Origin of the sequence: Arthrobacter ginsengisoli (assembly GCF_031456935.1) — a bacterium.
GTDB classification, from domain to species: domain Bacteria; phylum Actinomycetota; class Actinomycetes; order Actinomycetales; family Micrococcaceae; genus Arthrobacter; species Arthrobacter ginsengisoli.
This window is the reverse complement of the sequence record NZ_JAVDVQ010000003.1, coordinates 281,156-337,349: the sequence shown is the minus strand read 5'-3', so window position 1 is coordinate 337,349 and position 56,194 is coordinate 281,156. Positions and strand designations below refer to the sequence as shown.

At 66.3% G+C, this 56,194-nt stretch carries 51 protein-coding genes and 1 pseudogene (2 of these 52 cut by a window edge); 20 read left to right on the top strand and 32 right to left on the bottom strand.

Annotated elements, in window-relative coordinates; all coding sequences use genetic code 11:
* The 5 genes from J2X01_RS05805 to J2X01_RS05785 form a co-directional block, all read right to left on the bottom strand.
* On the bottom strand, positions 1 to 247 hold the start of the coding sequence (locus J2X01_RS05805; protein ID WP_310051634.1) for a hypothetical protein. 341 nt of this gene lie to the left of the window's left edge; only the first 247 of its 588 coding nucleotides appear in the window; its start codon is at positions 245 to 247; its stop codon lies beyond the left edge, outside the window.
* A 95-nt stretch (positions 248 to 342) separates the two neighbouring features.
* Complete coding sequence (locus J2X01_RS05800) at positions 343 to 1,116, bottom strand: GAF and ANTAR domain-containing protein (protein WP_310051631.1); 774 nt, start codon at positions 1,114 to 1,116, stop codon at positions 343 to 345.
* Between the two features lie 92 nt (positions 1,117 to 1,208).
* Positions 1,209 to 1,793, bottom strand: a complete 585-nt coding sequence (gene pyrE / locus J2X01_RS05795; protein ID WP_310051628.1) for an orotate phosphoribosyltransferase — start codon at positions 1,791 to 1,793, stop codon at positions 1,209 to 1,211.
* 10 nt (positions 1,794 to 1,803) lie between these two features.
* Positions 1,804 to 2,439, bottom strand: coding sequence for a dihydrofolate reductase family protein (locus J2X01_RS05790; protein ID WP_310051626.1), 636 nt, complete (start codon positions 2,437 to 2,439; stop codon positions 1,804 to 1,806).
* Positions 2,440 to 2,458: 19 nt separating this feature from the next.
* Positions 2,459 to 3,700, bottom strand: a complete 1,242-nt coding sequence (locus J2X01_RS05785) for an FAD-dependent oxidoreductase (protein ID WP_310051624.1) — start codon at positions 3,698 to 3,700, stop codon at positions 2,459 to 2,461.
* Positions 3,701 to 3,903: 203 nt separating this feature from the next.
* Between J2X01_RS05785 and nadE the strand changes: the two genes are divergently transcribed.
* Positions 3,904 to 4,725, top strand: a complete 822-nt coding sequence (gene nadE, locus J2X01_RS05780) for an NAD(+) synthase (protein ID WP_310051622.1) — start codon at positions 3,904 to 3,906, stop codon at positions 4,723 to 4,725.
* A gap of 128 nt (positions 4,726 to 4,853) precedes the next feature.
* On the opposite strand, the gene J2X01_RS05775 is transcribed toward nadE, so the two are convergent.
* Both J2X01_RS05775 and J2X01_RS05770 read right to left on the bottom strand, forming a co-directional pair.
* Positions 4,854 to 5,759: an NADP-dependent oxidoreductase gene (locus J2X01_RS05775; RefSeq protein WP_310051620.1), complete on the bottom strand. Its 906-nt coding sequence runs from the start codon at positions 5,757 to 5,759 to the stop codon at positions 4,854 to 4,856.
* 160 nt (positions 5,760 to 5,919) lie between these two features.
* Positions 5,920 to 6,705 carry an IclR family transcriptional regulator gene (locus tag J2X01_RS05770; protein WP_310051617.1) on the bottom strand — a complete coding sequence of 262 codons (786 nt, stop codon included), beginning with the start codon at positions 6,703 to 6,705 and terminating at the stop codon, positions 5,920 to 5,922.
* Between the two features lie 200 nt (positions 6,706 to 6,905).
* Here J2X01_RS05770 and J2X01_RS05765 point away from each other — a divergent pair, with 200 nt between their 5' ends.
* The 5 genes from J2X01_RS05765 to J2X01_RS05745 all read left to right on the top strand — a co-directional run bounded on the left by J2X01_RS05765 (position 6,906) and on the right by J2X01_RS05745 (position 12,462).
* Positions 6,906 to 7,640, top strand: coding sequence for a CoA transferase subunit A (locus J2X01_RS05765; RefSeq protein ID WP_310051615.1), 735 nt, complete (start codon positions 6,906 to 6,908; stop codon positions 7,638 to 7,640).
* A 32-nt stretch (positions 7,641 to 7,672) separates the two neighbouring features.
* Positions 7,673 to 8,371: a CoA transferase subunit B gene (locus tag J2X01_RS05760; protein ID WP_310051613.1), complete on the top strand. Its 699-nt coding sequence runs from the start codon at positions 7,673 to 7,675 to the stop codon at positions 8,369 to 8,371.
* Positions 8,368 to 9,552 (top strand): acetyl-CoA acetyltransferase, encoded by a 1,185-nt coding sequence (locus J2X01_RS05755; protein WP_310051611.1) that lies wholly within the window; start codon positions 8,368 to 8,370, stop codon positions 9,550 to 9,552. The genes J2X01_RS05760 and J2X01_RS05755 overlap by 4 nt, the downstream gene beginning before the upstream one ends.
* 251 nt (positions 9,553 to 9,803) lie before the next feature.
* Entirely contained in the window at positions 9,804 to 11,933 is a 2,130-nt protein-coding gene (locus tag J2X01_RS05750; RefSeq protein ID WP_374724936.1) for a winged helix-turn-helix domain-containing protein, read from the top strand.
* The gene (locus tag J2X01_RS05745; RefSeq protein ID WP_310051608.1) at positions 11,911 to 12,462 is read left to right on the top strand and encodes a helix-turn-helix transcriptional regulator; all 552 of its coding nucleotides are present in this window, start codon (positions 11,911 to 11,913) and stop codon (positions 12,460 to 12,462) included. Before J2X01_RS05750 ends, J2X01_RS05745 begins: the two co-directional genes overlap by 23 nt.
* A gap of 11 nt (positions 12,463 to 12,473) precedes the next feature.
* Here the strand turns inward: J2X01_RS05745 and J2X01_RS05740 are convergent, their stop codons facing one another.
* The 6 genes from J2X01_RS05740 to J2X01_RS05715 all read right to left on the bottom strand — a co-directional run bounded on the left by J2X01_RS05740 (position 12,474) and on the right by J2X01_RS05715 (position 21,800).
* Complete coding sequence (locus J2X01_RS05740; RefSeq protein ID WP_310051606.1) at positions 12,474 to 13,295, bottom strand: hypothetical protein; 822 nt, start codon at positions 13,293 to 13,295, stop codon at positions 12,474 to 12,476.
* Between the two features lie 123 nt (positions 13,296 to 13,418).
* Positions 13,419 to 15,761, bottom strand: a complete 2,343-nt coding sequence (locus J2X01_RS05735; protein ID WP_310051604.1) for a hydantoinase B/oxoprolinase family protein — start codon at positions 15,759 to 15,761, stop codon at positions 13,419 to 13,421.
* A gap of 64 nt (positions 15,762 to 15,825) precedes the next feature.
* On the bottom strand, positions 15,826 to 17,952 hold the full coding sequence (locus J2X01_RS05730; RefSeq protein WP_310051602.1) for a hydantoinase/oxoprolinase family protein: 2,127 nt from the start codon (positions 17,950 to 17,952) through the stop codon (positions 15,826 to 15,828).
* A gap of 27 nt (positions 17,953 to 17,979) precedes the next feature.
* Positions 17,980 to 18,420: an acetone carboxylase subunit gamma gene (locus J2X01_RS05725; protein WP_310051600.1), complete on the bottom strand. Its 441-nt coding sequence runs from the start codon at positions 18,418 to 18,420 to the stop codon at positions 17,980 to 17,982.
* Between the two features lie 50 nt (positions 18,421 to 18,470).
* A complete protein-coding gene (locus J2X01_RS05720) occupies positions 18,471 to 20,399 on the bottom strand; it encodes a hydantoinase/oxoprolinase family protein (RefSeq protein WP_310051598.1) in 1,929 nt (642 codons plus the stop codon).
* Between the two features lie 543 nt (positions 20,400 to 20,942).
* Entirely contained in the window at positions 20,943 to 21,800 is an 858-nt protein-coding gene (locus J2X01_RS05715; protein WP_310051597.1) for a 3-hydroxyacyl-CoA dehydrogenase family protein, read from the bottom strand.
* A 173-nt stretch (positions 21,801 to 21,973) separates the two neighbouring features.
* On the opposite strand from J2X01_RS05715, the gene J2X01_RS05710 reads away from it, so the two are divergent.
* The 5 genes from J2X01_RS05710 to J2X01_RS05690 all read left to right on the top strand — a co-directional run bounded on the left by J2X01_RS05710 (position 21,974) and on the right by J2X01_RS05690 (position 28,383).
* Entirely contained in the window at positions 21,974 to 23,029 is a 1,056-nt protein-coding gene (locus J2X01_RS05710) for a zinc-dependent alcohol dehydrogenase family protein (RefSeq protein WP_310051595.1), read from the top strand.
* A 167-nt stretch (positions 23,030 to 23,196) separates the two neighbouring features.
* Entirely contained in the window at positions 23,197 to 23,514 is a 318-nt protein-coding gene (locus J2X01_RS05705) for an NIPSNAP family protein (protein ID WP_310051592.1), read from the top strand.
* Positions 23,515 to 23,523: 9 nt separating this feature from the next.
* Complete coding sequence (locus tag J2X01_RS05700; protein ID WP_310051588.1) at positions 23,524 to 26,226, top strand: PEP/pyruvate-binding domain-containing protein; 2,703 nt, start codon at positions 23,524 to 23,526, stop codon at positions 26,224 to 26,226.
* 91 nt (positions 26,227 to 26,317) lie between these two features.
* Complete coding sequence (locus tag J2X01_RS05695; RefSeq protein ID WP_310051586.1) at positions 26,318 to 27,370, top strand: alpha/beta hydrolase; 1,053 nt, start codon at positions 26,318 to 26,320, stop codon at positions 27,368 to 27,370.
* A gap of 74 nt (positions 27,371 to 27,444) precedes the next feature.
* The gene (locus J2X01_RS05690) at positions 27,445 to 28,383 is read left to right on the top strand and encodes an alpha/beta fold hydrolase (protein WP_310051584.1); all 939 of its coding nucleotides are present in this window, start codon (positions 27,445 to 27,447) and stop codon (positions 28,381 to 28,383) included.
* A gap of 172 nt (positions 28,384 to 28,555) precedes the next feature.
* Here J2X01_RS05690 and J2X01_RS05685 read toward each other — a convergent pair.
* A pseudogene (locus J2X01_RS05685) lies at positions 28,556 to 29,092 on the bottom strand (glycosyltransferase family 2 protein); the annotation flags it as partial.
* Between the two features lie 158 nt (positions 29,093 to 29,250).
* Here J2X01_RS05685 and J2X01_RS05680 point away from each other — a divergent pair.
* Positions 29,251 to 29,454 carry a cold-shock protein gene (locus tag J2X01_RS05680; RefSeq protein ID WP_013599688.1) on the top strand — a complete coding sequence of 68 codons (204 nt, stop codon included), beginning with the start codon at positions 29,251 to 29,253 and terminating at the stop codon, positions 29,452 to 29,454.
* Positions 29,455 to 29,563: 109 nt separating this feature from the next.
* Here J2X01_RS05680 and J2X01_RS05675 read toward each other — a convergent pair whose 3' ends face one another.
* The gene (locus J2X01_RS05675; protein ID WP_310051581.1) at positions 29,564 to 31,540 is read right to left on the bottom strand and encodes an APC family permease; all 1,977 of its coding nucleotides are present in this window, start codon (positions 31,538 to 31,540) and stop codon (positions 29,564 to 29,566) included.
* Between the two features lie 167 nt (positions 31,541 to 31,707).
* Between J2X01_RS05675 and J2X01_RS05670 the strand changes: the two genes are divergently transcribed.
* Together J2X01_RS05670 and J2X01_RS05665 are read left to right on the top strand one after the other, a co-directional pair.
* Positions 31,708 to 34,410, top strand: coding sequence for a DUF4118 domain-containing protein (locus tag J2X01_RS05670; protein WP_310051578.1), 2,703 nt, complete (start codon positions 31,708 to 31,710; stop codon positions 34,408 to 34,410).
* Positions 34,407 to 35,081: a response regulator gene (locus J2X01_RS05665; RefSeq protein ID WP_310051576.1), complete on the top strand. Its 675-nt coding sequence runs from the start codon at positions 34,407 to 34,409 to the stop codon at positions 35,079 to 35,081. Before J2X01_RS05670 ends, J2X01_RS05665 begins: the two co-directional genes overlap by 4 nt.
* Before the next feature lie 45 nt (positions 35,082 to 35,126).
* Here the strand turns inward: J2X01_RS05665 and J2X01_RS05660 are convergent, their stop codons facing one another.
* On the bottom strand, positions 35,127 to 36,260 hold the full coding sequence (locus J2X01_RS05660) for an acyl-CoA dehydrogenase family protein (protein ID WP_310051698.1): 1,134 nt from the start codon (positions 36,258 to 36,260) through the stop codon (positions 35,127 to 35,129).
* Between the two features lie 266 nt (positions 36,261 to 36,526).
* Between J2X01_RS05660 and J2X01_RS05655 the strand changes: the two genes are divergently transcribed.
* The 3 genes from J2X01_RS05655 (at position 36,527) to J2X01_RS05645 (ending at position 39,737) form a co-directional block, all read left to right on the top strand.
* Complete coding sequence (locus J2X01_RS05655; protein ID WP_310051573.1) at positions 36,527 to 38,260, top strand: AMP-binding protein; 1,734 nt, start codon at positions 36,527 to 36,529, stop codon at positions 38,258 to 38,260.
* 36 nt (positions 38,261 to 38,296) lie between these two features.
* Positions 38,297 to 38,803 carry a MarR family winged helix-turn-helix transcriptional regulator gene (locus J2X01_RS05650; RefSeq protein ID WP_310051571.1) on the top strand — a complete coding sequence of 169 codons (507 nt, stop codon included), beginning with the start codon at positions 38,297 to 38,299 and terminating at the stop codon, positions 38,801 to 38,803.
* Between the two features lie 79 nt (positions 38,804 to 38,882).
* A complete protein-coding gene (locus tag J2X01_RS05645) occupies positions 38,883 to 39,737 on the top strand; it encodes a LuxR C-terminal-related transcriptional regulator (protein ID WP_310051567.1) in 855 nt (284 codons plus the stop codon).
* Between the two features lie 94 nt (positions 39,738 to 39,831).
* Here J2X01_RS05645 and J2X01_RS05640 read toward each other — a convergent pair whose 3' ends face one another.
* On the bottom strand, positions 39,832 to 41,217 hold the full coding sequence (locus tag J2X01_RS05640; protein ID WP_310051564.1) for an MFS transporter: 1,386 nt from the start codon (positions 41,215 to 41,217) through the stop codon (positions 39,832 to 39,834).
* 172 nt (positions 41,218 to 41,389) lie between these two features.
* Between J2X01_RS05640 and J2X01_RS05635 the strand changes: the two genes are divergently transcribed.
* A complete protein-coding gene (locus tag J2X01_RS05635; RefSeq protein WP_310051561.1) occupies positions 41,390 to 41,818 on the top strand; it encodes a DUF1761 domain-containing protein in 429 nt (142 codons plus the stop codon).
* A 29-nt stretch (positions 41,819 to 41,847) separates the two neighbouring features.
* Here J2X01_RS05635 and J2X01_RS05630 read toward each other — a convergent pair whose 3' ends face one another.
* From J2X01_RS05630 to J2X01_RS05615, 4 genes are all read right to left on the bottom strand, one after another.
* Positions 41,848 to 42,627, bottom strand: a complete 780-nt coding sequence (locus tag J2X01_RS05630) for an enoyl-CoA hydratase (protein WP_310051558.1) — start codon at positions 42,625 to 42,627, stop codon at positions 41,848 to 41,850.
* A gap of 64 nt (positions 42,628 to 42,691) precedes the next feature.
* Positions 42,692 to 43,642 (bottom strand): 3-hydroxyisobutyrate dehydrogenase, encoded by a 951-nt coding sequence (gene mmsB, locus J2X01_RS05625; protein WP_310051555.1) that lies wholly within the window; start codon positions 43,640 to 43,642, stop codon positions 42,692 to 42,694.
* The gene (locus J2X01_RS05620; protein WP_310051551.1) at positions 43,635 to 44,708 is read right to left on the bottom strand and encodes an enoyl-CoA hydratase/isomerase family protein; all 1,074 of its coding nucleotides are present in this window, start codon (positions 44,706 to 44,708) and stop codon (positions 43,635 to 43,637) included. Before J2X01_RS05620 ends, mmsB begins: the two co-directional genes overlap by 8 nt.
* A complete protein-coding gene (locus tag J2X01_RS05615) occupies positions 44,708 to 46,207 on the bottom strand; it encodes a CoA-acylating methylmalonate-semialdehyde dehydrogenase (RefSeq protein WP_310051548.1) in 1,500 nt (499 codons plus the stop codon). Before J2X01_RS05615 ends, J2X01_RS05620 begins: the two co-directional genes overlap by 1 nt.
* A 163-nt stretch (positions 46,208 to 46,370) precedes the next feature.
* Between J2X01_RS05615 and J2X01_RS05610 the strand changes: the two genes are divergently transcribed.
* Both J2X01_RS05610 and J2X01_RS05605 read left to right on the top strand, forming a co-directional pair.
* Entirely contained in the window at positions 46,371 to 47,177 is an 807-nt protein-coding gene (locus tag J2X01_RS05610; protein ID WP_310051546.1) for an exodeoxyribonuclease III, read from the top strand.
* A gap of 31 nt (positions 47,178 to 47,208) precedes the next feature.
* Positions 47,209 to 48,117 carry a DUF8083 family protein gene (locus J2X01_RS05605; protein WP_310051543.1) on the top strand — a complete coding sequence of 303 codons (909 nt, stop codon included), beginning with the start codon at positions 47,209 to 47,211 and terminating at the stop codon, positions 48,115 to 48,117.
* Positions 48,118 to 48,161: 44 nt separating this feature from the next.
* Here J2X01_RS05605 and J2X01_RS05600 read toward each other — a convergent pair whose 3' ends face one another.
* The 11 genes from J2X01_RS05600 to J2X01_RS05550 all read right to left on the bottom strand — a co-directional run.
* Positions 48,162 to 49,241, bottom strand: coding sequence for a LacI family DNA-binding transcriptional regulator (locus J2X01_RS05600; RefSeq protein ID WP_310051541.1), 1,080 nt, complete (start codon positions 49,239 to 49,241; stop codon positions 48,162 to 48,164).
* A gap of 88 nt (positions 49,242 to 49,329) precedes the next feature.
* On the bottom strand, positions 49,330 to 49,584 hold the full coding sequence (locus tag J2X01_RS05595; protein WP_310051539.1) for a hypothetical protein: 255 nt from the start codon (positions 49,582 to 49,584) through the stop codon (positions 49,330 to 49,332).
* Positions 49,585 to 49,594: 10 nt separating this feature from the next.
* A complete protein-coding gene (locus tag J2X01_RS05590; RefSeq protein ID WP_310051536.1) occupies positions 49,595 to 50,482 on the bottom strand; it encodes a carbohydrate ABC transporter permease in 888 nt (295 codons plus the stop codon).
* Positions 50,479 to 51,513 carry a carbohydrate ABC transporter permease gene (locus tag J2X01_RS05585; protein ID WP_310051533.1) on the bottom strand — a complete coding sequence of 345 codons (1,035 nt, stop codon included), beginning with the start codon at positions 51,511 to 51,513 and terminating at the stop codon, positions 50,479 to 50,481. Before J2X01_RS05585 ends, J2X01_RS05590 begins: the two co-directional genes overlap by 4 nt.
* Before the next feature lie 7 nt (positions 51,514 to 51,520).
* Complete coding sequence (locus tag J2X01_RS05580; RefSeq protein WP_310051532.1) at positions 51,521 to 52,807, bottom strand: ABC transporter substrate-binding protein; 1,287 nt, start codon at positions 52,805 to 52,807, stop codon at positions 51,521 to 51,523.
* Positions 52,808 to 53,031: 224 nt separating this feature from the next.
* Positions 53,032 to 53,643, bottom strand: coding sequence for a hypothetical protein (locus J2X01_RS05575; RefSeq protein WP_310051530.1), 612 nt, complete (start codon positions 53,641 to 53,643; stop codon positions 53,032 to 53,034).
* Entirely contained in the window at positions 53,640 to 54,203 is a 564-nt protein-coding gene (locus tag J2X01_RS05570; protein WP_310051696.1) for a DUF6286 domain-containing protein, read from the bottom strand. The genes J2X01_RS05575 and J2X01_RS05570 overlap by 4 nt, the downstream gene beginning before the upstream one ends.
* Positions 54,204 to 54,310: 107 nt before the next feature.
* Positions 54,311 to 54,691 carry a hypothetical protein gene (locus J2X01_RS05565; RefSeq protein ID WP_310051527.1) on the bottom strand — a complete coding sequence of 127 codons (381 nt, stop codon included), beginning with the start codon at positions 54,689 to 54,691 and terminating at the stop codon, positions 54,311 to 54,313.
* Positions 54,688 to 54,879 carry a hypothetical protein gene (locus tag J2X01_RS05560; protein ID WP_307461673.1) on the bottom strand — a complete coding sequence of 64 codons (192 nt, stop codon included), beginning with the start codon at positions 54,877 to 54,879 and terminating at the stop codon, positions 54,688 to 54,690. Before J2X01_RS05560 ends, J2X01_RS05565 begins: the two co-directional genes overlap by 4 nt.
* Complete coding sequence (locus tag J2X01_RS05555; protein ID WP_310051525.1) at positions 54,876 to 55,340, bottom strand: Asp23/Gls24 family envelope stress response protein; 465 nt, start codon at positions 55,338 to 55,340, stop codon at positions 54,876 to 54,878. The genes J2X01_RS05560 and J2X01_RS05555 overlap by 4 nt, the downstream gene beginning before the upstream one ends.
* A gap of 244 nt (positions 55,341 to 55,584) precedes the next feature.
* Positions 55,585 to 56,194, bottom strand: partial view of a TetR/AcrR family transcriptional regulator gene (locus tag J2X01_RS05550; RefSeq protein ID WP_310051523.1) — the 3' portion only. The gene runs 62 nt beyond the window's last position; the window shows 610 of its 672 coding nt (coding positions 63-672); its start codon lies off the right edge, out of view; it ends in the stop codon at positions 55,585 to 55,587.

The following is a 56,194-nucleotide window of genomic DNA, read 5'->3' as shown; positions in this document are numbered from 1 at the left end:
TGACGAGCGCTGCGGCGCCGTCGATCGCGTTGAGGTCGTTCCGGAGCCCTGCGAGCGCCGTCGATTCTATGAAGGACGCGTTGCCGAGGTTGACCCGAATGTGTGAGGTGATGCCCATCCGGCGGACACGCTGGAAAAGCTGCATCAGGCTGGGGCGGGAGTGCGGCGTGAGGCTCCCCCGGACATCGATCCGGACGACATCCGAGGCGATGTCGAGTTTGACTTGAGCGTTCAATGATTTGTCCATAGGTACTCCAAAAAAGGGTGTCTATGGCCGACGGCTCAACCGCATTCAGCGTATCGGGCGCCGCAGGAGCGCACAAGTCAGATGGCGCTCCCGGTTCAGCCGGCTTCTCGCCGTTCGGGTTCCTCGAAGTGCGTACGGGACGCGGCGCCGCCCACGGACTGGACCAGCGATGTGGCGATCTCGCGCAGCTTGACGTTGCCGTTGCTGGACGCGTCGGTGAGGATCCTGACCGCTGTCTCCTGGTTGCAGCGGTTCTGTGCCATCACAATCCCGACAGCCATGTCGATCACCGTGCGGGATTCGAGCGTGGCCCGGAGATTGCTGGCACTGTCGGCGTGCAGGGAAAAGCGGACGGCGAGACGCAGCGCCTGCGAAATCTGACGGGTGTAGCCGCGCGCGCGGGCGGCCACGTCGCCGTCGAACTTATGCGGCACATCCGAATACAGGTTCAGCGCCGCCTGCGCCTCACCCTGCAGGTGGAACGGGACGGAGAGCACCGAGCGAAGGCCGTGCGCAGCGACGGCGCTGGCATAGTCCGGTCCCCAGCGGTCCTCGTCGAACAGGTCCGGAACGTAGACTTCGCGCTCCTCCTGTGCCGCCGTCAGGCACGGGCCCTGCGAGAGCCGGTACTGGATTTCATCCACTTCGCGCGCCGAGTCACTGCTCCAGCCGATCGTCGCGGCCTTGCGGTCGCGCAGCAGGGTGATGCCGCACAGGGCGTCATCGCCGGCACCCGCCACCTGGTGGGCGGAGAACCGGGCGAGTTCATTGAGGAAATCCTCGAAATCGGCGCTGTCCAGGATGAGGTTCTGGATCCGGTCAAGGGTGCTGAGGGGTTCAGTACCGATGATTTCTTCGGGAAGGAGCATGGCGCGTGGTCTCCGGAGGGGTCAGGTGGATGTTCCAAAATGATAATTCACCCCCAACCGCCGGTCCACCCGTCCGCTGCGGGACGAACGGCCTAACTGAGGCCGAGCTCGTCCTTGCCGAACGCGAAGAGGTAGGGGACACCGGCCTCTGCTTCGATCTTTTCCTTGGCACCGGTGTCGCGGTCCACGATCACGGCGACGGCGACAACGTTGCCTCCGGCCTTGCGCACGCCCTCGACGGCGGTCAGCGCGGAGCCGCCGGTCGTGGACGTGTCCTCAAGCACCAGCACGTTGCGGCCCTCGACGGAGGGACCTTCCACCTGGCGGCCCATGCCATAGGACTTCTGGGCCTTGCGGACCACAAAGGCGTCCACTGCGCGTCCGGCGTCGACGGCGGTGTGCATCAGCGCTGTGCCGACAGGGTCGGCCCCCATGGTGAGTCCGCCCGCGCACTCGAAGTCGATTCCGGCGTCGTCCAGCAGCGAGAGCATGACCTGGCCGACCAGCCTGGACGCCTCGTGGTGCAGCGTGATCCGGCGCAGGTCGATGTAGTAGTCGGCCTCGGCGCCGCTGGAGAGGATGACCTTGCCGCGGACAACGGCCAGCTCCTTGATCAGTTCAAGCAGGCGGGCTCGGGCGGCAGCGGCGTCAGCTGCAGGGGCACTGTTGGCAGTCATGGGACCCAGTTTAGTGGCTGGCCGGTGCCGGATCCCCAGCCGGCCCCTTTGATGTCGGGCCAGCGGCCGGAGGCCCCGCGCGGACCGCGTAGTCGAGCTCGACCAACCCTGCGTCGTAGGTCTTTGCGCTCCGCAGGCTGAGCAGCGTCGGATCCTGGCCTGCAGGGAAGACGCCGCGCCCGGCGCCGAGCGCAATCGGCATCACAACGAGGCGCACGGCGTCCACCTCGCCGGCCGCGAAGAATGCCTCGCTCAAGGTCAGGCTGCCCCACAGCACAATGGTGCCCCCGACCTCGAGCTTGATCCGGCGGATCGCCTCGACCGCGTCGCCTGATTCAATGGCTGCCGCGGGCAGATCGCCCCACGGCGCGTTCTTGAGGCTGCGGGAAAACACGAAGCGGCGCAGGGCGTTCAGCGCGGGCGCAATGACTTCCCGTTCCGATGCGGGGGTGGGCCAGAAGTCAACGAACATGCGGTACGTGTTTGCCCCAAGCACCATGGCGTCCACGGTGTCGAGCCACGCCAGCTGGTTTCGGTCGAACTCTGTTGAGCCTCCTTCGAGCATCTCGTAGGCGGTGAATTCGTTGTTGGTGTTGGCCGCGAATCCGTCGGCGGTCACGAATTCCTGGACAACCAGTTGCCCCATGGTCTGCTCCTTGACTCTGCTACGAACGCTGCGGGGTGCGCCGGGCGAACGCGGGCGCGTGTTCGGGCCGCGGTCCGAAGGCGACGAAGCGGGGCAGCACCCTGCCTATGGCGGGGATGTGCCGGCCCACGGAGAGCAGGACAGCCGGTGCCCCGGACCTCTTTCCGGTCATGATCGGCCCGAACACCACCCGGTGCATCACCCGCTGCACGGCCTGGACGATGACCGTGGGCGTCTGCCGCCGTCGCTGGACCTTGGCCAGGTCCTCGCGCGAGACCCTGCCGCGGAGCAGCGCCGGCGCGAGGCAGTCCGCGGCGGCCACGGCGTCCTGGATGGCAAGGTTGATCCCCACGCCGCCGGCGGGCGACATGGCGTGCGCGGCGTCGCCGATGCAGAGCAGCCCGTTGATATGCCATTGGCGCAGCCGGTCCAGCCGCACGTCCAGCCAGTGCAGGTCCGCCAGGGAGGAAATGGCGTCCACTCGGTCGGCGAGGTCCGGGCGGAGCGCCGCTACCCGGCGCCGGAAGCCCTCGACGCCCTCTGATCGGATCCGCGCGTCCGTGCCTTTCGGCGCGAGGTAACCCATCTGGTAATAGTCGGTGCGGTTGAGCGACAGCAGGGCCTCGCCCCGGCCGAATGCGGGCACAATCCCCGCTATGGCGCCCTGCTCGGAGGCATGGCGTGGCAGCCGGAACCACCAGGTGTCGAACGGCACCTGATACTCCTTGGGCGCCAGCCCGGCCTCGCGGCGGAGGGTGGAATGGCGCCCGTCAGTGGCGACCACCAAGTCAGCGCGGACCTCGCCCTCGGTCCCGTCCGCGGTTTTGTAGCGGACGCCGGTCACCCGGCCGCCGTTGCGAACCAGCGTTGTTGCCTTGTGATTCATCCGCAGGGCGAATGACGGTTCCGCAGCGGCGGCGTCGGCCAGGAAGTTCAGGAAGTCCCACTGCGGCATCATGGCAATGTAGTTGTAGGGCGGCGGCAGCGAGTCGAAGTTGCCCATCGTTACCGGCGGCCCGCCCGGCACCGGGAAGGCGACGCTGCTCAGCCGGCTTTGTGGCAGCCTGCGGAATTCTTCCCCCAGGCCCAGCTCGTCGATCAGCCTGATTGTCGAGGCGTGGACGGTGTCGCCGCGGAAGTCCCGGAAGAAATCAGCGTGCTTTTCCAGCACCGTCACGGCCACGCCTGCCCGGGCCAGCAGCAGCCCCAGCATCATTCCGGCCGGCCCGCCACCGACCACCACGCATCCGGTCGTTTCCATGGCCATACGCTACGCCTGCGCACGGTGCCGCGGGAGGGGTTTTCGCGGCGGTTTCGGACCGGCGCGGCGGAGATCCGCGTAGCGTCAGTCCGAAAGCGCAGCGCCAGTCCGAAAGTCCGCGCTCAGGTCAGGCCCGCGCGTTCCCCGCAGCGCCAGCCGGACACAGTTGGGCCCGGTTGACACGGCTGGCTAGGCTTTGAGGCATGCGCGAACTCCAGGCGAAAATCATTGAAGAAATGGGCGTGCAGCCCGCAATCGACCCCGCCGGGGAGGTGCGCAAACGCGTCACGTTCCTCAAGGACTACCTCAAAGCGACCCACACCAGGGGCTTCGTCCTGGGCATATCGGGCGGGCTTGACTCCTCGCTCGCCGGCCGGCTGGCGCAGCTTGCCGTCGAAGAGCTGTCAGCCGAGGGGGTGGACGCAAACTTCGTCGCCGTCCGCCTGCCCTACGGCGTGCAGCACGACGAGCACGACGCCCAGGCTGCCCTGGACTTCATCCAGGCCAAGACCGAGTGGACGTTCAACATCTCCGCCGCAGTGGACGGCTTCGAGGACGAATTCGAGAAGACCGTGGGCAACGGGATTTCCGACTTCCACAAAGGCAACACCAAAGCCCGTACCCGCATGATCGCGCAGTACGCCCTCGCCGGCGAGCACAACTACCTGGTCATCGGAACGGACCACGGCGCGGAATCAGTCACCGGATTCTTTACCAAGTACGGCGACGGCGGCGCCGACATCCTGCCGCTGTTCGGACTGAACAAGCGCCAGAACCGTGCCCTGCTCGCCGAGCTCGGCGCCCCGGCCCGGGTCTGGGAAAAGGTCCCCACGGCCGACCTCCTTGACGGCCAGCCCGGCCGCACCGACGAGGATGAGCTGGGCCTGAGCTACGACACGATCGACGACTACCTCGAGGGCCGGGACATCCCTGTGGCCGCAGCCGAGCTGATCGAACAGAAATACCTCCGCACCCGGCACAAGCGCACCGTCCCTGTCACCATCTTCGACACCTGGTGGAAATAGCCTGACTGTCGATGACGCCGTCCGGGGGCACGTTGGCCCCCTCTGGACAGTCCCGGCGCCAACGCGTGGCATTTCCGTGTCAATGTGCCGCGGCCCCGCGGCCCCGCGTGCACTCCCTGCGGAACCAGCTACGGGATCAGGACGATCTTGCCCCGGACGTGGCCTGAGCGACTGATGCCCAGCGCCCGTGCCGCCTCGGTCAGTGGCAGGCGCTCCTGGATCGCGAAGCGGAGCCTGCCCTCGGCAGCCAGCCGGACAGCTTCCGCCACCCGCCCTTCCAGAAGCCTGACCGGGGCTATTCCAGCGGCGTTGGCCTCGTTTCCGGGTACCGTGGTCACCGCCTTGCCGTGTCCGCCAAGCAGTGCCACGGTGGCCGCCGTCGTTTCTTTCCCGCCGACTGTGTCCACGACCGCGGTTACGCCGCCCAGGGAGCGGACATGCTCCTCGAGCCCTTCGCCGTAGGCCACGGGTTCGACGCCGAGCCCGCGCAGAAAGTCATGGTTCTGCGCTGAGGCGGTGCCGATGACCCGGGCACCAAGATCCCGCGCGATCTGGACGCATGCCGAGCCGACGCCGCCCGCCGCACCGTGGACCAGGACCGCGTCCCCCGTCCCGACGCCCAGCTGGACGAGGACGGAATACGCCGCGCCGCCAGCTATCGCCATGCAGGCCGCCTGTTCAAAATCGACACCCGGCGGTTTGCGCGTCAGCTGGCCGGCCGGGACGTTGGCCACAGAGCGGTAGCCTCCCACGAGGCCGTTCCAGATAACGCCGTCTCCCACTCCGAAGTCAGTGACGCCGCTGCCGACGGCGGCCACCGTCCCGGCCGCTTCACAGCCGGGAACGGCGGGGAGCTGCAGCGGGAAGAAGGGTTCCAGGTAGCCGGCAACGAGCTTCCAGTCCACCGGATTGATCCCGATGGCACGGACGTCCAGCTGGACCTCGCCGTCCCCCGGCGGCGGCAGTTCCTCTTCGCCGGCTGTTACCACCTCCGGGCCGCCGAAATGGTCAAAGGACATCTTGATGCTGTTCATGAGCTGCGCTCCTCAGGCTCGGCGCGGTTGGCGCCCGCAGGCTGTCAGCGTCTCGCACCGGCGGGGCGTGCGCAAGGGCCTGCCACTGCTCAACATCATCGACGCAGCCTCAGCCGAACGGGGGCACTCGGGCGTGCTGCGGCACCCGCCGCGCGGCGGGTCAGGCGCCGCCTGGCGAACGGGTCAGCAGCGTCGAGATCCGGTGCGCTTCCTCCATCAGCAGTCGACCCAGCATCTGCTGCCGCTCCCCCTTGAAGCGCGGCTCAATTCCGGTCAGCGACAATGCCCAGGCCGGACGGCCGCGCTGGTCGAAGACTGCCGCCCCCATCCCCCAGCTGCCCTCCAGCACGAGTCCGGGATTGACCGAGTATCCGGCCTGGCGCGTCTCTGCCAGGCTTTCGCGGACCCGGGCCTCGGTGTGCGCGGCCGCGAAACGGCCGGCATGCGTGGCCCAGCCGGCCAGCAGTTCCTCCTGCTCGTCCTCCGGCAGGAACGCCATGATGGCGGTGCCCGCGGACGCGACCCCGAGCGGGAAGCGGACCCCCTCGTGCAGCACGAAGGACCGGACCGGGAAGCTGCCTTCCTCGCGGAGCAGGCACACCGTTTCGTCGCCGCGCCGGATGGAGAAAAACGCGCTTTCGCCGGTCTCCTCGGCGAGCCGGCGGAGGCTGGGCCGGGCGATGTCCTCGAGCGGAAAGCGGGCGGAGGCCACGGAGCCCATCAGCAGGATCTCCGGACCCAGCACCCAGTTACCCGTGACGGCGTCCTGGTCCAGCAGGCCCTCGGAGGCCAGCGAGGAAAGGAGCCGGTGCACGGTGGGGCGGGTAAGCCCGGACTCCCTGACGAGTTCCACGAGCGGGGACCCCTCCGGTTTCCGTCCGACAATGCGCAGCAGCGACGCGACGCGGCTGACGACTTGTGCGCCCTGGACCGGTAATGAAGACATCTTTTTCCTCGGACTTTGCGTTAGATCCACCCAAACTATCCATATTATGGACACTCATCAGCCTACCGTCCACACTGTAAAAACCGCACTGTTGAGGCCAAAATCATCCATTGACAGCCCTCATTTCGGCACCGTAGGCTCCAACAGCAGAGGAGCAGTCCACAAAGTGGACTGCGTCAAGAGCTCAATGAGGAGATCCGATGTCAAAGTTGAAATCCGGAGCGGCCGCTGCGCTGCAGGACGTCCTGCGGGACGGCATGACGCTTGCCGTCGGAGGCTTTGGCCTCAGCGGCATCCCGGCTGATCTGATCGAGGCCGTGCGCGATTCCGGCGTCAAGGACCTCACGGTGGTGTCCAACAACATGGGCGTCGACGGCAAGGGCCTCGGCGTGCTGATTGAAGCCGGCCAGGTCCGCAAGGTCATTGCGTCCTATGTGGGCGAGAACAAACTCTTCGCCGAGCAGTATCTTGCCGGCGAGCTGGAGGTGGAGTTCACCCCGCAGGGCACCCTCGCCGAACGCCTCCGCGCCGGCGGCGCGGGCATCCCGGCGTTCTACACCAAGACCGGCGTCGGGACCCTCGTCGCTGAGGGCAAGCCGCTCGCCGAATTCGACGGCGAGACGTTCGTCCTGGAACGCGCCATCAAGGCCGACGTCGCCCTGGTGCACGCCCACACCGCCGACACCGACGGCAACCTGATCTACCGCTACACCGCACAGAACTTCAACCCGGTCGTGGCGACGGCGGGCGCCGTGACGGTGGCCGAAGCCGAAGTGATCGTCGAACCCGGCCAGCTGGACCCCAACCACATCACCACGCCCGGGGTTTTCATTCAGCGCCTGGTCCAGGCCAGCGACCGGGTCAAGGACATCGAACAGCGCACGGTCCGCCCCCGCGCCGAAGCGGCCGAGCCCGCCGCACCCGTTCCGGCCTGAGCGCCGCCCCAACTTCTTCAGGAGAAATCACCATGGCTTGGACCCGGAATGAAATGGCCGCCATCGCGGCCGAGGAACTCAACGACGGCGACTACGTCAACCTTGGCATCGGCATCCCCACGCTGGTCGCCAACAACCTGCGCGAGGGCGTCCGCGTCGTCCTGCAGAGCGAGAACGGCCTGCTCGGCATGGGGCCGTTCCCCTACGAGGGCGAGGAGGACGCGGACCTCATCAACGCCGGCAAGCAGACCGTCACGGTCCTCCCCGGCGGCAGCATCTTCGACTCCGCAACCTCCTTCGGCATGATCCGCGGCGGGCACGTCAAGGTCGCCATCCTGGGCGCCATGCAGGTCTCCGGCAACGGCGACCTCGCCAACTGGACCATCCCCGGCAAAATGGTCAAAGGCATGGGCGGCGCCATGGACCTCGTCGCCGGCACCCCGCGCGTCGTGGTCCTCACCGAACACAACGCCAAGGACGGCACCGCCAAAATCGTCACGGAATGCACCCTGCCGCTGACCGGGCTGAGCTGTGTTGACCGCATCATCAGCGACCTCGCGGTGTTTGACCTGGTGAAGGTCGACCAAAAAACCGGCGGCGCCCGGCAGCTTACGCTGACCCGTCTTGCCCCCGGCGTCACCGTGGAGGAGCTCCGCGGGAAAACCGAAGCCCCCTTCGACGTCGCCCCGACCCTCGACACCACTCCCACCCTTGAAGGAGCCACGGCATGAGCCTGCGCGAACAGTTCGGTAAAGACGTCCTGCTGACCGGCTGGGGCCACAGCCGCTTCGGCAAACTCACGGACGAGACCCTGGAATCCCTGATCGTCCAGGTCGCCACGGAGGCGATCGGCAACGCCGGGATCGAGCCGGGCCAGATTGACGAAATCTACCTCGGCCAGTTCAACTCCGGCATGATGCCGCTGGCGTTCCCGTCCTCGCTGGCCCTGCAGGTCTCCGAGCAGCTGGCCAACGTCCCGTCCACCCGGGTCGAGAACGCCTGCGCCTCCGGGTCCGCCGCGTTCCAGCAGGGCACCAAGTCGCTGCTGGCCGGAACCGCAAGAAACGTCCTCGTGATCGGCGCCGAAAAGATGACACACGCGGGGGCCGACGTCGTGGGCGCGGCCCTGCTCGGCGCCGACTATGACATGGCCGGCAAGGCCTCCAGCACGGGCTTCACCGGGCTCTTTGCCGAGGTCGCCAAGCACTATGAGAAGCGCTACGGACCGGTGTCGGATGTCCTGGGCACCATCGCCGCGAAGAACCACCGCAACGGCGTGGACAACCCTTACGCCCAGCTCCGCAAGGACCTCGGCGAGGAGTTCTGCCGGACCGTCTCGGAGAAGAACCCGATGGTCGCCGACCCGCTGCGCCGCACCGACTGCTCCCCCGTGTCCGACGGCGCCGCCGCCGTCGTGCTGAGCGTCGCCCCGACCGGCGGTGCCACCGCCCCGGTGCGGCTCGCCGGCTTCGGCCAGGCGAACGATTTCTTCCCCGCCGAGCGCCGGGACCCCACGGCCTTCACTGCCACCCGCGCCTCCTGGCAGCGCGCGCTGGGGATGGCCGGCGTCGGGCTTGAGGAGCTGGACTTCGCGGAAGTACACGACTGCTTCACCATCGCCGAGCTGCTGATGTACGAGGCCATGGGGCTGACCGAACCTGGCCACGGGGCGCGCGCCCTGGAGGAAGGCTGGGTCTTCAAGGACGGCAAACTGCCTGTCAACGTCTCCGGCGGACTCAAGGCCAAGGGCCACCCGGTCGGCGCCACCGGCGTGTCCCAGCACGTCATCGCCGCGATGCAGCTCACCGGCACCGCCGGCGCCATGCAACTGCCCAACCCGCGCCGGGCCGCGGTGCAGAACATGGGCGGCGTCGGCATCGCCAACTACGTCAGCGTCCTCGAAGCCGTCTAGGCACACCAACGCGGGGTCAGACACATCCCATTATTAGTCCTTCGATGGACCGTAGCTGACCCCGCGTTGGCAGTGTGCCCCTGTCTTTGATGCCGCGGTTCCCATAGGATTTCAGAGGGCCAAAATGCATTCCCGGCGACCGCCGGACCACAAGGAGGTGGCGGATGCCCACAGGACCACCCAGTGCATCAAGCAAGTTTCGGGCGCCCGAGCCCGTCGGCCAGTGGGTTCACCGTTCGAGGCTGACGGAGATGCTCCAACCGGACCGGAAACGCCGGCTCGCGTTGATCCATGCCCCGGCCGGATTCGGCAAGTCAACCCTTGCCGCCCAATGGATGGAGATCCTCGCGGCCCAAGGCCTCGTCACCGTCTGGCTGTCCGTGGACCGGGATGACAACAACACCATCTGGTTCCTGTCACATCTGCTTCAGGCAATCCGCAAAGCCCGTCCCGGACTTGACGAGGAACTGCAGCAGTTGCTGGAGGAGCGGCCCGACGACGCTGAGCAATACGTGGTTCCCGCTCTCATCAACGCCATCGATGAGGGCGGCCAGGACATCGTCATAACCCTGGATGACTGGCACCTGGTCACGGAGCCTAGAACCAAGGCGGTCGTGGAACGGCTGCTGGAAGCCGGCGGCTCACATTTGTCCTTCATCATCACCAGCCGCAACCGATCGGGCCTGCCACTGGGCCGGCTGATGGTGCGGGATCAGCTAATCGAAGTGGACGCCGTCGCGCTGCGGTTCGATGAAAACGAGTCCCAGGACTTTCTGGTCGGCATCAACCGGCTCGATCTGGATGCGGGAGACGTGGCCAGCCTCCACCGGACGACGGAGGGCTGGATCGCTGCGCTGCAACTGGTCTCCCTGTCCCTCAGGGACCACCGCGGGGCCTCAGAACTGATTGAACGGCTCTCCGGCAGGCACGCGTCCATTGGGGAGTATCTCGCCGAAAACGTCCTCGACACCCTCAGCCCCGAAACACTGGATTTCCTCCTGATGACCTCGGTTCCGGAACGCCTCTGCGCGGGGCTGGCGTCCGCGCTCTCAGGGGTGGAACTGGGCCAGGCCATGCTGGAGAAGATCCAGGCACAGGATCTTTTCCTGCAACCGCTTGACGACGACGGTACGTGGTACCGCTATCACCACCTGTTTGAGGACTACCTGCGCCGCCGCCTGGAGCGCGACTACCCGGGCCGGATCAGGGAACTGAACCTGATCGCTGCCCGCTGGTATTCGGAAAACGGATTCCCCAGCGAGGCAGTGGACCATGCCCTCGCCGCCGGGGACGTTGAGCTCGCGGTGGAGATCGTCGAACTCCGCGCGATGTGGCTGGTGGAGCACTCGAGCATGTCGACCCTGCTGGCACTCGTCGGCAAGATCCCGGCCGATCATGCGGCCGGGCAGGCCCGGCTCCAGACGGCAATAGCCTGGGCCCATACATTGCTGAACCAATCCGGGGCGGCGCAGAGTGCCTTGGACCTGGCCGAAGCCGTGATGCCCGTGGATGCGACGCTGACCGAACACGACCGTTTTGAACTGGGCGTCGAAGGGCTCGTGGTTCAAAGCTGCATCGACATGTACGGCGACAGAGTAAATCACGTCAATGAACTGGACGAGAAGTGCTTCGCCCAGGCCGACCTGCTCAGGCCGTGGATCGTCTCGGTGGCAGCGAACGTGTCAACGTTCAAGAAGATCCACGACGGCGACTACAGTCTCGCTTTGGAACAACAGCGCTGGGCCTCGAAGTTCCACGGCCAGACTTCGGGCCCCTTCAGTGGCGTGTACGGACACTGTTTTGCCGGTCTTGCCGCCTACGCCCTGCTCGATCTGGACCGGGTGGACCAGCACTTCACCGCGGCCGTGGAACTCGGCCGGCGCAAGGCCGGCCGATACTCGCATGCGGCCCGGCTGGCGGGAGCGATGATGGGCCAACTCCTCTATGAACGCGGCGAACTCGATAGGGCCGAGAAGTTACTGGAGGAAACCCGCGAGCTGGGTTCCGAAGGCGGGGTGGTGGACTTCATGGTGTCCACGTACGCCACACTGGCAAGAATAAAGGCACTACGGGGAGACACTCCAAGGGCCCGGGAAATACTCGACGAAGGCGATCTGGTGGCCGACAGCCTCGGCTTGGACCGGCTCAAACTGGTCATGAATCTGGAACGCGTGCAATTGGGAATCGGCCCCCGGACCACCAACGAAGAACCCCGCGGTGACTCCCTGGGCGCGGCAGCGGACCAGGAAGCGGCGGACGCCATCGGACCGCGGCTGGAAGGACTGGCGGAAACCAAGCACCAGATCCGGCTGGCCACGCAGCTGCGGTCTACCCTGGCTGTCGCGGGCAACAGCCTATTTGGGCCCGAGGGCGGAGCTTAATGCCCGTATCCTGCTGGCGGCCGCGCTGGAGCGGGCGGGAAACTGTGAGGAAGCCGAAACGACGCTCTTGCCCGCCCTCGACACGTGCTCCCGCCTGGGCCTGGTCCGACCCGTGCTCGATGGCGGCGCAGGCTGCCTGGAGCTGGTGCGCGCCATCTCAGCCAGGCTGCGGCGCGAACCCGCCCCGGAGCAGGTCAGCCATGAGTTGCCGCGGTTCCTCAGTATCCTCACCCGGCTGGATTCCCAGGCCAAGACCAGCCGGGATTCCGGGTGGTCTGCAGAGCTGGTCCGTCCGGTGGCCGGCCCGGACACAACCTCCGCGTCGGAACCGGGTCTGTCGCAGCGCGAGCAGACGATCCTGCGTCTGGTCGATAAGGACAGGTCCAACCGCGAAATCGCCCAGGAGCTGCATCTGGGCATCAATACAGTCAAGTGGTACCTGAAGAGTCTGTTCAACACGCTCGGCGTCAGTGACCGTCGGGCCTGTGTCGTAGAAGCCCGGCGCCGGCACCTGCTCCCCCCGAAGTGACCACGGGGGGGTTACCCCAGGGTCTCCAGTCTGGCCAGCACGCCCTCCGGCGACGCGGCGCTGGGGAGCTCGCCCAGGTAGAAGTCCCCGGCAGGAAGTGCCACGTCCGGCTCGAGCCAGAACCGCGCAGGAATGTAGGCGCCAACCGCAGGGTCCCCCTGCAGACGCATCCGGTCGTCGTCGAGCTGCCCCAACGTCCAACGGTAGTTGCTAGCCAGATTGGTAATCGGAGTGTAGGCCTCCAGCGGAACGTGCACGCTGCGGGCGGCGCCGGCAGGCGTCCGGTTGTCCAGCAGGAGTCCCGCGATGGGCAGCCCAGCGAACGCCCGCAACCAGTCGCTGACATACATGGAGGCATTCTCCGCGTTGTCGGCGTCGAGGTCGCTGCTGTGCTCGGCGCCCGAGAAGTGGTGCGTACCGGTTAGCCAGACCATCGGCGACGGGATGCGCAGCACCACCGGCTGGCGGGCTGTCTTGGCGAACACGGTAACGAAGTCCAGAACTGCCAGGTTGAGGTCATCGTTTGCCAGCAATGTCCTCAGCGCGAAACCTGTCCTGGATCGAGCCGCCATCTCAGTTTCGAGTCCGGTGTTGCCGGCCGTTTGATGACCGTACAGCCGGTTCAGTTCCAAGAGCGCGACGTCCGGCCGGAGCAGCCCCTGTGCCTGGGCGAAGAAAGCCGCGTAAGCAGTGGGGTTGTCCCAGGGGACGGGCCCGCCGCGGAGAATCACGGACGCTGCGTACTCGTGGTGGTCGAACACCACAGCCTTCGGCCGTCCCGTCGGAGGGGAGGCAACAACGTTGGCGAGGGTGGTGGCGGTGGAAGTGGTCATGATGTCTTTCTCCAAACTTTGGCTGATAGCGGCCTTCAGCGCCGCACCGTCCTGGACGGGGAGGATGCGGCGCAGAAGGCTTCTTGAGGCGGGGCGTCCCAGGCCGGGACGTACCGTTACGGGCTAGGACTTACGGTGGACAACTTCCCCGTGCTTCAATTCGAGCTCCCGGATCCGGTCCTCCAGTGCGCTGATTTTGACTTCCCTGCGGTCCGGAAGCATGATCAGCGGCAGCTTGTCGATGGTCGCCTTGACCCGTTCCGGTCCGTTGTTGGTGAAGTGGGTGGCCGTGAGCTCCTCGGTATCGTCGCCCCAGGACCCGTAGTAGAGCAGGTCATTCGGGGGCTCCGCTTTCACGTAGCCCTCAAGGAACTCCTTGTACGGCTTGCCGCGGGCGATTCGCGCCCGCCGGGAGTCGCGGCGCAACTGGGTGGTTGCCTCCTGGTCCACCACAAAGGTTTCAGGATCCCAGACGACGCCGTAGATGCTGGTGGCAACCTTCGGTGAAATGCGGCCGAGCTCCAGATCCTTGGCCACCGCCTCCGGATCACGTTCCAGGACGTCGCCATACCCGCCGCCGGAGCCCTGGGCGATCATGTACATCTCGCCGTCCTTGGCGACATCGAACTGCAGGCCCATATGGGAAGTGGTGTATTTACCACCCTCATAGGGCTGCTCGTTCATGATCCGCTCCATGGACAAATCGAACTTGCTGGCATCCTTGCGGATCACGTCGTAGATGTTGATTCCCTTAACCATGGCCAGGGGTGTGGTGCTGCAGCCGTAGCCGCCGAACATTCCCGTGACCGAGGAGAATTTCGACCCCGAGGTAACGGTCATGAAGCCCCACATCGGTGTTCCTTCAGCAGCAACGATCATCTCGTAACCCATGCCGCCGCTGTTCTTGCCGAAGCCCTGGTTGTCGCGTACGATCCGTTTGCTGACAAGCTGCATAAAAGGAACTTCCTCTTCCATGACTTCCTGTTCAGCAGTGTCAGCCATTGCACAAAACAGTGGCGAGACGGCGTCTTCACCGTCGCGGAACGCCTTGGCGCCTCCGCCCATGCCATTGAGGTCTGCACACAGGTTTCCCACTTGGTCGCCGTGCTGGGTCAGGCCGCCCCACAGGAAGGTGTTGATCTGGTTGAACCAGGGAGCCAGGACATTGGAGAACTTCTCCGGGTTGGAGAACTGCATCTTGGCAAAGGCTGTCTGCAGGGCAGAGAATCCCCGGAATGAGGCCTGCAGCGATTGCCCCATCGGCGCATCGTAACCGGCGTCGGCCCATGTGTGCTCGTCCGAGATGATGTCGATGGGCGACATCGCCGAGGTACAGCGGGGCAGATCGGGCCACCAGAATGCCAGGATCGCCTGCATCATCATCGACTTGACCGAGCACAGTGGGGAGTTGATGGCCCTGTTGAGGATTTCAGGACCTGTGCCCCTCAGGTCAACGGTCATTTTGTCACCCTTGACAGTCACCTTGCAGGCGAATTTGATCAGGATGTTCTCTTTAAGCGTGGAGTCCATGAACTGGTTGAAGGACACCGTTCCGTCCGGCAGCTCGCTGATGCGGCGCTTGACTTCCTGCTCCACGTCTTCAACGGTGACGCGCAGGGCAGCGACGAAGGTCTCCACTCCGACTTCGTCGATGATGCTGTCGACGCGTTCCTGGATGCGCTGGACGGCACCGATCTTGACCTTGAGGTCGGCCAGCTGCAGCTTGGGGTCCCGAACCGAGTGCTGCAGGAACGTCAACAGGTCCCGGCGCAGGTCACCTTTCTCAACGATCTTGAACGGCGACATCCGGAGCCCGTCGTCGAACGGGGTCTCGGAGCCTGACGGCATTCCGCCCGGCTCGCAGGCCCCGTTTTCGCCTTCGTGAATGGTCGCAGCGACCCAGGCGATGATCTTTCCCTCGCGGAAGATCGGCATGATCATCGACTGGTCAGTGTTGTGGACGTTTCCATACCGGGCATCGTTGTGGATGAAACCATCGCCGGGGTTGATCCCCACCGTCGGCTCGTCCTTCCAGTACTTCATGATGTAGCGGATCGGGTGGTGCAGGATCGCCGAGAACGCGATCACGCCGTGGCAGGACAGGTAGGTGACGTCCCCTTCGGCGGTGTAGATCGCCGTCGTCAGGTCCCCCCATTTGGCTCCGGGAGCGGCACCCATGGCCTCGCACATTTCGTAGCCCTCATCCAGGGCGCCGGCGAGGCGCTTGCGGATGCGGTCCACCTTGATCGGGTCCACGCCCTTGGAGATGCACTCGTCCTCGTAGGCTGAGCGGGACGTGATCTGGTGGCTGCGCATGATGGCCGGGTCGGGGCCGAGGAAGAGGGTTGTTTCGTCCATAAACTGGTCCACCCACTGCTGCTCCTGGGCAGTCAGCGGCTGGGAAGCGTCGTCGGCTGTGTCTCCGGCTCTGCCGGTGGTGCTGTTTTCATTTGCTGTAAGCGTCATTGCTGTCGAGCTCCTTCAATGGGATTAGCTGGAAGGTCTGGATGTGGATCCGTGCGGCACGGGATCAGTCTTTGAGGAACCACACGGCTCCCTGGGATGTCGGTTCCAGGCGCCAGCCCGGTTCAACCAGATAGGTGGTGTTTTCCGTGGTGACGATGGCCGGTCCGTGGATGACGTGCTGGTGGTGGAGGGCCTCGGCGTCGTACACCGGGGTATCCACGGCTCCGTCGATCTTCACGAAGTGGACCTGCCGGGTGCCGACCGGGCTGGGCATGGTCCTGTCGTGTCCGGAGTCGATCGAATCGAACTTGACCACGTCCCCGTCCACGTAGGACGACACCCGCACGGTCTGGGCCCGGATGCCGGCCTCGGGAGCCTGGCTGCCGGCACCGTAGCGCTTCCCGTAGATATCCGAGAACGTCCGGATCAGGTGAAGCACGTCGGCGACGCCGTTCACACGGTTGATGTCGAAAACGACGGCCGTGGTCACCAACTGGTTGCCGTAGCGCATGTCCATTTCGAGGCTGTAGCGGATGTCGGCGCCGTTGTACCCCTGACGGATCAGGTCTTCCTTGCCCTTGGCTTCCAGGTCCTGGATGACGTTGTTCAACTCGTCGTAGCTCTGGTACAGGCTGCGGTCCGTGGGGTTGTACAGCACCACATGTGAGCCGCGCTCATGGATGTGGAGTGGTTTCATGTTGCCGGCGCCGCAGGCCGAGAATACCGAGGAAAAGGGCGGCGCGAGGATCCTGCGGATGCCGGCGTGATCTGCGATGCCGCAGGCGTGCAGGGGCCCGTTGCCGCCATAGGCCAGCATGGTGAAGTCTTCCGGGAGGTATCCCCGGACCCGCAGCTCCTTGGCCATTCCGATCGCCATCTGCTCGTCGACCGCATTCTTGATGATCTTGGCGACCTGGATGGTGTCCATATTCAGGTCGTCAGCGAGATCCTCGTCGATTGCGTAGACGGAGCGCTTCTTGTTCAGCTTGATGTAGCCGTTGGCGTAGTTTTCCGGATCCAGGTATCCCAGGACCAGGTCGGCGTCCGTGACCGTAGGGCGGAGGCCGCCGCGGTCGTAGCAGGCGGGACCCGGATCTGAGCCTGCTGATTCCGGCCCGATCTGTACCGCATGGTGGATGCGGTCATAACTGGCAATCGAACCGCCTCCCGCACCCAGCGTCAACAGGTGGATCATAGGTACCGATACCAGCCAGCGGCCGATGGTCGGCTGGAAGTCGTAGTGCTTGACTCCCCCTTCCGGGACCAGGCCGATATCGAAGGACGTGCCGCCCATGTCCGTCGAAATCACGTTTCCCAACCCGGTGCTGTCGGCCAGGTGCTGGGCAGCGCCCACGCCGGCGATGGGTCCGGAGTGGATGGTCTGCAGGGCATCCGTCGAGTTGGACTGCGCCATTCCGCCCGAGTTGTGAATCACCAGCATGGGTTTGTCGTAACCGGAGGAACGCAGGTTGTTGGACAGCTGCCCCAGCGCGTGGAACATGATCTCGTGCAGGAACGCGTCGACGATCGTCGACGTCGCACGGACGTACTCGCCTTTTCGGCCCGACACCTGGCTTCCCAACAGGACCGGGATGGCCCCGAGCTCGTGGGCCGGGTACTCATCCAGGATGATCTCCAGGATCTGCTGCTCATGGACCGGGTTCTCGGTCGAGTTGACCAGGGAGACCACGATCGCTTCCGCCCCGGCGTCAACGAGTTCGCGCACCTGGGTGCGGACATCGTCTTCCATCAGCGAAACGACCACCTTGCCGGCAGAGTTGATTCGCTCCTTCACCGACCGGATCAGGGCGCGGGGCACGAGCGGATCCGGGCGGGTGGCGTCAGGCATGTTCTGCTGTTTGGAAGGGTCCAGTCCTTCGCCGTAGCCGCGGCCGCGGGAGAGCGGGATAGTGTCCTCGAAGCCGTGGGTGACCAGCGCCCCAACACGTGGGCCTTTGCCTTCGATCAGGGCGTTGGTGCCGAGGGTGGTGGCATAGCGGACGGAATCGACTTCCTTCAGCACGAGGTCCCGGTCCAGTCCGGCACGTGAGCAGGCGAGGTCGAGTGCTTCGTTGAAGCCTTGGGCCAGATTGTGGTGCGTTGTGAGCGCCTTTGCTTCAACGTACTGGTCTTCCCAGGCAAAAAAACAGTCGGTAAATGTGCCGCCGATGTCGACGGAAATTCGTTTCATGACCAGTGGTCTCCTTTATTCCAAGTACTAGCTGAACGAATGGGGGGAATGGTTGTGGGTGTTGTAGGAGCCGAGCGCCGGGGTGAAATCGGCAACCGCCTCTTCGCCTGGTCCATAGTTGATGACGACCTCAGGCCTGGTGCCCCGCTTGAGCCATGTTTCGCGTAGCGAGTCGATATCCCACAGCATGTCCACCGTGGGCGGGTGTCCCGGGGGTACGTACTCCGTTTCCAGCTGCGTTCCGCATCCCGGGCAGTAGAACTCGAGAATCCGGCAGAAGGTGGGGTCCGGAGCGAACGTGAATTCGTACTTCTCCGGGTCCAGGATGGACTGGTGGATTTCCGTGGGGTCCCGGTCGTAGACCAGCGTCCCCTCCTTGTAATTGCCTTTTGCATCGCCGAGGTCGTGGTTGCATACCTTGCAGTTCCATCGCTCGGTGTCGAGATCGATGATCAGATATTCCGTCATTGGAATTCGCATAACGTGTCTCACCTGTTCTTGCTGATGGGTATGTGGGGTCACTTCTGGATGGTGTCTGTGAGCATGAGGTCACCGGAGACCGTCACATCGAAGACCCAGCCATGCGGCACACGGGCCGTGAAGTAGGGGCCTTCTACGATCGCGGGGCCCGCCGCCGAAGCCCCGGCCGTTTGGTTGCCCAGCTCAAAGACTTGAACCTCGTCCACCTTGTCCACGGCGGAGCGGACCTTACGGGTGGAAGCGGCGACGGCGGGCGTCTTCACCACTGATTCGGTCCGCCTGATCGATGCGTGCGGCAGTTCGTACCGGGCCGTCAGGGTCAGCATGGTGTTGTGGTCGCTGGTGCCGGGCTGCGGGTCGGAAGCCAGGTAAGGCAGTTCGGAAACCAGTTGCCCTTCGGCGTCTTCCAGCAACACGTTCCATTCGAGCCGGCATTCGTCAATATCGTGGCCCTCCTGGAACATGTCCCTTGTGGCCCGGGACAGCAGCATCGCCTTGGTTGCACCGAAGTTCTGCGCGTCCATTCCCGCGACACTCGCCTCGTAGGTCTGCGCAATGTCGGAAAAGCCGATTCCGAAGGCTGAGAAGACCGCGGCCATCTTCGGCACCAGGACGCGGCGGACACCGGCTATCCGAGCGGCACCACAGGCGCTCATCGGTCCGGCACCTCCGAACGCAGCAACTGTGGTGGCGTCCGCAGCCTCGACGTCGGCAGCGAAGGACTGCGACATGCGTGCGAAGTATGCGGCCTCCATCCGGATCAGAGCGTCATTCAGGGTGATCCCCAAAGGTTCCGCGATGACTTCGGTGATGACGGCCCGGGAACGTTCGGCGTCAAGACTGAAACCACCATCGAGGTAGGTGTCCGGATCGAGCACCCCGAGAAGCAGATTTACATCCGTGATCGTGGCCTGCTTGCCCCCAAAGCCAAAACAAGCGGGACCCGGTGCGGCTCCGACGCTCTCGGGGCCGACGGTAATGACGCCGCCGCGGACGGCGATGACGGAACTGCCTCCCACCCCGCTGGAGTGGACGTTGCTCATCTCGAATGACACCGGAACCCCCTGGATCGAGCCCCTGCGATCCGTAGATATAGTCGAGTTCTTTACCGAGCCGACGTCCGTGGTAGTACCGCCGACGTCGATCATGAGAACGTGCGCGAGTCCATAGGCCTCCGAGAGGGCTTTGGTTCCTTCCAGTCCACCGCGGGGACCGGAAGAGTAGGTCTTCAACGCGACTGCCTTGGCCACCCGGGACGAAGCACCGTCATTGCGGTAGATGAGGAGCGGGTTCTTGACCTTGTGGTCCCGCAGCCGGTGCTCGGTGCTGTAAAGAAACCGCTCCATGGTCGGATGCAGGAAGGAGTTGATGATGCCGGACCACACCCGGCGGGCCTGGATGGTGTCGGGCGTGAATTCCCACGAAAACAACATCGGGACCGAACCCAGCAGATGGCGGGGAAACTTCCGAAGCAAAACGCCTTTGACGACCTTCTCCTTGTTGCGGTCCGCCATGGCGATGACGAGCCGTGCGGCGCCGTCGGTCGTCAGCCGGTTGACGTGCTTCACAATTTCCTGGGCGAGCTCCTCCACGTCCCGTTCAGCGTTGATGACAGCCACCCGGGTGCCGACGAGGTCTTCAAACAGCTCAGCAGCTGCGCCGCCATTGCGGAGCTCGCCGGCCAGCGACGGGCTGTCTGTCAGAATTCCAATCCGGGGACCCTTGCGCTCCACGAGGGCGTTGGTTCCCTGGGTGGTGGAGTACCGGATGTGACGGGTTGAGTGCAAAAGCCCGGGAAGATCCTCTTCGCCGAAGATTTCCTTGGACGCTTTGGCCATGCCGTCGAAGAGACACTGGGAGAGGTCAAAGGGCGTCGTGAGAGTCTTCGTGAATGAAAAATTCTCACCGTCCCAGACACAAATATCGGTCAGTGTCCCACCGTTGTCTATGTTAATGAGCCGTTCCATTGATACTCCTTTGTATGTTGAGGCGCAGTGACACCAGCGGCGGATTCCTCAACTTGCGACTGTGATCCAAGCCACATTGAGGACTGGTCCCAGTGTGGCTCAGCAGCCGGAGTGGCCCGCAACCACCCGGTCGGGTGGACTTTTCGGGGCGTGATTGACTACCCGGGTGGCTGGCGGGGTGGCTGGCGGAAGTCCACGACACTGTCCCCCGCGCCTGCTATGCGACGCCCGACGGAGCCTACGCGGACGGGCAGCGTGAGGAAATGCTCAGGAGGCGACACGCCCCGGTCCCCATGGGCCATATAGGCACCGCCTGGGACGTGGCGAAGCCGCTGTCTTCCTGGCCAGCGACGAGTCCGCGTACGCCACGGACATCGAGTTGCGCGTGGACGGCGGAATTTCGCCGAGAATCTGAGCCGGAGTCTCGGCCCCGCGCGCTCAAAGCTCTCTCCAACACGCAACGCGGGGTCAGCTACGGCCGATGCCGGGCGGGATCTGACCCCGCGCTGCTTCTGGTGCGGGTTGTGGCTGGTGGGTGGTGGGTCAGGCGTAGTTGTAGAAGCCGCGCCCGCTCTTCACTCCCAGCCAGCCCTTGGCGATGTATTCCTGAAGCATGGGAGCGGATTTGTTCGCAACCCCGGCCAGCTCGCAGTAGTGGTTCTCGATGTCGAGGACCACGTCCAGGCCCACCTCGTCCATGAAGCGGAAAGGGGTGATCTCGGATTTGAAGAGGTCGGCGAACAAGGCGTCCACGTCCCGAGGCTCCGCCACGCCCTCGGCCACGACCAGGAGCGATTCGCGCTTGATCGCCGCCCAGATCCGATTAAAGATGAAGCCTGTACTCTGCTTGCGCACCCAGTGCGGGGCCAGCGCGTACTTGGGCAGTTCGGCCATGAGCAGCTCGATAATCCGTGGATCGGTGTGGCCGCTGGACATCAGCTCCACCGAACGCACGTCCGGCGGCATGTAGAAGTGCATGCTCAGGACACGCTCCGGGCTGCTCACGCCGCCGATGAATTCGGAGGAAGCGAACGAGGAAGAGCTGCTGGCCAGCACGGCGTCCCGGGCTGCCAGCTGGTCAAGGTCAGCGAAGATTGCCTGTTTGAGGCCGAGCTTTTCGGGTACCGCTTCGACCACGAGCCATGAATCCCGCAGGGCGTCCACCAGACTGTCGCTCGCCGCCAGCCGGACCGCCGGGTTGCCCCCGAGCTCGTCCACGGCACGGGGGCGCTGCGTGGCGACGTACTCGATCGCGGCTCTGGCTACGGTGAGGCTCGTGTCGTAGACGCGCACTTCAGCGCCTTGGAGCGAAAGCATCAAGGCGATGCGCCGGCCCAGCGTTCCGCCGCCGATGACGGCAATGGGCCGGTCCGCGATGTCCGCGGGGAGCGTGTAGGTCATGCCGGTTCCTTTCAGGAGGCTGCCAACGGTGCAGCAGCCAGGCGGATGCGGTTCGTGCTGGTGCCCTTGGCGTCAATACAAGGGCAGCCGCAGCAGCAAACACAAGGGCCGGCGGGCAGGGAGGACTAAACTCGGTCCAAGCCCGCTCACGACCGCAAATCCGAGGAGCCCCCATGCGCGCCACGATCATCCACGCCCCCGGTGACATCCGGGTCGAAGACCGCGAATATCCCACCGTCCAGCTGCCCACCGACGTCGTCGTCAAGGTCACCGCTACGTGCGTCTGCGGCTCTGACCTGTGGCCCTACCGCGGCGTGCGGCCCACCCGCAAGCCCACCGCGATTGGTCACGAGTTCATCGGGACGGTGGAGAGCATCGGCTCCGGGATCACCCGCCTGGCGGTCGGAGACCTCGTGATCGCGCCGTTCGTCATCAGCTGCGGCGCTTGCCCTCCGTGCCTCAACGGCGTCACCGTGGCCTGCGAGCATCTGGCCGGTTGGGGCGGCCGGGACGACTCCGGTCACCCCGTCGACGGCGGCCAGGGCGAGGCGGTCCGCGTCCCGCTGGCCGATGCCACCCTGGTCAAGGTTCCCGGGGACACCGAGCCGGATGATGCCCTCCGGAACAGCCTGCTCACGCTCTCGGATGTAATGGCGACCGGGCACCACGCGGCCCTCGCCGCGAAAGTCGGCCCGGGCCGGACGGTCGTGGTGGTGGGCGACGGCGCCGTCGGGCTCTGCGGAGTCCTGGCCGCGAGGCGGCTCGGTGCGGAACGGATCATTGCGATGTCCCGTCACGCCGACCGGCAGGCGATCGCCCGCGAGTTCGGGGCTACCGACATCGTGGCGGAGCGCGGGGACGAGGGCGTCGCCGCGGTCCGCGAACTCCTCGGCGGAGTGCTGGCCGATTCCGTCCTCGAGTGTGTGGGGACCCAGGAATCGATGGATCAGGCGCTGCACAGCACCCGCCCGGGCGGGGCACTGGGCTTTGTCGGCGTCCCCACCGGCGGCGGGGAGGTCCCGCTGCGCTACCTCTTCGACACGAACATCTCCATCGGCGGCGGCATGGCCCCCGCACGGACCTACATCCCGGAACTGCTGGCGGACGTCCTCGCCGGTACCATCAACCCGGGCCGCGTCTTCGACGTTGTGATGCCGTTGGAGGAAGCCCCGGAGGCCTACCGGGCGATGGACGAACGACGTGCCATCAAGGTCCTGCTGACCCCCTGACGGTAAGCCCGGCGGCGGCGGCCGGGAACTGCGCGGGCCGCTGTATTGCCGCTGGTACGGTCCCGCGCAAAGGCGCTTGAAGTGGTCCTTGTCGTGACTCTTGTTCTGCCAGGGCACGGGGGTCTAGCGTGAAGCGCATCAGCATCCGCCGCCGTCGAGGAGCCGTCATGGCAAGGTTCGTGCAGATCATTGAATTCCAGACCTCCCGCATTGAGGAAATTGAAGCGCTGGGCCGGCCGTCCAGGACCGAAGGAAGCACCGCGCCCACTTTCCGCCGGATCCTAGCGACGGCGGACCGCGACCGCCCCGGAACGTATCTCACCGTGGTCGAATTCGATTCCTACGATTCGGCCATGGAGAACTCCGCGCGGCCGGAAACCTCCGACTTCGCGGCACGGATGGCGGCCCTCTGCGATGGTCCGCCGGTGTTCCGCAACCTGGACGTAATGTGGGAGGACAACGGCAGCCCAGCGGACCTTCCGTAGGGGCCAGCCGTGGACTCTGCACTTCCTTCCGCATCGGCCAACGCTTCCGCAGACAAACCCCTCGTGCTGGACCTCGGTGGAATCGGCGATGCTCCCCTGCGGCTGATTGGGGGCAAAGCCCTGAATCTCGGAAAACTCCTCGCGGCCGGATTTTCGGTCCCGCACGGGTTCTGTCTGACCACTGTCGCCTACGAACTGGCGGCGCCGCCGGGGCTCGACGCCCTCGCGGCCGAGCTCGACGCCCTGGGATCCGGCGCGGGGGAAGCTTCAGGCACAGTGACAGCGGGCACGGTTGCCGGGCGCGCCCGCGCCCTGATCGCGGAAGCGCCGATCCCGCACGCGGTGGATGCCGCTGTCCGCGCCGCCTACGCGGAAATGGGGGGAACGCTGCCGGTGGCGGTCCGTTCCTCGGCCACGGCGGAGGACCTGCCTTTCGCCAGCTTCGCCGGGCAGCAGGACTCCTACCTTGATGTCGTCGGCGCCGACGCCGTGGTCGAGGCGGTCCGGCGCTGCTGGGCGTCCCTGTGGAGCGACCGGGCGGTGGCGTACCGGTCCGCGAACGGGTTCGGCAACAACGACGTCGGACTCGCCGTCGTTGTCCAGGCCATGATCGACGCCGCCACGGCTGGCGTGCTGTTCACCGCGAACCCCGTCACCGGGACGCGGACAGAGACGGTCGTCAATGCCAGCCCGGGATCCGGGCAGGCCGTGGTCTCGGGAGCGGTCAATCCTGACCAGTTCGTCCTGGAGACCGCGTCAGGCCGGATCCAGCGGCGGACGCCGGGCGGGACGGAGCCCCGACGGAGTCCGGGAGTGAGCGACCAACGGCTGCAGGAACTGGCGGCGCTGGGAGACGCCGTCCAACGCCTCTTCGGGGCGCCGCAGGACATCGAATGGGCTGTCGACGCCGGCGGCAAGGTGTGGCTCACCCAGTCACGCCCGATCACCACGCTGTATCCGCTGCCCGAGGCCGCCCCCGACGACGCCGCCGGCGCGGCGCCCGCCACCCGGGTGTATCTGTGCGGCACCCTGTTCCAGGGGCTGACCCGGCCGATCACACCGATGGGTCTGGCCGTCCTCGAGCTGATGCGCAACAACAAGGGACACTGGCGGTACGTCAACCCCGGGCTGCGGATGTATGTGGATCTGACGGCGGTTCTCCGCAGCAAGTCCGGCCGCGCCTACCTGTTGCGGATGCTTCCCCTCGCGGACGGCAGATCCGGCGCCGTGCTGCCGGCACTGCTCGAAGACCCGAGGTTCGGCGTCATCAAGCACCGGTTCCTGCAATCCCTCCGCCAAGGCCGGGCCAAGCGCGGCCTCCCGCGTCCGGCACGGCGGGCGGGCGGCACCGAAAATTCGGCCAGCCTCGGCCTCTTCCTGCAGCTGCTTCCCGCCATGGTCCGGCCCGCTTTTCGTCCTGCCGCTGAGCTCCGCCGGGCCAAGTCGTACGGGAAACAGCTCGAATCCTGGCTCCACCTGGCCGAACCCGCCAGCCCCGCCCAGCGGCTCGAGTACACCGAGCAGATCCTGTCCCGGACTGTTAACGGGCTCATCCAGGCCACGCTGCCTGGCCCGTCCGTTGGTTACATCATGCTGGCCGTGGCCCGCAGGCTGCTGCGCGGCATCGCGCCACCCCGGGAACTCGAGGCTGTCCTCCGCGGACTCCCCCACAACATCACGACCGAAATGGACCTGGAACTCTGGCATCTGGCCGTCTCCATCGGCGACGACCCGGTGTCGCGCGAGGAGTTCCTGACAAAACGTCCCGAGGAGTTGTCCGCCGGCTACCTCGCCGGCCAGCTGCCGCCCCAGGCCCAGGCCGGCGTGCGCGGCTTCCTCGCCCGCTACGGCCACCGTGCCGTGGCGGAAATAGACCTCGGCATGCCCCGCTGGTCCGAGCAGCCTGACCACATCCTGGGCATGATCTCCAACTACCTCCGAGTCGAGGATCCGGAGCAGGCCCCCGACAGGCAGTTTGCCCGGGCAGCCGAACTTGCCGAGGACAGGATCCGCAGCCTGGTGGACCGCACGCGGGTCCGGAACCCCTGGCGGGCCCGGGCGCTGGAGCTGAGCCTGCGCCGCGTACGGCAGCTGGCCGGACTGCGCGAACTGCCCAAGTTCTACATCGTCCTGGTGCTCGGCGAAATGCACCGGCAGCTGCTGCGGATCGGTGCGGACCTGGCCTCCACCGGCGTCATCGCCGCGGCCGAGGATGTGTTCTTCCTCGACTTTGACGAGCTCCGGGTCGGCCTGCGCGGGGCGGACCTGCACGGCATCGTCGCGGACCGCCGTCGGCTGTACGACATTGAACTCCGACGCCGGCGTATCCCCCGGTTGTTGCTGTCCGACGGCACGGACGTCGAGGCCGCAGTGATGGCGAAGGCACCGGCGTCCGGCGGCCTGGCCGGAACACCGGCTTCGGCAGGAACCGCCACCGGACGGGTCCGGGTAATTCTGAACCCGGTGGGCGCCCACCTTGAACCCGGCGAAATCCTGGTGGCCCCCTCAACGGACCCCGGCTGGACCCCTTTGTTCCTGACGGCCGGCGCGCTCGTCATGGAAATGGGCGGGGTGATATCCCACGGGGCCGTGGTGGCACGCGAGTACGGTATCCCTGCTGTGGTGGGTGTCCCGGACGCCACCACGCGGCTGCGTACCGGCCAGACTGTCACGGTCGACGGCGCATCCGGCACCATCCGCACGGAGCCGTAATCCGGGACCGCGCCGCAATCTGCCGGATGGCCAGCGCCAGGGCAGGCGGCCCTCACGGCAGTAGCACAGTTGTGCCAGATAGAATAGGGACATGACAACGCCGGCCCGCAAGGCTAGGAACGTCCTGCGCCGGGTCCCGGTGTGGACTTGGCGGGTGCTGATGCACTCAGTGAAGGCCAGCGAGAACTCCCGCTTCAATGTCGACCCGATTACCGGCGTCGAGTATTTCCACGACATCGACTTTGTCGGCGACGGAATCCGGGCGCACACCCTGGACGTCATCACCCCCTCCCCGGCAGCCGGCACCCCAGCCGCCGGAACTGCAGCCGCCAACACGGGGGCATTGCCGGTCTATGTGTACTTCCATGGCGGCGGCTGGACTTCCGGCGACAAGGCCTCGCTGACCAAATACTGCGCGAGCCAGGCCGCGGGCGGCATGGTAGTGGTCAACGTGAACTACCGGAAGGCGCCGCGGTTCCAGATGGTGCACGTGCTCGCTGACGCCAATGCCGCCCTGTCCTGGGTCCGGCAGAACATCGCCGGCTTTGGGGGCGACGGATCGCGGATCGTGCTGGGCGGCGACTCCGCCGGAGGGCAGATCGCAGCCCTCCTGACCGCGGCCAGTTTCCGGCCGGAACTGGCGCGGCACCACGGACTGACACCAGCTGTCCCGGCGTCCGATTTCAAGGGCCTGGTCCAGCATTGCAGTGTGGTGGACTTCTCCGTCTTCTTCGAAAAGGGCTTCGTGCTGAGCCTGAATTTCATCCGCATGCTCCTGCCCGGCCTCCGGTCGGGCGGCAGGAACCGCGGGATCGGCGGAGGATTGCGCCCCGGCGGCCGGTTCGGCGGCACCGGCGCCGCCCGGCTGGCTGCGCTCCGCCACGGGGCGGGTTTCCTGTCCCCGATCGAATGGCTGGATTCCCGCTTCCCGCCAGTCTTCGTGACCACCTCGGAACGGGACTTCTTCTACGCCGCCAACCTGAACTTCATCGCCCGGCTGCGCGAGCATTCCGTCCCCGTGGACAGCCTCATCTACGACTGGGCCAGCGCCAACACCGAACACACCTGGCAACAGGACTTCCGCTATCCGGAATCGCAGGAGGTCTACCGCCGGCTTCACGCTTTCGTGCGCAAAGTCGCCTGATCACCAGCGGGCTCAGCGCCGCCACTCGTGCCGGATCCGCCCCGGCCGCAGCCGCCCGGGGTTATGTTTAGTCCATGGTGTCTGCCGGCAGCAACGCACGGAACAATCCGGAACCTGACGGGTTTGGATCGGCTCTGGTTGATGAAGCTGCCCGCCACGATGCCAGCCTGGGCGACGTGGACTGGGCTGCCCTGCCCGACGGCGCCGTGCGTGGCACCTTCGACGCCCCCAGCGGAACCCTCGCCACGCTCTCCATGGGTATCCCGGGCAACCCGCGGGTGCTCCTGATCCCCGGGGCCACCGGTTCCAAGGAGGACTTTGTCCTGATGCTCCCCGAGCTCGCCGCTGCCGGGTATTTCGTCCTGAGCTGCGACATTGCCGGCCAGTACGAATCCGCCGCCGCAGGCCCGGAAAACCTCACGCCGCCCCGCGCCCACTACGACTACGATTTGTTCACCGATGACCTGGTCGCCATGCTCGACGCCGAAGAAGGGGCCGCGCACGTCGTCGGATATTCCTTTGCCGCGATCGTCGCCCAGCTGGCTTTTTCCCGGCGTCCGGAAAAGTTCCGGAGCCTCACGCTGCTCAGCTGCCCGCCGGAGCCCGGCCAGGCCTTTCGGGGCGTCCAGCGCGTAGGCTGGTTCAGCGGCTGGGCCAACCCGCGGGTGGGAGCCGCCCTGATGATCTGGGGCATCCGCGCCAACGTCGTGCACGTCCCCCAAAACCGGATACGGTTTGTGAAATACCGGTTCCGCTTCACGCGCCGCAAATCCGTGGTCGACATTTTGGGGCTGATGCAGCAGGCGCCTGATCTGAGATCGGCGCTGGCCGCCGCGTCCCTGCCGAAGTTCGTCGCCGTCGGTGAACACGACCTCTGGCCGCTGGCGCTGCACCGCCGCTTCGCGCAGTCCATCGGCGCGCGCATCGCGGTCTACCGGGGCGGGCACAGCCCGAGTGAGACCTCGCCGCACCAGATGAGCCGGGACCTAATCGCGCTCTACGGATCCGCCTAAGGCGCGTCTCCGCGCGGACCAGCCGGTCGACCTCGAAAACACACCCTAGCCCCGATGGTCGCTTTCCCATTGCCGACGGCGGCGGCGGCGCCGCCGGAACGGGCCCTCCTGCCTGCACCCGCAGTGAGGGGTCGGCTATCACCCTCACTTCGGGCGGGATCTGGTAGGAAATGTCCAGATCATCGTGCACCGGCGGGAGGCCCCGATGGACGGAGCCCCGAATGCAATCCCAAACATCCGACCGCAGGGCAAAATTCGAGCCGAATAGCGGAGGATGCCCCAGCAGCCAGCCGATGGCCCAGAAATACCCGGGGATGTAGAGCTTCTGGCCCACCCAGCGGGCGAAGCGGTTGCCGCCATAGAATTCGCCCGGGCCGGACACAGCGGATAACGGGCCGGCCTTGTCCAGGATGCCTGCAACCCGTTCAAGCCAGTCGGCGGGCGGGACGGAGTCGGTGTCCAGCCTGGCAATCAGCTCGAAGCTGGCTTGATCGAAACCATGCGCCGTCGAGGCGGCGATTCCCGGGAGTTCCACCGCGATCCTCCGGGCGCCGGCGGAAGCGCAGATCTCCGCGGTGTTATCCGTGCTGCCGTTGTCCACGACCACGATTTCGTCGGCCGGACGGGTCTGTCGGGCGAGGGCGGCGAGGCAGACGGCGAGCATGTCAGCGTCGTTCCGGGTAGGGATAACCACCGAGATTGTTGTCATCTTGCCCCGACTATAACCCCGCGACACAAAGAAATGCCCCCGTCGGCCTCTTGCACCGCGGCCCCCGGCCCCGTAGGTTGGGCAACAGCGGACGAATGTCTCCGCAGCCGTTGGCCTCCGGGCCGCCGGAGATCAGCAGCATTTCAGAAGGATATGGCATGGCTACAGGCACAGTTAAATGGTTCAACGCCGAAAAGGGTTTTGGCTTCATTGCCCCGGATGACGGGTCAGCCGACGTTTTCGCCCACTACTCGGCAATCGCCAGCAGCGGCTACCGCTCGCTGGACGAGAACCAGAAGGTCGAGTTCGACGTCACCCAGGGCCCGAAGGGCCCGCAGGCCGAGAACATCCGCCCGCTCTAAGTACTCCGGATAGCAGCACCGGCCAGCCGGCCGCCATGCTTTCCCCAAGACCACAAACGCCCCCCTCGAGGATTCCTCGGGAGGGGCGTTTGTCGTTGGCGACCCGCGTTCAGCCCACGTGGACCCACGGCCGCCTGGTCACGTCAGGTTCCGCCTCCCGCAGCACTTCACGGGTCACCGGTGCGATTTCCCCTTCGCCGAATGCCAGGAATCGCAGCAGATTGGTGACCGGGTTGCCTTCGGTCCAGCGGAAGTAGATGTGCGGCATCAGGCCCGTCACGTCGCGGATGTGAAGCAGGACGGAGGCGATCGTGTTCGGGACCACGGGCCCGTGGACTTCCAGGATCCGGTAGCCGTGCCGGGTAATGCCGCGGACCGAAAGCTCCGTCTCGAAGTCGGAGGAATCGTCTACAACCACTTCGAGGAAAAGGGCCCGGTAGTCCAGCGGCAAGTGGCTGACCTCTGTAGCGGACTCCAGTTTCTGCCGGTAGGCCTCCGCGCTGATGCGCAGCGGCTCGTGGGCGATGATCCGCAGCGGCCCGTCCAGCTCATCGGACATGAATTCCAGGGCCTCGCGGTCCAGATGGACTTGGGTGGCGTGCAACTCAAACGAGCGCCGGACCCGGGACAGCAGCGAGATCACAACGATCCCCAGGATGAAGACTGAAGCGATCCTGATGCCTTCCGGGCGTTCGATGATGTTGGCTACGGTGGTGTAGACGAACACGACGGCGATGGCGCCGAACCCGACGGTGCGTACGCGTTGCCGCTGACGGCGGGCTGAGAGCGTCACGGCCACCGCCGCCGACGTCATCAGCACCAGAACACCGGTCGCGTAGGCACCGCCCTGCGCATCGACGTCGGCGTCGAAGAGCCAGGTGATCAGGAACCCGACCAGGGTGAACACGAGCACCAGCGGCCGGACGGCGCGGGCCCACCCGGGGGCCATCCCGTAGCGGGGAAGGTAGCGGGGCACGAGGTTCAGCAGTCCGGCCATGGCGGAGGCCCCGGCGAACCAGAGAATCGCTATGGTGCTGATGTCGTAGACGGTCCCGAACCCCACGCCCAGGTATTCGTGGGCCAGGAACGCCAGCGCACGCCCGTTGGCGTCGCCCCCGGGCTGGAATTCCTGCCCGGGAATCAGCACGACAGTCGTGAAGCTGCTGACGATCAGGAAGCCGCTCATGATGACAGCCGCCGTCGTCAGCAGCTTGCGGGTCCCCTGGATACGGCCGGCGGGGTTCTCCACGGTGTCGCTCGCGTGCCCCCGGATCTGCGGCATGACGGCCACCCCCGTCTCGAACCCGGAAAGACCCAGTGCGAGTTTGGGGAAGACGAGCAAGGCAAAGCCGACCGCGAGCAGCGGGTTCCCGTACGACGTCGAGATCGCCTGCCACCAGTTGTCCACGGCCACGGGGTGCGTGAACACCTCAAAGACCGAAACGGACAAAACCACCAGGTTCAGGCCCAGGTACACGGCGACCAGGACGACGGCGACGCCGATGGCCTCCTTGAACCCGCGCAGGAAGACCGCGCCAAGCATCGCCAGCAGAAACAGCGTGATCAGCACATTCTGTCCCTGCAGCCAACTGGGGGCTATCGGGTTCTGGATCAGGTGCGCCGTGGCGTCCGCCGCCGACAGCGTCATGGTAATCATAAAGTCCGTTGCGGCAAAACCCAGCAGGACCAGGACGAACAGCTTTCCGCCCCAGCGCGGCATGAGCCGCTCAAGCATCGCGATGGAGCCCTCGCCCCGGTGGCTCTCGCCCGCCACCCGCCGGTAGACGGGCAGGGCGCCCAGCAAGGTGATGGCCACGAGCACGAGGGTCGCGAGCGGCGAAATTACCCCCGCAGCGAGCGCTGCGATCGCCGGCTGGTAACCCAGCGTGGAGAAGTAGTCGACGCCGGTCAGGCACATCACCTGCCACCAGGAGTGCTTCTTCTCGTGGATCGTGGGCACTCCGCCCGGGCCCTGGTGGGTGCCCTTGCTGTCCTGCAGCCCGAACAGCAGCCAGTTTTTCAGCCTGGATGTGGTCCGCGACCGCGGCGCCGACGGATCTGCCGGTGGCCGGCTCAGCGTGGTCATGTTCTTCCCTCTCTCACGGAGCGGTCTCAACGGCGTTGCCCCGCACAGCTCTCAGTTGCGAAACTAGCAGCGGCCGCCCGCAACGCCCCTGCTGAGACGGGGATCTTGACGAATCCTTGACGCAGGGCAGCCCTTCCCGGTGCAGCTTGAAATGCAAGAATGGCTCCATGGCACGTGGAACGCTGCGCATCTTCCTGGGGTCAGCACCTGGCGTCGGCAAGACCTACGCGATGCTCCGGGAGGGCCACCGGCTACACGGGGGCGGCGAGGACCTCGTCGTCGCGTTCGCCCGGGACCGGGGGCGCCGCGACACCCGCGCCCTGCTGGCAGGGCTCGAGCTGATCCCGGCAAAGCGGATCCCGTATCAGGGGCTCCACCTTGAAGAGCTTGACCTGGACGCCGTCATCCGCCGCGGGCCCGCCACGGCAATCGTCGATGATTACGCCCACACCAATCCCCCGGACAGCCGGAACGCCCACCGGTGGCAGGATGTTGATGAACTGCTGGACGCCGGCATCAACGTCTTGTCCACCCTGGACGTCCAGCATCTCGCCTCCCTCAGCGACGTCGTCCGCGCCATCACCGACGTCCGGCCGGCGGAGAGCGTGCCTGATGCGATCGCCCGGCGGGCCGGGCAAATCCAGCTGGTGGACATCTCCCCCGAACTCCTGCGGCAGCGCCTCGCGGACGGCAAGATCGTCGCTGCTGACAGGGTCGATGCTGCGCTCGCCAACTTCTATCGTCCGGGCAACCTTGCGGCCCTGCGTGAGCTGGCCTTGCTGTGGCTGGCGGACCGGGTGGATGAAGGACTCGCCAGGTATCGGACGGGAAACGGAATCGAGGCCAGCTGGCCGGCCCGCGAGCGGATCGTCGTCGGGCTGCCCGGCGGTCGCGAGGGTGAAATCCTGATCCGCCGGGCTGCGCGCATCCTCCACCGGGTCAACGGCGGGGACCTGCTGGCGGTGCACGTACGCGCAGCGGAAACTGCGGCCGCAGAATCGCCGCAGGAACTTCAGTCACAACGCCGACTGGTCCAGGACCTTGGCGGCAGCTATCACATCGTGGCCGGGGACGATCCGGCCGCCGCACTGCTGGACTTCGCGCGCAGCGTCAACGCCACCCAGATCGTCGTCGGAATCTCACGCAGTGGCGGCGTTGCCGGACTACTGGCGGGCCTGCGTGGCGGACGCACCGGCGCCAGGGTGGTCCGCGGCGCCGGTGCGATCGACGTCCACATCGTTTCGCAGCCGCCTGAGGGCGGAAGCCCGGGCGTGCCCCGGCGGCGGGATCTGGGCCGTGCCCGCGTGGCGACGGGTTTTGTGCTGGCCGTCCTCCTTCCCGCCCTGCTGCAGCTCCTGCTGGCGGTGAACCCGGATAAGAACCTGGCGGCTACTGTCCTGGTCCAGCTCACCGGCTCCGTCGCCGTGGCGCTGGTCGGTGGCCTGTGGCCTGCGGTCCTCGCGGCGCTCTGGAGCAGCCTGCTGGTGAACTACTTCTCCACCCCGCCGGTAGGCAACCTGACCATCAGCGATTCCCAAAACGTACTCGCGCTTCTGGTGTTTGTCGGGGTGTCCGCCGCAGTCGCCACCGTGGTGGACCTCTCCGCGCGGCGTTCCAAGGAAGCGGCCCACGCGCGGGCGGAGGCCGCCACGCTCGCGGACCTCTCGCGCGGGGCGGCCGGTTCGGAGGACACGATTGTGGGCTTGCTGGAACAAGCCCTGGCCGTCTTCCAGGTCCGGGGCGCGGCCCTTCTGAGCCGCCCGGACGACGACGGCGCCTTCCGGGACGGCGCCGGAGCGGCTGCCCGCCCGGGTGAGGGCTGGCGGCTGATCGCCAGCGCCGGCGAAGTTCCGGCTTTCAGTTCCGGAGCCGGGGACAGCCACGGCACAGCCGGCATCCGCGGTGACAACGTGGAACGGATCGATGCCACCACGTGCTTGGTTCTGTCCGGCCGGGTGCTGCCGGCCAGCGACCGACGCCTGCTCGGCGCCTTTGGGGTCCATCTGGTGGCCCAGTTGGAACGCCAGCAGCTGCTGGCCAGCCGCTCCGAAGTCCTGAAGCTCGCGGAGAGCAACACGATGCGGACGTCGATCCTGCGCGCTGTCTCGCACGATCTCCGCACTCCACTGGCCGGCATCAAGCTCGCGGTGGGAGGCCTTCGGCAGACGGGTGTCCGCTACACCCCGGAGGAAGAGCAGGAGCTGCTGGCAACCATCGAGGACTGTTCGGACCGATTGGAAGTGCTGGTGGGAAACCTGCTGGACATGTCCCGGCTCACGTCCGATTCGATCAACCCGCTGTTGCGGCCGGTGCGGTGGTACGAGGTCATTCCCGGCGGACTGCACGGGATCGCTTCGGGCCGCGTGCGCGTCGAGCTCCCCGCCAACATGCCCGAGGTCGAGGCGGACGAGGGCATGCTCGAGCGTGTCATTGCCAACATCGTGGAGAACGCCGTCAAGTACGCCCCCGAATCCGATATTGTCCTGGCCGGTTCTGCAGGCGTGTTGGGCATGGCAACCGTGAGTGGCCGTCCCGCCGGTGAACTGCGCATCATCGACCACGGAAGCGGCATCCCGGCGGACCGGGTCGTGGACATGTTCCGTCCCTTCCAGCGCCTCGACGACGCGACACAGGCAACCGGGGTGGGGCTCGGCCTGGCCGTGGCGAAGGGATTCACCGAGGCGATGGGCGGCAGGCTGACCGCCGAAGCGACGCCGGGCGGCGGCCTGACCATGGTGATCAGCCTTCCGCTGTCTGCTGGCATCCCGTTCCACGAAGAGCCGGATCAGGCACCGCTGCAGCCGCAATCAGCGGTCATCGGCCGCCTCCATGCACCGCCGATTCTTGCATCCGGGACTGACCCGGCATGACCGCCGTACTGGTAGTCGACGACGACGCTTACCTGCTCCGTGCCCTGCGGATCACATTGCAGGCCCACGGCTACGACGTGGTGACGGCCGTGGATGGGCGTTCGGCGCTGCTCGCTGCCCGGCAGCAGCCGCCAGCCCTCGTGATCCTGGACCTGGGACTTCCTGACATGGACGGATCGGCCGTGATCCGGAAGCTCCGCGGCTGGAGCGCAGTGCCGGTTCTGGTCCTGTCCGCCCGTCATGGTTCCGAGGACAAGGTGGAGGCGCTCGACGCCGGCGCCGACGATTACATCACCAAGCCTTTCGGACTGGAGGAGCTCCTGGCCCGCCTGCGTGCCCTGCTGCGCCGAAGCGCCGAGACGGAGCAGCCGACGGTCATCACTACCGACGCGTTCACCGTGGATCTGGGTAAACGCCGCGTTCTCCGCGACGGCCAGGACATCCGGCTCACACCCACCGAGTGGAAGATGCTGGAGGTGCTGGTCCGGAGTCCGGAGAAACTCGTCACCCAGCAGCAGCTCCTCTCCGAGGTGTGGGGGCCGGCCTACGCGAAGGAGACCAACTACCTGCGCGTGTATATGGCACAGCTGCGCCGCAAGCTGGAACCCGAGGCGGCCACTCCGCGGCACCTCATCACCGAGGCGGGGACCGGTTACCGGTTCCTGCCCTGAGGCTGCACCGGTGGCACCGCTGCCGAAACCCGGGGAACGGTCGTGCTACACGAAAGCGGACTTGCCGGTCACGGCCCGGGCCACAATCAGGGAGTTGATCTCGTAGGAGCCCTCGTAGGTGTAGAGAATTTCGGCGTCGCCAAAGAGCTTGCCCATCTCGTAGTCGCTGCTGATCCCGTTGCCGCCCATCAGCGAGCGCCCCATCGCCACCGAAGCCCGGGCCAGCCGGGTGGTGGTGGATTTGGCCATCGCGGCCTGGACCATTTCGAGCTTGCCGTCTGCCTGGATCCTGGCCAGCTGCGCCATCAGCGACAGCGAGGCGGACGCGTTGCCCAGAATCTCGGCCAGCTGCTGCTGGACCAGCTGGAAGCGTGCCAACTCCTTGCCGAACTGCTTGCGCTCCAGCGAATAAGCCCGCGCGACGTCGAACGCGGCCAGCTGGATGCCGGCGGCCTGCCAGCCCACCCAGGCGCGCGAATCGCGCAGCAGCTCGTTGGCCTTGGAGAAGTCCGTGGCCCCGGGGAGCAGGTTGGACTCCGGGATACGGACGTCGTCGAGCACAATGTCCGCGTTCTGCATGATCCGCAGCCCGATCTTGTTCGCGATCTTTGTCGCTGTGTAGCCCGGGCGGTCGGTCTCCACGATGAAGCCCTTGATCTGCTGGTCCGCGACATCCCGCGCCCAGACCAGGGCGAAGTCCGCGATGGTGCCGGCGCCGATCCAGCGTTTGGCACCGTTGATCACCCACTCGCCGCCCTCGCGCCGGGCCGTGGTGGCCAGCCCGCCGGCGATGTCCGAGCCGTGGTCCGGCTCGGTCAGGGCGAAGGCGCCGATCTGCGTCAGCGCCGTGAGCCCGGGCAGCCAGCGCGCCTTCTGCTCCTCCGAGCCGAGCTGGTCGATCATGCCGACGATCAGCTCGTTGTGGATCCCCACGAGGGCCGAAAGGGACACGTCGGCCCGGGCCACCTCGACGTACATCAGGCCCTTGAACAGCTTGGAGGTGCCGTCCGTCTGCAGGCCGCCGAGGCCGTACTTGCCGAGCTCGGCGAGCAGCCCGAAGGGGAACTCCTCGCGGTTCCAGTAGTCGATCGAGGCCGCCCGGATCCGGGACTGGAGGAAGTCACGGATTTCCTGGTACCGGACCTGTTCCTCCGGGGGCAACAGGTCCACGATGTGCATCAGATCGGCGTCCGGGAACGGCGGTGCCGCCGCGCCCGCCAGCGCTGTTTCATCCTCAATGGCTTGCTGTCCGCTGGCACGTCCTTGTGGCTGCACGGGCATGTATCCCTTCATCGTGGTCCCATCGTGGACCGAGTCGGCCCTTCCAAACCCTTGGATGTCCTAGTATATTGCACAGTGATGGGGATCACGAGAAAACTGGAGATCCCTGGCAACGGCGCCGGGCTTGCAAAGGCTGCGCCGACAAGACTTTCGAAAGGTGCACTATGACCGTCACTGAGGAATTCCGCGCAGCACGCGACCGCATGCTGGACCTCCGCAAGGACTACGAGGCGGCACGAAGCGAATTCCAGTGGCCGCGCTTTGAACACTTCAACTTCGCCCTCGACTGGTTCGACCAGATCGCGGCGGACCCGGTCAAAGCGAACAATCCGGCGCTCGTCATCGTCGAGCAGGACGGCTCTGCCACGCGGCGCAGCTTCGCCGAGCTGTCCCGGCGGTCCGCCCAGGTGGCCAACTGGCTGCGCAGCCAGGGCGTGCGGCGCGGGGACCGGATGATCATCATGCTCGGCAACCAGGTGGAACTCTGGGAACTGATGCTCGCCGGGATCAAGCTGGGCATCGTGATGATTCCCACCACTACCCTGATGGGACCGGCGGACCTCAGGGACCGGGTGGAACGCGGCGGCGCCAACTGGGCCACCGTCGGAAGCGCCAATATCAAGAAGTTCGACGAAGTCCCGGGCGACTACACGCTGATCGAAATCGGCGGAGCCGCGAACCCGTCCGCTCTGCAGTACACGGAGTCGGCCGGGGCGGGGGAAGCGTTCGCCCCGGACGCGCCGACCCGGGCCGACGAAACCCTGTTGCTCTACTTCACCTCGGGTACGACCTCCAAGGCCAAGCTGGTGGAGCACACGCACACCTCCTACCCCGTCGGCCACCTGTCGACCATGTTCTGGATCGGGATGGAACCCGGCGATGTGCACCTCAACGTGGCCTCGCCCGGGTGGGCCAAGCACGCCTGGTCCAATGTCTTCACGCCGTGGATCGCCGAAGCCTGCGTCTTCATCTACAACTACGAGCGCTTCGACGCGAAGGCACTCATGGAGCAGATGGACCAAGAATCAGTCACGAGCTTCTGCGCCCCTCCCACCGTCTGGCGCATGCTCATCCAGGCCGATCTGACCATGCTCAGGAACCCGCCCACCAAGGTGGTGTCTGCCGGCGAGCCGCTCAACGCCGAGGTGATCGACCAGGTCCAGCGCGCCTGGGGCCAGACCATCCGCGACGGCTTCGGCCAGACCGAATCCACGGTGCAGATTGCGAACACTCCCGGCCAGCCGATCAAGATCGGCGCCATGGGCAAGCCGCTGCCGGGCTACGACGTCGTCCTGGTGGACCCCGCCACCGGCGCGGAAGCCGACGACGGCGAGCTCTGCCTGCGCCTGGACCCCCGCCCCGTCGGGCTGATGAAGGCCTACTACGGGGATCCCGAAAAGACGGCGGAGGCATTCCGTGACGGCTATTACCACACGGGCGACATGGCCAGCCGGGACGAGCGCGGCATCATTACCTACGTGGGCCGCGGCGACGATGTCTTCAAGTCCTCGGATTACCGGTTGTCCCCGTTCGAGCTGGAAAGTGTGCTGATCGAGCACCCGGCGGTGGCCGAGGCCGCCGTCGTTCCCTCCCCCGACCCGCTCAAGCTCTCAGTGCCGAAGGCGTTTGTGGTCCTGGCCGCCGGGCACGAGCCCGGCCCGGAACTCGCCGAGGAGATCCTGCAGTACTGCCGCGACCATCTGGCTCCGTTCAAGCGGATCCGCCGGCTCGAATTCGCCGAGCTGCCCAAAACCATCTCGGGCAAGATTCGGCGCGTGGAGCTGCGGCACAGCGAGGAACTGCGCCACGGTGGCGGGACGGTTCCCGCCGGGCTCGGCACGGAGTACTCCGAGGCCGACTTCCCCGGGCTGAAGAGCCCGGCCGAAAAGCTAGGCTGAATCCGATGAGGTTCAGGTCGAGTTGCAGGAGGTGCCGTGGCATCGCCGCTGCCGCGTGATCCGATCGCCGACGCCCGGTTGAACTGGGAGCGGCACGGCTGGTCCGACGTCGCGGCCCCGATGGCTGCCATCACGGCCATCATGCGGACCCAGCAGATCCTGCTGGCCCGGATCGAAGGGGTCCTGAAGCCCTTCGGGCTGACGTTTGCCCGGTACGAACTGCTCGCCCTGCTGAGCTTCGCCCGCAGCGGCGCGCTGCCCATGAACAAGGCGAGTGCGCTGCTGCAGGTCCATCCCACCTCGGTGACGAACGCCGTCGACCGGCTGCAGCAGGCGGGACTGGTCATCCGCTCGCCGCATCCGACGGACGGTCGCACCACCCTGATTGAACTCACCCAGGAGGGGCGGACGCTGGCGAAACGGGCGACGGCGGCGCTCAACTCCGAGGTGTTCGCCCAGTCCGGTTTCGCCGACCAGGATGTCGACCAGCTGATAGGGATCCTGGGAACCTTCCGCCGCAATGCCGGCGATTTCAGCGAGTGACCCCGGCCGGAAGGCCTCAACAGAACTGACGTCCCCGTCACAACGCTGTGGTGGGTTCCGCGGCACCAGGAGACGACTCATGCAGCCGAACGCCTATTCCCGCCCCGATGACCGGGAGCTGCTCCGTGCCTCGCTGCGCCTGCTCTCCGGCAGGTTCCGGCCGGCCGTGCTCTTCGCCGGGCTGGCCAGCGGCGAACTGCTGCAGCTGACGGACTTCCTTGGCACCGCCACGTCCAGCCTGCACCAGGTCGTCGTCGTCCCCGGTGCGGGTCTCGGCGGCCGGGTCTTCACGCAGCGGCGGCCGTTCCTCGTCGAGGACTACATCGCTTCCGAGGGAATCACCCATGAATACGATGTCGCCGTCCGGCGGGAACGCCTGACGTCGATGGCGGCCGTCCCCGTGGTGGTCCAGGACCGGTCGCGGGCGGTGCTGTACGTCGCCAGCAGGGACAGCGTCCCGCTGGGGGAAAACGCTGTGTGCGAGGCGATGGAGGCGGCCTGCGAGATCGCTGCCGAGCTGCGGGTCCGGGACGAAGTGGACCGGCGGGTCTCGATCATCAACACGGCACGGGCCGAGCCGGCCCTGGCCCTGGACCGGAGCTGGCTGGAGCATGTCCGGGAGGCCCACGCAGAGCTGCGGTCCCTGGCGGGGACGGTGTCCGATCCCCAACTGGCGCGGCAGTTGGACATCATCGGCACTCACCTGGCGCCACCGCCAGCCGACGGTGTCCATCCGACGGCCCGGCTGGCCCGCCGTGAACTCGATGTGCTGGCGCAGGTTGCGCTCGGCTGTTCCTACCAGGAAACCGCGGAGCGCCTGGGCCTGAAAGCGGTGACGGTCAAGAGCTACCTGCAGAACGCGATGGCCAAGCTGTCGGCGCACAACCGGCTTGAGGCCGTGTCCGCGGCCCGCCGGCTGGGACTGATCCCGTAGAACGGGGCTGCCGGATGTCACCGGCAACCCCGCTCCCCCACCCGCGGATCCCCCGAAGCCTGAACCGCAGCCTCGATGGCCTCGGCCCAGACCCCTAGGGACGGGCGGCGGGCTCGGTGACCGGCTGCTCCGAGGAGGTGTGCGGCTTGCCGTCTTCCAGCCCCCGCTTTTCACGGTTGGGCAGGGCCAGCGTGCACAGAACGCTGAACACACCGATCCCGGCGAGCAGGACCCCGATGGACCACGCTCCCGACGTGCCGGCGAGCTGGGCCGCCACAAGGGGAACAATGCCTCCGCCGACGACGCCTGCCAGGTTGTAGCCCATGCCGGCGCCGGTGTAGCGGTACCGGGTCTCGAAGAGCTCCGGAAGCAGCGCCCCGGCGGGGCCGTAGGCGATGGCGAAGATCACCAGGGTGACGGTGAGGCCGAGACCGAAGGCGAAAACGGTGTTCGCGCTGAGGATCGGAAACAGCAGGAGGGACCACGGCACGGCGAGGATGCAGGAGGTGGCGATGACCTTCTTGCGGCCGAAGCGGTCCGAGAGGACGCCGGAGGCCAGCGTGGCGGCAGCGACAAAAAACGAGGCGACGATACCGGTACTCAGCACTTCCACCCGGCTCAGTTGCATGCCGGCGGGGCTGGTGGCATAGCTGGTGAGGTACGCGGTGCCAAGGTAAAAGAGAGCGAAGAGCAGCGTCAGGGAGCCACCGGCGAGGAGGATCTCGCGCGGCTGGCGCTTGATGGACTCCAGGATGGGCAGCTTGGTGCTGGATGTGGTGACCGTGGCGGCGTTCTTGAAGACCGGGGTTTCCTCGATGCTCAGCCGGACCCACAGGCCCACGAGAACCAGCACCGCACTGAGAATGAACGGCACCCGCCAGCCGATCGTGATGAAGGCTTCGGACTTGTCCCCCAGCGTCAGGTTGGTGAGGAGGAACGTGCCGCTGGCCAGGGCGAAGGCAACGGACGGGCCGATCTGCGGGAAGGAGCCGAACAGCCCGCGCTTTCCCTTCGGCGCATATTCGGCCACGAGAAGCGTGGCGCCTGCCCATTCGCCGCCCACAGCGAGGCCCTGCACGAAGCGGAGCACCACCAGCAGGATGGGGGCTGCCACGCCGATGGTGCTGGCGTCCGGAATCAGGCCGATCATCACGGTGGCGATACCCATCATGAGCAGCGTGGTGATGAGGGTTTTCTTCCGGCCAATCCGGTCGCCGAAGTGGCCGAAGATGATTGCGCCGACGGGACGGGCGAAGAAGGCGACGGCGAACGTGCCGAAGGAGGCGATGGTGCCGGCCGCGGCGCCCAGGGCCGGGAAGAACACGACCGGGAAGACCAGTGCGGCAGCGGTGCCGTAGATGAAGAAGTCATAGAACTCGATGGTGGTTCCGGCGGCGCTCGCGAAGGCAACCTTGCGCAGGGTCTTGCGGCTGGGCGGCGCCTGCAGCCCGGCCGGCGAAATCGGTGAAACTGAAGTCATGGCAATCTCCTTTGGTGTCAGCCCCGTTGCGCGGCTTTGTGACTTGGATCACCGTAACGAAAAGCGTGGACATCCAACTACCTCCTAAAAGAGGTAGTTCCCAAAAGCGCGGGACAGCCCGGGCGGTCCCCTAGACTTCGTGAAGAAACCAACGCGGAACCTGAGGAGCGCAATGATTCCGGAGATCAACATCTGGGCAGTACTGCTGGCCACGCTGTCCAGCATGGTGGTCGGATCCGTCTGGTACACGCCGAAGGTGTTCGGCAATTACTGGATGCGCGTCGCCAAGGTCACCCCGAGCGGGGACGCCAAGGACGCCGTCAAGCCGATCCTGATCACGCTGGTCGTCAGCTTCGTCAGCGCCTCGGTGCTGGCCGGGGCCGCCGCCATCTCGCAGCACTTCTACGGCGGGGACTTCCTGGTCAACACCCTGGTCACGGCCCTGATCCTGTGGGCCGGGTTCACGGCGGCGCGCTTCATCACCCACGATGCCTTCGAAGGCCGCCCGGCCGGCCTGACGGTGCTGAACTGCGCGCACGAATTCGTGACACTCATGGTGATGGCCCTGATCATCGGCCTGTTCGGCATCAGCGCGGCGTGAGGCCTCGCAGGGGTCTGCGGAGCCCTTGGCTAGCGGTGCGTGAAGTCCGGCTGCCGCTTCTCGGCGAAGGCCGCCATGCCTTCCTTCTGGTCCTCCGTGGCGAACAGCGAGTGGAACACGCGCCGTTCGAACAGCACACCCTGGGCCAGCCCGGTCTCGAACGCGGTGTTGACGGCTTCCTTGGCCACCATCGCCACCGGCTTGGACTTGGAGGCAATCACGGCGGCGGCCTTCAAGGCCTCGTCCACCACGTCCGCGGCCGGCACCACACGGGACACAAGACCGGCGCGTTCGGCTTCCTCGGCGTCCATAAAGCGCCCGGTCAGGATCATGTCCATCGCCTTGGACTTGCCCACCGCGCGGGTGAGCCGCTGTGAGCCGCCCATCCCGGGTAGCACGCCCAGATTGATTTCCGGTTGGCCGAACTTGGCGTTGTCCCCGGCAATGATGAAATCGCACATCATCGCGAGCTCGCAGCCGCCACCCAGGGCGAACCCGGACACGGCCGCGACCACCGGGATCCGCAGCCGGGTGAAGTCTTCCCAGCCCCGGAACCAGTCCGCGGCATACATGTCCATGTAGCCCTTGGACTGCATCTCCTTGATGTCCGCACCGGCGGCGAAGGCCTTTGCGGATCCGGTCAGCACGACCGCCCCTACCTCCGGGTCGGCATCCATGGCCGACACCGCGGCCACGAGTTCGTCCATGGTGGCCTTGTTGAGGGCGTTCAGTGCCTCCGGCCGGTTAAGCGTCACGAGTCCCACCCGGCCGCGCCGCTCCACCAGAATGTTTGTGTAGTGCTCTGTCATGCCTGTCCCCTTAGCTGCTGTTCAGAAATGTTCGGTGTTCGGCTGGCCAGTATTTGGAACCTGGCTAGTGTTCGGATTTGTCCCGGATGTCGGTGATGATGCCGGAGAAGTCCCGGCCCGCCCCGCCTTCCGCGGCAAAATTATCGTAGATTTCGGACGCGAGCGGCCCCAGTCTGGCGGCGACGCCGGTGCTTTCCAGTGCGTTCAGCGCCAGCTTGAGGTCCTTCGCCATGAGGGCTCCCGCGAAGCCGGGCTGATAGTCGCGGTTCGCGGGGCTCGTGGGCACCGGTCCCGGCACCGGGCAGTTGGTGGTCAGCGCCCAGCACTGGCCGGAGGCTGCGGAGGCGACGTCGAAGAGCGCCTGGTGCGTCAGTCCCAGCCTCTCGCCGAGCACAAAGGCTTCGCTGACGGCGATCATCGAGACACCGAGGATCATGTTGTTGCAGATCTTCGCGGCCTGCCCTCCGCCGTGCTCCCCGCAGTGGACCACACGCTTGCCCATCACCTCGAGCATCGGCCGGACCGCCTCGAAGTCCTCCGGCAGCGCCCCCACCATAAAGGTCAGGGTGCCCGCTTCGGCGCCCACAACCCCGCCGGAAACCGGCGCGTCCACGGCCCGGTGGCCGGCCGCGACGGCGAGTGCGGCCGCCTGCCGGGCCTCATCCACGTTGATGGTGGAGCAGTCCAGGAAGAGGGTGCCCGGCCGGGCGACCTCCAGCAGACCCGGCTGCCCCCCAGCGCCGCGGTAGGCATCCAGCACGTGCTGGCCGCTGGGAAGCATGGTCAGCACGACGGCGGCACCCGCCACGGCCTCGGCGGCGGTGTCCGCGGTGGCGATGCCGTGCGCCCGGGCGGTTTCCAGCGCGGCCGGCACCACGTCGAAGCCGGTGACAGTATAGCGGGCAGCAACCAGGTTGATGGCCATTGGCCCGCCCATGTGGCCCAGGCCCAGGAAGGCGACCGGGCCGGCGGGCGTCCCGGACCGGCTCGGTTCAGACGGCGGCGTTTCAGACATTGTTGCGCTCCCTCGAAAGGATCAGTTCACGATCACCCAGCGGTGCGAAATACGATTCGACGTTGTCACGGCTAACTTCCGCGAGCGTGGCCGGCTGCCAGTGCGGGTTGCGGTCCTTGTCTACGACCTGGGCGCGGATGCCTTCGCGGAAGTCGGGCCCGGCGAGGAACCGCAGCCCCACCCGGTACTCCTGTTCCAGCGCTTCCTCAAGGCTCAGCCCCCTGGCCCGGCGCAGGGATGCCAGCGCCACCTTCACGGCCGTCGGCGACTTGGCTTCGATCGTGTCAGCGGCTTCGGAGGCTTCCCCGCCCGCGGTGCGCAGCCGGCGAACGATCTCCTCGGCGTCGTCACTCGAATAGCAGGCATCAATCCATTCCTGCTGCGCCGCGAGGACCGACGGCGGCTCCTCCTCGGCGAAGCGCGCGACGGCGGCGTCCGGCGCCTCACTCTCCAGCGCCTCGGCCAGTTCCGCGAGCTTCGCGGACGGAACGAAGTGGTCCGCGAGGCCCAGGAACAGCGCGTCGGAGCCGCTCAGGTGCGCACCTGTCAGTGCTGCATGCGTGCCCGACTCCCCCGGTGAGCGGGAGAGCAGTAGCGTTCCGCCGACGTCGGGCACAAAACCGATTGTGGTCTCCGGCATGCCCATCCGGGTGCGTTCGGTGACGATCCGGACCGAGCCGTGCGCGGAAATCCCCACACCACCGCCGAGGACCAGGCCGTCCATGAACGCCACATACGGCTTGGGGTAGCCGGAGATAAGCGCGTTCAGCCTGTATTCCTCGGCCCAGAAATCAGCGGTCGCGTCGCCGCCGTCGAGCATGTCGCGGTAGATGGCCACGATGTCGCCGCCAGCGCACAGCCCCCGGTCGCCGGCACCGCGGACCAGCACCGCCGCCACGGCATCGTCGTCTGACCAGCGCAGAAGTTGCTCCAGCATCGCCGATGCCATCCCCGCGGTCAGCGCGTTGACCGCCCGGGGCCGGTTGAGCGTGGTCACGCCCAACCGGCCGCGCCGTTCGAAGAGCACCTCCGCCGCCGGGGTGTCCGGGGAGTGCTTCCCCGCCATCAGCTGCCTTCCGGCATCACAAAGCTGCTGCCGGTGCGGATGCCGGAGGGCCAGCGGGTGGTGACCGTCTTGGTCTTGGTGTAGAAGCGGAACGCGTCCGCGCCGTGCTGGTTGAGGTCGCCGAAGCCGGAGGCCTTCCAGCCGCCGAAGGTGTAGTAGGCAATCGGGACCGGGATGGGGACGTTGATGCCCACCATGCCCACCTGGACACGGCTGGCGAAGTCGCGGGCGGAGTCGCCGTCGCGGGTGAAGATGGCCACGCCGTTGCCGAACTCGTGCTCGCTGCACAGGCGCAGGGCCTCGTCGTAGTCCTCCGCGCGGAGCACACTCAGCACCGGCCCGAAGATCTCTTCCTTGTAGATCGTCATGTCCTTGGTGACGTTGTCGAACAGCGTGGGGCCGATCCAGAAGCCGTTCTCATAGCCTTCGACCTTGAGTCCGCGGCCGTCGGTCAGCAGGGTGGCGCCCTCGTCGACGCCGGCCTGGATGTAGCCCTCGATCCGCTCCTTGGCGGAGGCCGCCACCACGGGGCCGAAGTCAGAGTCCTTGGCGAGGCTGTGGCCGACCTTGAGGTCCGCGATCCGCTCCTCCAGCTTCGCGACGAGCGCGTCGCCGGTGGCCTTGCCGACGGGGACCGCCACCGAGATCGCCATGCAGCGTTCGCCGGCGGAGCCGAAGCCGGCGCCGATCAGGGCGTCCGCGGCCATGTCGAGGTCCGCGTCCGGCATGATCACCATGTGGTTCTTGGCGCCGCCGAAGCACTGGGCGCGCTTGCCGTTAGCGGCGGCCGTGGCGTAGATGTACTGGGCGATCGGCGTGGAGCCGACGAAGCCGATGGCCTGGACCCGCGGGTCCTCCAGCAGCGCATCCACCGCTTCCTTGTCCCCGTTGACGACGTTGAACACGCCCGCCGGCAGGCCGGCCTCGGTGAAGAGCTCGGCGAGCCGCAGCGGCACGGAGGGGTCACGTTCGGACGGCTTGAGAATGAAGGAGTTTCCCGCGGCGAGGGCCGGGCCGGACTTCCAGAGCGGGATCATGGCCGGGAAGTTGAAGGGGGTGATGCCGGCGACGACGCCGAGCGGCTGGCGCAGCGAGTGGACGTCGATCCCGGCACCGGCGCTGTCCGAAAATTCGCCCTTGAGCAGGTGCGGGGCGCCGGCGGCGAATTCCACAACCTCGATGCCGCGCTGGATGTCGCCCTTCGCGTCGAGGAACGTCTTGCCGTGCTCCGAGGACAGCAGGGTGGCGAGTTCGTCCAGGTTCTGGTTGACCAGATCGACGAATTTGAGCAGGATCCGGCCGCGGCGCTGCGGGTTCATGGCAGCCCATACAAGCTGGCCCTTCTCCGCGTTGGAGACCACGTTGCGGACTTCCTCGGTACTGGCCAGCGGAACCCTGGCCTGGACCTCGCCCGTGCACGGATCGTAGACATCGCTGAAGCGCCCCGAAGTGCCTTCAACATGCTGTCCGTCAATGTAGTGGGATAGCTCGCGAACCATGATGGAATGCTCCTTTGCACCGTGTGATTGCCGAAGTGACGGCGGGGCCGCGTGTGACCCACGCCATCTCTGCTCCCGAATATACTCGGACTTCCTACTAAATTCCAGAGCCGCGGCCGCCCGGCAGCCTCGTCCGGCAGCCAAGTTCGGTAAGTTAGGGAGTGTGAAGATAGCAACCTGGAATGTGAACTCGCTCCGCGCCCGTGCCGACCGTGTTGAAGCCTGGCTTCAGCGCACCGACTGTGATGTCCTGGCCATCCAGGAAACCAAGTGCAAGGACGACAACTTCCCCTGGGAGTTGTTCGAGCGCATGGGGTACGAAGTAGCGCACTTCGGCGTGAGCCAGTGGAACGGTGTCGCCATCGCCTCCCGGGTGGGGCTCGACGACGTCGAACGCACCTTCCTGGACCAGCCCGTCTTCGGCAAGAACGGCAAGGACGCCGTGCAGGAAGCCCGCGCCATCGGCGCCACCTGCGGCGGCATCAGGGTCTGGAGCCTCTACGTCCCCAACGGCCGGGCCCTGAACGACGAGCACATGCCGTACAAGCTCGGCTGGCTGGACGCGTTGAGGGCCCACGCCGAGGGCCGGCTCCAGGCGGAGCCCGAAGCACAGATCGCCCTGATGGGCGACTGGAACATCGCACCCCAGGACGACGACGTCTGGGACATCGACTACTTCCGCACCGAGGGCCTCACCCACGTCAGCGAGCCCGAACGGGCGGCGTTCCGCGCCTTCGAGAACGCCGGATTCCTGGACGTGGTCCGGCCGCACACCCCCGGACCGGGCGTCTACACGTACTGGGACTACACGCAGCTGCGTTTCCCGAAGAAGGAGGGCATGCGGATCGACTTTGTCCTGGCTTCCCCCGCCCTGGCTGCCCGGGTCACGGGCGCAGCGATCGACCGCGAGGAACGCAAGGGAAAGGGCGCGTCCGACCACGCCCCGGTGATCGTGGAGTTGAGCGACTGATGAGCGTCCGCCAGGGAAGCGGGGTGATCCAATGACGGGCAACCTCTACCGCGGACAGGCCGGGCTGCCGTTCTCCTCCGCGCTCCGGATATACGAACCCCTGGAGGCGTTCCCGGCGGAGCAGCAGGCGGCCTTGCGCTCAGCCGGGGCCCAAAGCGCGCCGCGCGCGTCCGTCGAAAACTCCGAACTGCTCGCCTCCCTGGGCCGCATCACCCGACCGGGCGGGGACCCGTTCCCCACCGGGGCGACGGACCTGGTCCGCATCGTTGGCCGCCCGAACAGCACACGCCCAGCGGCACCCGCTGCCGACGACGGCGGCAAGACTCCTGCCGCCGGGGACCCGGACAGCCTCCTCTACTGCCCCAGCCAGCTGGTGCTCCGGGCCGGGCTGGCCGCCAACGCCTTGATGGAGGGAATCCACGGCCCGCTGGCCCAGCTGCTGATCCCTGAAGAACAGCGCGACAAGCACCAGGAGCGGATCAACGAAGTGCGCGCGCACGCAGGGCTTGGCCGCGTTCACACACGGGCGTCCACCTGGGGCATCCCCTTCAGCTGGTTCTGCCTGTTCCAGGAATCAGACCCCACGGACGTGGTGGAATCCGAGGGGCATATTGTCACCGTGCGGATCCGTGCGACCATCGGCGAAGCCCTGGAGCGGGTCCGCTATGCGGTGGCGCACCTGGCCCTTGCCGCACCGGACCTGGACATGCTCGAGGACCTCACGCAGCTCACCGAATGGCTGGAGCTCTTCCACCAGGACTCGGTGGTGGAACTGGATTATGGCGCGGTGGCCGACAAGGTCTACCCGGATGACTCACCCATGGATGTGCGGCTGGGTATTGAGTGTTTGGCCGAAGGGGACATGACCGGCGCGGCCGCGGCCTACCGACGGCTGGCGTCCCGCTGGATCCCGATCCGGCAACTGGCCCGCGCGTCCTGACCGCCGGCCCGCGCTCCGGGGCGGCGCCGTCGAGCCTCGGACGATCAGTTGCTGGGGGGCAAGGGTGAAGCGCGACGCCCCGGCGATCCAGTCGAGCTTCGGACGATCAGTTGGTGCGGGGCAACGGTGGAGCGCACCGCCCCGGCGATTCCGTCGAGCTCGTCCAGGAGCATCTTGGTGCCCAGTTCGGCCTGCTCGTCCGGTCGCTGCCGAACAGTGGTGAGGCCCATGGCCTCCGAAAAGTCGTGGTCGTCGATCCCGATCACGGAAAGGTCCTCGGGAATGCGCACCCCGGCACGGGTGGCTTCGAAAATAATCCCCATGGCCATCTCGTCCGAGGCGCAGAAGATTGCGGTGGGCTTCGGCCCGGGCCGGTCCCAAAGCCGGTGGAAGGCGTCCTGGCCGCTGCGGACCGTAAAGTCCCCCCATTCGTCCCATTCCTTTCGGACATTCAGCCCGGCTTCGGCCATGACGTCCTGGAAGGCCTTGATCCTGACCCGCGGTACGTCAAAGTTGAGGTCGGTTTCGTCGTCGCCGTGCAGCAGGGCGATTTCGGTGTGGCCGAGCTCGATCAGGTGCCGGACGGCCGCTGCCGCGGCAGCGTAGTCGTCGATACCGATGTACGGGCACTCCTCGACGTGGCCACCGACGACGACCAGGGGGATATCGATTTTTTGGAGGTGTTCGATCTCCTCATGCGTCAGCGCCATGCAGAGCACCAGCAGGGCGTCGATCTGCTTGTAGACCATCGTCTTGCTGAAGAGCCGTTCACGGTGGCTGCCGTGGCCGCCCAGATTGAACAGTGAGAGGTTGTACTGCCGGGCGTGCAGTTCCCGGTCCGCCCCTTCAATGGCCTTGGAAAAGAACCAGCGGCTGACGAACGGGGCCAGCACGCCGATCGTCCTGGTCCGCCCGGTGGCCAGCCCGGACGCCGAGGAGGAGGCAACGTAGCCCAGTTCTTCGGCGACACCCAGGATCTTCTCCCGGGTGGCCGGGGAAACCCTGGGCAGGCCGCGGACGGCGCGGGACACGGTGGCGGTGGACACTCCCGCGGCGGCGGCCACATCCTCGATGCTGACGCCGGAGTGGCCTCCGCGATGCGCCCGGCCTGTTGTTTTTGCCACCGTATCCCCTTGTCGACTGACTGCTGCCGCCCCATGGCTGGGTGCAGGAGTTCCCTGCCCGCCTCCCCACGGCAACAAAGCCCACGTTTCAGTTGCGCCGGGTTGCCGTCCTTTCGGGCAGGCGACGGCGCAGCCGGATCATTCCGTACAAAGCCAGCAGTGTGGCCAGCAGGCCCAGTGCCCAGCCAAGCGCCGGCTGTACGGTCACCTCCATCCAGACAGTGACCACGAGCAGCACGAGCGCCCAGAAACCAAGGAAGCCGATGATGATGTCGAAATCCTCCCCGGAGCGGACGCGGCGGTGTTCGCTCCGCACCAGACCGCGGTTCGGCTTATTGTTCATGGCCGGGCCATCACTTCACAGCGCCGGCGGTGAGCCCAGCGACGATCTTACGCTGGAAGATCAGCACCAGGATTACCAACGGAATTGTGACGATCGTTCCGGCGGCCATGATGGCCGTGTAGGGGATCTGGTTGGGCTGTGCGCCGGCGAAGCTGGCGATGGCCACTGTCACCGGCTGGGTTGCGTCGGACGAGAGCTGGCTGGCGATCAGGAATTCATTCCACGAGGAGATGAACGCCAGGATCGCCGTCGTGAAGATGGCCGGGGCCGCCAGCGGCATGATGACCTTCCGGAACGCCTGTCCCTGCGTACAGCCGTCCACGCGCGCCGATTCCTCGAGCTCCCACGGCATCTCCCGGAAGAACGACGTCATGGTGTAGACGGTCAGCGGCAGCACGAACGAGATGTTCGGGATGATCAGGGCCTGGTAAGTACCCATCCAGCCGATGCTGGTGAAGAGCTGGAACAGCGGCGTGATGAGGGCGACGCCGGGGAACATGGAGGCCCCCAGGATGAAGCCCAGCACGAGATACTTGAACTTGAAGTTCAAGCGGGCCAGGGCATAGGCGGCGAACACGCCGATCACCAGCGAAACCAGGGTGACGACAGTGCCGATGAACAAGCTGTTCAGCAGCGCCTGGCCGAAGTGGTTGCCGAAGGACGTGTCGAACGCCGTCCTGAAGTTGTCCAGCGTCACGTGGGTCGGCAGGATCGATGTGTCATAGGTGTAGCCGACGTCGCGGAACGCCGTCACCACCATCCAGTACGCGGGGGCCAGGCACCAGAAGAGAATCACGGCCGCGCTGATGTAGGTGCGTCCCTGGGCCCACTTCTCGCGGTTCTGCGCGGCCTTCCGTCCCCGGTCCTGCTCTGCGCGTAGTTCGGTCGCGGCGGTCATTTCTTCCCCTTACCTGCGCCGGTTTGCTCCACCACGTTCGCCCCGAGGAAGCGTACGAAGATGAAGGCCACTATAAAGATGATGAAGAACGTGATGGTGGACAATGCCGCCGCCGAATTGAAGCCCTGCCTGATCTGGTTGATCACCAGGATGGACAGCGTGGTGGTGTTGTTGGCGCCTCCCGTGAGGATGTACGGGAGGTCGAACATGCGCAGAGCGTCCAGGGTGCGGAACAGGATGGCCACCATGAGCGCCGGCTTCACCAGCGGCAGGGTGATCATCCGGAACCGCTGCCAGGCTGAGGCGCCGTCGACCTTGGCCGCCTCGTACACTTCCGCGGGAATCATCTGCAGGCCGGCAAGAATCAACAGCGCCATGAACGGCGTGGTCTTCCAAACATCCGCAATGATCACGGCCCATCTGGCAGGCCATTCGCTGCCAGTCCACAGGACGGTGGTGTTGAAGAGTTTGTTGCCGATGCCTTCGAAGGCGAAGATGAACAGCCACAGCTTGGCCGTTACGGCGGTGGGGATGGCCCACGGCACCAGGACGGCTGCACGGACCAAGCTGCGGCCCTTGAAGGCCCGTGCCATGATGACGGCCATCCAGAAGCCGAGCACCGTCTCCAGTGTCACCGTGACGGCGGCGAAGAAGAAGGTGGTGCCGGTGGCGGACCAGAACTGCGCACCGAGTGTTCCCGGCGGGCAGTCGACGGTTCCGCCGCCGGGAGCCGGGCACTGCTGGAAAATCCAGTTGGTGTAGTTGGAGAAGCCGGCCGGGCCGCCCTCGACGAAGAGCCCCGTGGCGGGGTCCAGACCAGCATCCTTCTGGAAGGACATCACAATGGCGGTGATGATCGGGTACACGATCACGATGCCCAGCGCGATGATGGTCGGCGCCAGAAGCCAGGATGCCCACTTTCCCTGACTCGCGATGGCGTTATCCTCCCCGACACCCTTGGGTGCGTGGTGGATCGGAGCCCCGCCCGACGCCGGTTCCTTGACCGTCGTCGGGCCTAATTCTGTTGCCATGTTGGACCTACTGTCCCGCGCTAGCGGATTCGATGGACTTCTGCATGTCGGACAATGCAGCGTCGACAGTCTTCTCGCCCTTGATGGCCGAGTAGGCATTCTCCTGGATGGCCTTGGTGACGGCCGGGTAGAACGGGGTGACCGGGCGCGGCACGGCGTTCTCGATCGAGGTCTTCAGGACCGGCAGGTACGGCAGCTTGGCGACGAGCTCCGCGTCGTCGTAAAGCGAGCCGAGCACCGGGGCGAGCGAACCCTGCGTGGCGAAGAACTTCTGGGTCTCTTCCGTGGTGAGGAACTTCAGGAAGTCCAAGGCCGTGGCCTTGTTCTTTGAGTAGACGCTGATCGCGGCGCTGTGGCCGCCGAGCGATGAGGCGCCCGGACCGTCCTTGCCCGGGAGGGCGGTCATGCCCAGGACGTCCTTGACCTTCGAGGAACCTTCGGTAGTGGCCAGGTTGTAGACGTAGGGCCAGTTGCGCAGGAACAGCAGCTTGCCGTCCTGGAATGCCTGGCGGCTCTCCTCTTCCTGGAAGGTGATGGCTTCCTTTGGGATATCGCCGTCCGCGTAGGCCTTGGTCAGGTTCGCCATGCCGGCCTTTGCCTCCGCGGTGAGCAGGTTGGGCTTGCCGTTGTCGTCCAGCACGGCTCCACCGGCGGAGTTGATCGCCTCGGAGGCGTTAACCGTCAGCCCCTCGTATTTCTTGAACTGGCCGGAGTAGCAGCCAATATTGTTGGCCTGAGCGATGGAGCACATGCTCATCATCTCGTCCCAGGTCTTCGGAGGCGTGGGGACCAGGTCCTTGCGGTAGTACAGGATGCCGCCGTCGGATGATTCCGGTGCAGCGTACAGCGTGCCCTTGTAGGAGGCGGCATCGACGGTCGGCTTGATCATGGCCGAGGTATCCAGCGCCATCTTGTCCTTGAGCGGCTGCAGCCAGCCCTTGGCGGCGAATTCGGCGGTCCAGACGACGTCGACGCTTGCAACGTCGTACCCGGGGTCCTTGGCCTGGAAGTGCTGGACAAGGTCGTCGTGCTGCTGGTCGGCCTGGTCGGTCTGCTCCTTGAAGGTGACCGTCTCGTTCGGGTGGGCTGCGTTCCACTTCTCGATCAATGGACGGACCACGTTGCTGTTGTCCTTGCCCTGGACGTAGGTGATGGGGCCGCGCCCGTCCAAGCCCTGCGAGGCGGCGTCGCTGCCGCTGGTAGTGCCGCCACCTCCGCCGCCGCCACAGGCGGAAAGGGTCAGGGCTAGAACGCCTGCTGTTGCTACGGAAAGTAGGAACTTCGGTGATTTCATTCTGGAGGACTCCTCGCTGAGTACCGGACAAAGGCGGCGGTGCGTTCGTGTGGTGCCCATCACAATAATCACCATCCGGCGAGGAATGCAAGCGTTTACACAGAACTTTTGCCGAACCGAGACCCCTGCCCGGGGCAACAGTATGACGCGCTATTTTACGAAGCCGGCTCGCCGGGCACCCACGCCAGCCGGCCGGGAGGTTGACGAAAGCCCCCACCGACGGGTCAGCGGACCCGCTCAGCCCGCCCGAACCTAGACCGCGCACCGGCCGCGACGTGGATGAGCACCAGCGTGCGTTGGCCGAGCGCGACGTCGAGCGCCTCCACAAGGGCGGACACCTCGGCCGCGAGCCGGTGCGGGGCCACGCCGTGGCGGGGCTGGATCCTGATTTTCAGGGCCGGTTCGCCACGGAATTCATAGGTGGCGACAGTGGTGCCGGCCAGGTCCTGACGGTCTGCCAAGGCAGCCCGGAGCGCCTGCTCGGCCACACCGCTGCCGATTCTGACATTTCCAGGCACTTCGCCCGGGTCCTCTTCGGACACGAGCACGTTGGCCCGGCCCTTGCCCTGCTGGGCTACCCAAGCCACCATGGCGCCAATGAGCAGGAGCAGTGCCAGGACCACCACAATCCAGAGCCAGCTCTCCGCCCGTCCCGGGAACCGCGTGCGCTCGAAGAGGTCACGCCAAATGCTCCACACCCCGGCGGACCAGTCCTGCCACCAGGTCCCAACGGCTGGAACGCTCGCGAGCAGGATGAGCAGGATTCCGGTGGCGAGGAGCTTGACGCCCAAGATGCCCAGCAGGACCCGGTTGAGGATCCGGGGGGTGCCGTTCACGCGCCGATCACCCCTGCCGAAGAGACATTGACCCGCACGTCCGGGGTGGGGGACGGGTGCATGTCACGGAGCTCGTCCTGCACCGCGGAACGTACGGCATCCGGGCTCAGCGGCACGCCGGAGGTCGGTCTGACGTTGACCTGCACCTGCTGTCGGGACACGGTGACCATCACCTGATCCTGGCTCAGATTGGCCGCTACGCGAGCCCTGCGCGCCAGGGCGGAGGCAATCACCTCGTCATCCACGACGACGGCGGCTCGGCGGTCCGGCAGAAGGTGACGGGCCCGGCGTCCGGGCAGCACGGCGTTCAGGAAGAAGAACAGTCCGGCCATCACAAATACCGCGCCAGTGACACCCAGCAAGAGCGGCTGAACCCCGTTCGGGAGCGCCACCACCTGCTCCGCCGCGGTCAGCGGGTCCACGAGCCAGGGCGGCTGTCCGATGGCCCGGACCGCAGTTTCCAAAAGGGCGTAGACGCACAGCACGATCACGAGGACGGCGGCGATGATCGAGGCCACGGCCCTCGAGGAGTGGGTCTCGCGTTTGAGGATCTCGTCCATGCCCCGGGCCCCGGCCCCCGCGGGACCCGCGCCGTCCGCGGATGGGCCGGTGCTCGGAGCAGGCGGAAGGTGGCGCCCATGGCTGGCATCGTGGTCGGTGTCGGAACTCAATGGACGCGTCCTCCTTCACTCATGCTGGCGCCGCTGATGCGAATGTCCACCCGGCTCAGCAGGGCACCGCTCAGCTCGGTCACGCGGAGCAGGATCTCGGCTTTGGCTGCCACGGCACGGTCCCAGACGGAGCCGCCGAAGACCTCGACCCGTGCGGGGTCGCGCAGGACTGCGGTCAGCGAGGGGACACTAATGGGTCCTGCAAGGGACAGCGCCAACAGCCCGTCGTCGTCGGACCACTCGGCTCGAATTTCCTGCGGCGCGACGCCTAGGGCTTCTGCCGCGGCAGCCTGCGCCACGCTGGTGAGCGCCTGGGAACTGATCCTGGTGTGTCCTGCCAGCACGGCAGCGGGGACAGTGCCAGCGGTGCCGCTCATGAGGAGGAACGCCGGCCTGTGAGGGCGTCCAGCACGCTGCGCAGGTCCAGTTTCCCTTCCGCGGCGCGGCCCAGCAGGGCTCCGATCCCCATGAAGAGCAGGGCGCCCAGGAAACCCCAAGCGCCGAACTGAAAGGACATGAACGCCACGAATGCGCCCATTGCGATCCCCACAACAGTGAGATTCACTGGATTGCCTCCCTTGAAGGCCGTGCCTCGGCCACGGCGCCGGGCTTCGGCGGACCGGGTACATAGACGTCGGTGATTTCGATGTTGACCTCGATAACCTGGAGCCCCACAAGCTCTTCGACCGCCGAATAGACTGCGGCGCGAATCTGGTCCGCCAGGGCGTGCAGGGGTGTGCCGTAGAGCGCCACCAGGTCAATATCGACGGCCACCTGGGTTTCGCCGACCTCGGCACGGACACCGGCGGCGTGATCCGAGCTGCCGACGGCGTCCCGGAAGGCGCCGAGTGCGCGGGACGGGCCGGTGCCCAGGGAGTACACGCCGGGGACCGCGCGGGCCGCGATGCCCGCGACCTTCGCGACGGCGGCTTCGGAAATAACGGTCCGGCCGCTGCCCGGCATCGGCGCAGTGGCGGGCAACTCAGGCACCCGGGCCGCAGCGGGTTGAGAGTTCTGGTATTCCATGAGGCACTCCCCCTTCTCTTTGAGACCACCCTAGTACCTGCCCCCAACAAGGTGGCCGCTTATGGGATGAATACTGTGGGGTCGGGGCCGGCATGAGTCCAGCCGGCGGCGGTGTTGCGGCCTTCGCCGCGGGCCCGACGCTAGCCGGCCTGCGCCCTGGGCGTTCCTGCTTCCGATGCGAGCCCTGCAGGGATGCCGTCGAGCACCGCGGAGAGGTCATCCGCGAGAGTGCAGGATCTTGTCACTAGGCGGTAAGGGCCCCTTCCAGTCCGTTCAGGATCAGGTCGAGTCCGTACTCGAATTCCTCCCCGTAGTCGTAGCCGGGCTTCATGACGTGGTCCGTGACGAACTCTGCCAGGTTCGGGTATTCGTTGGCGGGAAACGGCTCGAACATGTCCTGGGCCATCGCAGCCATTTCATCCGTGGTGTTGAACGGAATATTCATCTTGGTCAGGGCGAAGCCGTAAATGTACCCGTCAAGCAGTGAGTACGCGTGGGCCACCATCGCGATGTCAAAACCGGCCGAGCGCAGCTTGCCGATGACCGCGTCATGATGGCGCAGGTTGGCCGGCCCGGGACGTCTCCGGGACTCCATCAGGCCGATGGCCCAGCGGTGGCGCGCGAGAACATCGCGAAGCGACATTGCCCGGTCCCGCATGGCTGTCTTCCAGTCCGTGCCGCCCAGGGGAAGAGCAATTTCGCCGAACAGAACATCGATCATCGCATCGATCAGGTCGTCCCTGTTTGAGATATGGCGGTACAGGGCCATGGGGGCGACCTGCAGCATCCCGGCGACCTGCCGCATGGTCAGCGCGTCCAGCCCGGCTGAATCCGCATGCGCAATGGCCGCATGC

Bases quoted from the DNA above. Each gene is read 5' to 3' on its own strand.
- J2X01_RS05695 (WP_310051586.1), top strand. From the start codon at position 26,318: ATGACAACGCCGGCCCGCAAGGCTAGGAACGTCCTGCGCCGGGTCCCG.
- J2X01_RS05800 (WP_310051631.1), bottom strand. From the start codon at position 1,116: ATGCTCCTTCCCGAAGAAATCATCGGTACTGAACCCCTCAGCACCCTT.
- J2X01_RS05725 (WP_310051600.1), bottom strand. From the start codon at position 18,420: ATGACGGAATATCTGATCATCGATCTCGACACCGAGCGATGGAACTGC.
- J2X01_RS05580 (WP_310051532.1), bottom strand. From the start codon at position 52,807: ATGAAATCACCGAAGTTCCTACTTTCCGTAGCAACAGCAGGCGTTCTA.
- J2X01_RS05570 (WP_310051696.1), bottom strand. From the start codon at position 54,203: ATGGACGAGATCCTCAAACGCGAGACCCACTCCTCGAGGGCCGTGGCC.
- J2X01_RS05640 (WP_310051564.1), bottom strand. From the start codon at position 41,217: ATGACTTCAGTTTCACCGATTTCGCCGGCCGGGCTGCAGGCGCCGCCC.
- J2X01_RS05750 (WP_374724936.1), top strand. From the start codon at position 9,804: ATGCTCCAACCGGACCGGAAACGCCGGCTCGCGTTGATCCATGCCCCG.
- J2X01_RS05605 (WP_310051543.1), top strand. From the start codon at position 47,209: ATGACGGGCAACCTCTACCGCGGACAGGCCGGGCTGCCGTTCTCCTCC.
- J2X01_RS05645 (WP_310051567.1), top strand. From the start codon at position 38,883: ATGCAGCCGAACGCCTATTCCCGCCCCGATGACCGGGAGCTGCTCCGT.
- J2X01_RS05755 (WP_310051611.1), top strand. From the start codon at position 8,368: ATGAGCCTGCGCGAACAGTTCGGTAAAGACGTCCTGCTGACCGGCTGG.
- J2X01_RS05785 (WP_310051624.1), bottom strand. From the start codon at position 3,700: ATGGAAACGACCGGATGCGTGGTGGTCGGTGGCGGGCCGGCCGGAATG.
- J2X01_RS05770 (WP_310051617.1), bottom strand. From the start codon at position 6,705: ATGTCTTCATTACCGGTCCAGGGCGCACAAGTCGTCAGCCGCGTCGCG.
- J2X01_RS05655 (WP_310051573.1), top strand. From the start codon at position 36,527: ATGACCGTCACTGAGGAATTCCGCGCAGCACGCGACCGCATGCTGGAC.
- J2X01_RS05710 (WP_310051595.1), top strand. From the start codon at position 21,974: ATGCGCGCCACGATCATCCACGCCCCCGGTGACATCCGGGTCGAAGAC.
- J2X01_RS05630 (WP_310051558.1), bottom strand. From the start codon at position 42,627: ATGACAGAGCACTACACAAACATTCTGGTGGAGCGGCGCGGCCGGGTG.
- J2X01_RS05690 (WP_310051584.1), top strand. From the start codon at position 27,445: ATGGTGTCTGCCGGCAGCAACGCACGGAACAATCCGGAACCTGACGGG.
- nadE (WP_310051622.1), top strand. From the start codon at position 3,904: ATGCGCGAACTCCAGGCGAAAATCATTGAAGAAATGGGCGTGCAGCCC.
- J2X01_RS05565 (WP_310051527.1), bottom strand. From the start codon at position 54,691: ATGAGCGGCACCGCTGGCACTGTCCCCGCTGCCGTGCTGGCAGGACAC.
- J2X01_RS05620 (WP_310051551.1), bottom strand. From the start codon at position 44,708: ATGGCGGGGAAGCACTCCCCGGACACCCCGGCGGCGGAGGTGCTCTTC.
- J2X01_RS05660 (WP_310051698.1), bottom strand. From the start codon at position 36,260: ATGCACATCGTGGACCTGTTGCCCCCGGAGGAACAGGTCCGGTACCAG.
- J2X01_RS05635 (WP_310051561.1), top strand. From the start codon at position 41,390: ATGATTCCGGAGATCAACATCTGGGCAGTACTGCTGGCCACGCTGTCC.
- J2X01_RS05615 (WP_310051548.1), bottom strand. From the start codon at position 46,207: ATGGTTCGCGAGCTATCCCACTACATTGACGGACAGCATGTTGAAGGC.
- J2X01_RS05765 (WP_310051615.1), top strand. From the start codon at position 6,906: ATGTCAAAGTTGAAATCCGGAGCGGCCGCTGCGCTGCAGGACGTCCTG.
- J2X01_RS05740 (WP_310051606.1), bottom strand. From the start codon at position 13,295: ATGACCACTTCCACCGCCACCACCCTCGCCAACGTTGTTGCCTCCCCT.
- J2X01_RS05585 (WP_310051533.1), bottom strand. From the start codon at position 51,513: ATGGCAACAGAATTAGGCCCGACGACGGTCAAGGAACCGGCGTCGGGC.
- pyrE (WP_310051628.1), bottom strand. From the start codon at position 1,793: ATGACTGCCAACAGTGCCCCTGCAGCTGACGCCGCTGCCGCCCGAGCC.
- J2X01_RS05670 (WP_310051578.1), top strand. From the start codon at position 31,708: ATGGCACGTGGAACGCTGCGCATCTTCCTGGGGTCAGCACCTGGCGTC.
- J2X01_RS05790 (WP_310051626.1), bottom strand. From the start codon at position 2,439: ATGGGGCAACTGGTTGTCCAGGAATTCGTGACCGCCGACGGATTCGCG.
- J2X01_RS05775 (WP_310051620.1), bottom strand. From the start codon at position 5,759: ATGAACAGCATCAAGATGTCCTTTGACCATTTCGGCGGCCCGGAGGTG.
- J2X01_RS05595 (WP_310051539.1), bottom strand. From the start codon at position 49,584: ATGAACAATAAGCCGAACCGCGGTCTGGTGCGGAGCGAACACCGCCGC.
- J2X01_RS05675 (WP_310051581.1), bottom strand. From the start codon at position 31,540: ATGACCACGCTGAGCCGGCCACCGGCAGATCCGTCGGCGCCGCGGTCG.
- J2X01_RS05760 (WP_310051613.1), top strand. From the start codon at position 7,673: ATGGCTTGGACCCGGAATGAAATGGCCGCCATCGCGGCCGAGGAACTC.
- J2X01_RS05555 (WP_310051525.1), bottom strand. From the start codon at position 55,340: ATGGAATACCAGAACTCTCAACCCGCTGCGGCCCGGGTGCCTGAGTTG.
- mmsB (WP_310051555.1), bottom strand. From the start codon at position 43,642: ATGTCTGAAACGCCGCCGTCTGAACCGAGCCGGTCCGGGACGCCCGCC.
- J2X01_RS05720 (WP_310051598.1), bottom strand. From the start codon at position 20,399: ATGGAACGGCTCATTAACATAGACAACGGTGGGACACTGACCGATATT.
- J2X01_RS05730 (WP_310051602.1), bottom strand. From the start codon at position 17,952: ATGAAACGAATTTCCGTCGACATCGGCGGCACATTTACCGACTGTTTT.
- J2X01_RS05735 (WP_310051604.1), bottom strand. From the start codon at position 15,761: ATGACGCTTACAGCAAATGAAAACAGCACCACCGGCAGAGCCGGAGAC.
- J2X01_RS05715 (WP_310051597.1), bottom strand. From the start codon at position 21,800: ATGACCTACACGCTCCCCGCGGACATCGCGGACCGGCCCATTGCCGTC.
- J2X01_RS05680 (WP_013599688.1), top strand. From the start codon at position 29,251: ATGGCTACAGGCACAGTTAAATGGTTCAACGCCGAAAAGGGTTTTGGC.
- J2X01_RS05705 (WP_310051592.1), top strand. From the start codon at position 23,197: ATGGCAAGGTTCGTGCAGATCATTGAATTCCAGACCTCCCGCATTGAG.
- J2X01_RS05590 (WP_310051536.1), bottom strand. From the start codon at position 50,482: ATGACCGCCGCGACCGAACTACGCGCAGAGCAGGACCGGGGACGGAAG.
- J2X01_RS05665 (WP_310051576.1), top strand. From the start codon at position 34,407: ATGACCGCCGTACTGGTAGTCGACGACGACGCTTACCTGCTCCGTGCC.